This is a genomic window from Sphingomonas tagetis (genome assembly GCF_024211275.1).
Lineage (GTDB): Bacteria > Pseudomonadota > Alphaproteobacteria > Sphingomonadales > Sphingomonadaceae > Sphingomonas > Sphingomonas tagetis.
This window is the reverse complement of record NZ_JAMLDX010000009.1, coordinates 112,246-168,330: the sequence shown is the minus strand read 5'-3', so window position 1 is coordinate 168,330 and position 56,085 is coordinate 112,246. Positions and strand designations below refer to the sequence as shown.

Below are 56,085 nucleotides of genomic sequence, written 5' to 3'. Positions count from 1 at the left end.
GCATTGACGATTGCGCCGCCGCCGCTGTCCCGCAGCAAGGGGATGCCGTGCTTGATGCCGAGGAACACGCCGGTGACGTTCACCGACATGACGGCGGCGAACATCTCGACCGGATATTGATCGATCGGTCCGCGCCGTCCTTCGATGCCGGCAGCGTTGACGATGCCGTGGATGGCGCCAAGCGCGTGCCGCGCTTCGGCGAAATACCGGACGACATCGCGTTCGGCCGCGACGTCGCAAGCGGCAACGAACAGCCGGTCAGGCGTGGCCGCTTCGGCCTTGAGACGGGCGAGGGCATCGCCGGATCGGTCGAGCACGGCGACATTCGCGCCCGCGCCGAGCAGCAGGTGGACTGTCGCCGACCCGATATCGCCGCCGCCGCCGGTCAGGATGAAGCTCTTTCCGGCAAAGCTGTCGGAGCCGATCATCCCGTCCGCGCCTGTCCGACAGCGCGCAGGAACGTCTCGATCGCCGCTGTAGTCGCCTCGGGCGCGTCGACATTCACATGATGACCGGCATCCTGGATGATGACGAGCCGGGCCTCCGGGATTGCGGCGGCGAGTTCCGAGCCGAGCGTCAGCCGCGCTTCGTGCGATGCCCAGACGATCAGCGTCGGACAGGCGATCTCGCCGAGCCGCGGCGTGATGTCGACATAACTCGCAGGCACGCAGGGCAGAAGGCCGACGCTTTCGCGCGGATGCGACAGGATGACGTCGATCTCTTCCGCGAAACGCTGCTGCTGATGCGCGATGAAGTCGGGCGCATGAAAATAGCCGGTGGCGAATTCGATCGCCGCTGCGCGGCGCACGGCTTCGTCGCGTTCTTCGGCAAAGATCCTGGCGAAGCCGGATATCCGTTCGATCGCGGCTGGTGGCGGTGCGCCCGGCCCGCCGCACATGTTGATCAGCGCTTCGACCTTTTCGGGGTATCTGAGCGCGACGCGCATGCCTATCGCGCCGCCCTGCGACACACCGGCAATGATTGCGCTGCGCTCGCCCAGCGCGGCGATGATCGTGGCGACGTCCTCAACCAGATCGTCGGCGGTCCAGCCGGCCGGATCATAGCCCGATCCGCCATGCCCGCGCCAGTCGAACGCGACGCAACGAAACGACCGGCTGAGCCATTCGAGCTGTGGCAGCATCAACTGCCTGCCACCGAACGTGCCATGGCACAATAGCAGCAGTGGACCGCTGCCGGCCTCGACACAGCCATAGCCGATGCCGCCGATGTCGAGCGTATATTCCTTCATCTGCCGGGCCTGAGGTTCAACGATAACCCGCGGAACCGCGGACAATGTCGACCAACTGGTCGCAATCCTCCGGCACCGCATCGCCACGCCAGGCGACATGATGATCGGGTCGGATCAGCGTCAGCTTGCGGTCATAACGGGCGTTGACATCTTCATGGCTCGGCGAAATCACCGTGAGCGGCAGTCCGACTTGCGCGGCCGCCTGTTCGAGTGGCGCGGTGTCGATTCCGGCGTCGAGCTTGAGCAGGCAGAAGCCCGTGCCGAGATGGTCGTAAAGCGAGTCGCCGGGCGCGAGCCAGACATGCGGCGCGCGGCATCCTGGCACGGATGAGGGGACATAGTCGCCATAGGTCATCGGCGGCGGCTCGGTGCCGTCGCCCACGATGATCGGCGACCCCTTGTAGCGATAGCCGAGCTGTGCGCCCAAGCTTCGGAATTGCTGGGTCTTTTCCTCGATGATGAATTTGCGCAGGTCTGCGCGGACCTGTTCGCCGCGTTCGGATTCCTCCTCCATATGCGCACGGACCAGTGCCTTGCCCCACAGCTTGTTGTTGTGTGACGAGCCCTCGATGATGAACGCACACACGTCGCGGCGTTCCAGCGTATAGGTTTCGAGCAGCCGCGGGCCGCCCCATCCGTCGAGCACTGCCGCGATCTTCCAGCCGATGTCCGCGGCGTCGCCGATTCCCATGTTCATCCCGAACCCGCCAAAGGGCGGCGTCAGATGGGCGGCGTCGCCGATCAGGAAGGCCCGGCCGAAGTTGAACGACTTGGCGAGCCGTGCGTGGCTACCCCAGATCCAGCCGCGCGGCTCGCTCACTTCGAATTCCTGCCCAACGCTGCGGAACATCATCCGCTTGATCGTCTCCCAGTCATTCGCGTCTACGCCTTCCGGAATTGGCGACACGTAATAGCCCCAATGCTCGTCCTCGCTCTGCGGCACAAGAATGTCCCCATAGGCGTCCTCGTTGAGGAAGAAGGTCATCGACGAGAGCTGCGTGTTGTCGAACAGCTTGGCCAGCCCAGGCGCGCGGAAATACCAGGACGTGTTGTAAAACAAGGTCTCGCCCTCGAGGCGCAGGTTCAGTTTCCGCCGAAGCTCGGACTGCGGTCCGTTGGCGATGATGAAATAATCGGCCTTCACCTGTTTTGGGCCGCCGGATCCCTCATAGGTTACGGTGACGTCGTCTTCGCTCTGCACAAAGTCGGTCACCGCAGAGTGCGGAAGCAGCGTCACCTGATCGAGCTCGTTCAGCCGGTCGCGAAGCGTCTTCTCGATCGCCTGGAACGGCGCCCATTCGGGCACTTCCGACGCGATCGGCAGCGGCTCGCGCCATTCATAGGCGCCTTCGGCCTTCAGGATGATCTTGCCGTTCGCGCGCGTCGCGAAGATCAGGTCGCGCTTGACCTCGGCCGGAACCGGGTCGTTGGCGCGGTGCCGCTCGGCGATCCCCCAGCGGCGGAAATGCTCCATCGACCGCGCATTCACGAGATTCACTTTGGCGATGCCGTAATCGTCGGCGGCGCGTGGCTCGATCACCAGCGTGCGGATACCGCGCAACCCCAGCTCGATCGCGACCGCCATTCCGACGGGGCCGGCGCCGGCGACCACGACCTGAAACGTCTGCGTCTCGATGGATTCCACGAAATGATCCTCCCCGTCGCCGGCGGTCACCTCGTCACGGATGCGTTAGCACGCATGGGTGCCGATGCTGCTTGTGAACGGAGCCGCCGAGCCGCCTGCACACCGCAACCCGCTGCGGCATGATCCCGGCATCGCTAGTCCGACGGGCAGGCGGCGGTCAGATGACAAGACGGCGGGGGCGATACCCGCAACCGCAGCGCCGGCCACGTAAACTGGCCTTGGAAGCGCATTACCAGTATCGATACCTGAAACGATAAAGATCGGAGAGGTAATGAAACTCACCCATTTCCGCGATCTGCTCGCGGTCGTTCAGACCGGCAGCCTCCGCGCGGCCAGCCGCCAGCTCAACATCGCGCAGCCAGTCATCACGCGCAGCATTCGCGAGCTCGAGAACGAGCTCGGCCAGGCGTTGCTCGAGCGCCATTCGAAGGGCGTGTCGCTCACGCCCGTCGGCGAGCGCTTCGTGCGCCGGATCGAGGGGGTCCAGGCCGAGGTCCGGCGCGCCAAGGAGGAAGTGGTGCAATGGAGCGGCGAGCATGTCGGGGAGGTGTCGGTCGGATTGTCGCCGCTGACCGCCATGTCGCTGCTGCCATCGACGATCGCCACGTTCAGCAAGCGCTATCCCAAGGCGGTCACCAAGATCACGCAGACGCTGTTCAAGCCGGTCGAGCAGAAGCTGGCGGAGGGGCTGATGGATTTCTGGGTCGGCTCGATTCAGAAGGAGCATCTCTCACAACGTTTCGCGGTCGATATCCTGATGCCGCACAACCGGCGCGTCGCCGCCCGGCCGGGCCATCCGCTGGGGGGCGCGCGCAACCTCGAGGAGCTGGTCGGCGCGAAATGGGTGCGGCCGCCGCTCAACGACCGGATCGCGGAGAGCGACCTCGAGGCGATGTTCCGTCAGCGCGGGCTTCCGGTGCCGGAGGTGTCGGTAGAGTCGCCGTCGATGCTGATCATGATCATGACGGTCGCCAATACCGATCTGCTGACCTTCCTCCCCGAGCAGATGTTCGACCTGATGCCGATCGCCGGCTTTTGCCAGCCGCTTGAGGCTATGTCGCCATTTCCCTCTGACCCGATCTGTATCGTCCAGCGCAACGGCCTGCCGCTGACGCCGCTCGCCGAAAAACTTAGCGACCTCATCCGGAAGTCGGCGAACAACTATATGCTGGGACTTCAGGGCTCCTGACGTGGTCGCTGGCCGGTGCGACCGGGGCGGGACGAAGGACTTTTGTCACAGCCGCAGTCCGTTCAGTTCAGGTATCGCCATCCGGACTTTCTGATCGCCTCAGCATCGTCCGCTTGCTGATAAGACGCCGGGCGAAACAGGGATCTCTCGCCAGCCTGACTGGAGCGAGCGGTGCCGTTGACGCTCTGGGAGAGGATGGACATGAAGCTCGTGCGTTTTGAATCGGACGGCCAGCCGGTGATCGGCGTTCTTTCGGGCGACGGAATCGTCCGGATTCGCGATCTGCTTCCCGAATTTCAGGAAATGCGCCAGCTCGCGGCAGCGGGCCCCGAGGCGCTCGAGCGCCTCGCCGACAAACTCGCTTCTGCGCGGCCGACGGTCTCGCTCGAAAGCGCAAGGCTGCTAGCCCCGATGGAACGGCCGCGGAATTTCCTCGCGATCGGCATGAACTATCGCAAGCATGCCGAAGAAGGCGTCCGGCTCGGTGTGATTCCGCCAAAATTCCAGGTCTGGTTCAACAAGGCGACCAGCAGCATTTCGGGCCCGTTCGACGATATCGATCCTGGTGTGACTCGGCAGCTCGACTATGAAGTCGAGCTGGGTGTCGCGATCGGGCAAACCGCGCGCTATGTCTCGACGGAGGAGGCGCCGGCGCATGTGTTCGGCTATTTCGTAGGCAATGACGTGTCGGCGCGCGACTGGCAGTTGCACGCTTCGACTTGGACGGTGGGCAAGTCGTTCGAAACTCACGGCCCGATCGGCCCGTGGATCGTCACTCCGGACGAGATCGGTGATCCGCACAAGCTGGAGCTGCGCACCTACGTCAATGGCGAGCTGCGTCAGCGAGCCAACTCCGAGCAGCTGATCTACAGCATCTGGGAACAGATCGAATATGTCTCGACGGCGTTCGCACTGGAGCCGGGCGACTTGATCCTTACTGGGACGCCCGAGGGCGTAGGCCATGCAATGATCCCGCAGCAGCATCTCAAGGTCGGCGACGTCGTGCGCTGCGAGATTGAGAAGATCGGCGCGATCGAGAACAAGGTGGTGGCGAGCAAGGCACGGCGCTTTCCCGTGCTCGAAGAAGACCGGATCGCACGGACGCTGGCGGCTGCGGAGGCGTGATCGGTTAGGGGCGGACAAGCTGGTGAACAAGGCCAACATCGGGTTTTGAGCAACCATGGAGAGCTGACGATGCGGGCGTTGAAGAACATCTGGTATATGGCAGCCTGGGCTGAGGAGATTCAGCCTGGGGAGCTGTTTCACCGGACGTTGCTGGAGCAGCACATCCTGTTCTTCCGCGACGGGACGGGCGCGGTAAAGGCGATTGGCAACCGTTGCCCGCACCGCTTCGCGCCGCTGCATCTTGGCAAGCAGGTTGGCGATGCGGTGGAATGCAGATATCACGGGCTGCGCTTTGGCGCGGACGGGCAGTGCGTGTTCAACCCACAGGGCAATGGCGCTATTCCGCGCGCGGCGACGGTGCCGGCCTACGCAACGGTCGAGCGCTATGGCGTGGTGTGGATCTGGATGGGCGATCCCGATCGGGCGAACCGCGAAGTGCTTCCGCAATTCCCGATCCTTGAGCCCGCCGACTATGCGGTCGGACACGGCTACCTCAAGGCCAAGGCGCATTACGAGCTGGAATCCGACAATATCATGGACTTGAGCCATATCGAGTTCCTGCACCCGCTTTTCTCGACTGAGGCCGTGCGCCGCGGCAAGACCGAGTCGGCGCAGGAGGGCGACATCGTCTGGTCCAAGCGCTTCATCACTGACGACACGTTGCCGTCGTTCCTCGAGGAAATTTTCGGGCTCGAACCCGGCACGCCGGCCGACCGCTGGCTCGACTGCCGGTGGCAGGCGCCGGCGCTGATCGAGCTCTATAGCGGCGCGACCCCGACCGGGCGGCCGCGCGAGGAGGGGCGGGAGGCGCCCAGCGTGCATTTCTTCACGCCGGAGACCGAGCGGACGACGCATTATTTCTACGGCATGTGCTGTCCGCGAAGCTCGGGCGGCGCGATGGCCGACGAGATCGCGCGGATGCAGACTGAGGCGGTGCGCGAGCCGTTCATGACCGAGGATCTTCCGGTCGTCGAAGGTCAGCAGCAGATGATCGGCGACGTTGATTTCTGGTCGCTCAAGCCGGTGCTGCTGCCGGGCGACGCTGGTGCCGGGCGCGCGCGGCGCGTGCTCGAACGGCGCATCGCCGCTGAAGAAGCTGCAGGCTGAAGGAAGCGGGGGAATGCACTGGCTGACGAATTGCTGGTATGCGGCCGCCTGGGCAGACGAGATCAAGCCGCGCGAGCGGCTGGCGCGCAGGATCATCGACCAGCCGATCCTGTTCTGGCGCGACGACGCGGGACGGGTCCGTGCGCTTGCCAATCGTTGTCCGCATCGCCTCGCGCCACTCAGCCTGGGCCGGATCGAGGGCAATGTCGTCCAGTGCGGCTATCATGGACTGCGCTTCGACGGCGATACCGGCCGCTGCGTCCAAAACCCGCATGGGCCGTTGCTCGGCGCGCTCGCGGTCAGGCCCTATCCGCTGGTTGAGCGGCACAGGCTGTTGTGGATCTGGATGGGCGAGCCCGATCTTGCCGACGATCGCGAAATCCCCGACCTGTCCTTCGCCGACCGCGCACCTGAGCACGCCTTTAGCAAGGGCTATATGCACACCGTGGCGGATCATCGCCTGCTTGAGGACAATATCCTCGACCTCAGCCATGGCGACTATCTCCATGTCGCCACGCTCGGCGGCGGGTCGTTTACCCGCGCCACGGTCCAGGTCGAGGAGTGTGGCGACAAGCTCCATGTCCGCTGGGTTGCGCAGGGCGAGAAGGCGATCCCGATCTGGCAGCCCGAACTGCCCGATCCCGACGCGCTGACCGATATGACCACCGAGGTGCTGTGGTACCCCTCCGGCGTCATGTTCCTCGGAAGCGAGCTGGCTGTGAAGGACACGCCCGATGCGGGGCTCGCGACGTGGAACGCGCACATCATGACGCCCGAAACGGCGGTCTCTACCCATTATCTCTATTGCAACTCGCGCAATTACCGCGTCGACGACGCGGCCTACAACGCTGCGATCACCGCCGGCCTGGCGATCGCGTTCGGCGGTGAGGACAAGCCGATGATCGAGGCGCAGCAAGAGCAGATCGGCGAGGCCGATCTGCTCGATTGTGCGCCCACGCTGCTGTCGATCGACAATGCCTCGACGCGCGCGCGGCGCATCTATCGCCGGTTGGTCGAGGCGGAGCGGGCGGCGATCGAAAATCCAGTCGGAGCAACGGCATGACTGAGCAGGCACACATGATCGACATGCCGCACCGGGCGAACGCGCTTGGGGTGCATTCGTTGGACCATTATTCGCTGACCGTGCCTGATCTCGCCGAAGCCGCTGCATTTTACACCTGCTTCGGTCTCGAGGTGCGCGTGGAAGGCGACGATGCCGGGCTCTATGCGTTCGGCAATCCGCATCGCTGGGCTGCGTTGCGCGAGGGCAGGAGCAAGCAGTTCGGCTATCTCACCTTCGGGATCTACCAGGCCGACCTGCCGGCGTTCCGCTCGCACCTCGACCGGCTGAATATTCCCTGCGTGCCGCCGCCGTCGGGGAGCCAGAGCAACGGCATCTGGTTCCATGACGAGGAAGGCAATCTCATCGAGATGGCGGTCAGGCCGAAATCCTCGCCGCTGGCCAAGTCGGCGTTCGGCGACGTGTCGGCGGGCACCGGCGTTGCCGCAGCGCCACCGCGCAGCCGTGCCCCGGTGACGCGCCCGCGACGGCTGAGCCACATCGCGTTGTATACCGCTGATGTGCATCGTAAGGTCCGGTTCTACACCAAGGTGCTCGGCCTGCGGCTGTCGGATCATGTCGGCGATTTCGCCGCGTTCCTGCATGGCCCGCACGGCAGCGAGCATCACATGTTCGCGATGGTCAAGTCGGGCGGGCCCGGCTTCCACCACAGCAGCTGGGACGTCGGCTCGATCAACGAGATCGGCTTGGGCGCCGAGCAGATGCTGGCAAAGGGCTACGACAAGGGCTGGGGGCTCGGCAGACATGTGCTGGGTTCGAATTATTTCTATTACGCCACCGATCCGTGGGGCAGCCATGCCGAATATTCGGCCGACATGGATTATATTCCGGCCGATTGCGACTGGCAGGCAAGCGACCATCCGGCGGAGGATACCTACACGCTGTGGGGGACCGAGCCGCCGGCAGGTTTCATGCGCAATTTCGAACAGACATAACCGCCGCGGAAAACGCGGTGTTGCCATGAGGACAGCGATTCAATGATCACAGAAATCGTCGAATTCCGGATCAAGCCGGGCACCCAGGATCAGTTCGTCGCCGGCGTCGCCGCGTCACGCCCGATCTTCAAGCGCTCGCCCGGCTTCATCGGGCTAGAGTTGCACCACACCGTCGAGGACCCGGCGGTGTTCGTGCTGTTGATCGAATGGGAGTCGGTCGCGCACCACATGGAGATGTTCCAAAAGTCCCCGGAATATGTCGAATGGCGCGCCAATGTTGGCGAATTTTTCGCGGACAAACCCCGGCTCCAGCATACTGATACGAAGCTGTCCTATTGAAACTGCCGCAAGTGCTGACTTTTGTCCTGCCGCCGCCGGGCAGCGACGTGGATAGGGGCTTTTGAGTTGAACGCAGGGATTCCATGCAATGTCGCTCGTGATGCCAGAGCCCTATGCCGGCGTGCTCGCACGGCGGAGCGAGATCGTCCGCGCGCTGCGGGCGATCGTGCCCGGCGAAGGCGTGATCGACGATCCCGATGCGCTTCGGGCCTATGAGTCGGACGGACTGACCGCCTACCGCCAGCCGCCGATGGTCGCCGTGCTGCCCGAAACGACCGACCAGGTCGCGGCGATCCTGCGCTGGTGCCATGCTCAGGGCGTGCGCGTCGTGCCGCGCGGCGCGGGCACATCGCTGTCAGGTGGGGCGCTGCCGCTGGTGGACGCGGTGCTAGTGGGCATGGCCAGGTTCAATCGCATGCTAGATATCGACTACGCCGACCGGCTCGCGGTGGTGCAGCCCGGCGTCACCAACCTCGCCGTAACGCGCGCGGTCGAAGATCGCGGCTTCTACTACGCGCCCGACCCGTCGAGCCAGATCGCTTGCACTATCGGCGGCAATGTCGCGGAGAATTCTGGCGGGGTGCATTGCCTCAAATACGGGCTGACGACCAACAATGTGCTGGGCGTCGAGATCGTGCTGATGGACGGCGAGATCATTCGGCTGGGTGGCCGTCAGCTCGACTCCGCCGGGCTCGATCTGCTCGGCGTGGTGGTGGGATCGGAGGGACTGCTCGGCATCGTCACTGAAGTCACCGTCCGCATCCTGCCCAAGCCCGAAGGCGCACGCGCATTGCTGATCGGCTTCCCCAGCGTCGAAAGCGGCGGTCAGTGCGTTGCTGACGTGATCGCGGCCGGCATTATTCCAGCGGGCATGGAGATGATGGATAGGCTGGCGATCCATGCCGCGGAGGCGTTTGTCGAGGTCGGCTATCCGCTCGACGTCGAGGCGCTGCTGATCGTCGAGCTGGATGGCGTGACTGCCGAGTGCGACCATTTGACAGGGGAAGTCGCCGCCATCGCGCGTGCCAATGGCGCGACGACGCTCCGGCTGTCGGCCGACGAGGCCGAGCGGGTGGCTTTCTGGGCGGGACGTAAAGCGGCGTTTCCGGCAGTGGGCCGCGTCTCGCCTGATTACTATTGCATGGATGGGACGATTCCGCGGCGCCGTCTGCCCGAAGTGCTCGAACGAATGCGCGAGCTTTCAGAACAATATGGTCTGGGCCTCGCCAATGTGTTCCATGCGGGCGATGGCAATCTTCACCCGCTGATCCTGTACGATGCGAATGTGCCGGGGGAGCTCGATCGCGCCGAGGCGTTCGGAGCCGACATTCTACGCCTGTGCGTCGCGGTCGGCGGGGTACTGACCGGCGAACATGGCGTCGGCGTCGAAAAGCGCGACCTGATGCCCGAGATGTTCTCCGAAACCGATCTGCGCCAGCAGCAGGGGCTGAAATGCGCGTTCGACCCCAAGTCGCTGCTCAATCCAGGCAAGGTGTTCCCGATGCTGCACCGCTGCGCGGAGCTCGGGCGCATGCATGTTCACCGCGGCGCGACGCCGTTTCCTGACTTGCCGCGTTTTTGATGGCGCCCGCTACCGCTCTAAGTCCTGCGTCCGTGGCAGACCTGATCGACGCGATGGCTGCGGCACGACGAGGCGGTCATGCGCTCGCCATCAGCGGGGGCGGCAGCAAAGCCGGAATCGGGCGGCTGGCGCCGGGGGCCGTGCTGCTCGACATGTCAGCCTTCACCGGCATCATCGATTATGATCCGGTCGAGCTCGTGCTGACCGTCGGCGCCGGCACACAGCTCGCGGACGTCGAGGCGCTCGTCGCAGCGGAGGACCAGATGCTCGCATTCGATCCGTTCGACCACGGGCCGATTTTTGGGGAAGTGGGGGGGCGCGCGACGATCGGCGGGGTGGTGGCCGCCGGGGTGGCGGGATCGCGGCGCGTATCGGCGGGCTCGGCGCGCGACCATCTGCTTGGCTTTCGAGCCGTGTCCGGTGCCGGCGAAGCGCTGCTGGCGGGGGCGCGAGTGGTCAAGAATGTCACTGGCTATGATTTGCCCAAGCTCGGCGCGGGCAGCTGGGGCAGGCTGTTCGCGATGACCGAGCTGACGCTGAAGGTGCTGCCGCGGCCCCCGGTCCGGGCGACCCGGGCGATCGCCGGGCTGGATGCCCAACAGGCTATCAGGGCGATGGCGGCGGCCATGGGATCGCAAGCCGAAGTCGTCGCCGCGGCGCACATTTCGGCGCAGCTGCGCGGCGGCGCGGCGCTTACCGCCGTGCAGGTCTGCGGCTTCGGGCCCGCGGTCGAGGCCAAGGCCGCGATCCTCGATTGCGTGCTTGCGGCCCATGGCCGGGTCATGGCGTTGGAGGAGAGCGAGGCGATAGGCCTGTGGGACGATTTGCGGACGCTCGCCCCGCTCAATTCCGGGCAGCCATTATGGCGCGTCCACGTGCCGCCAAGCCGGGGTGCGGCTGTCGTGTCGAACCTGCATCCGCACGGTGCGCACTGGCTGTTCGACTGGGCCGGCGGGCTGGTCTGGCTCACCTTCGATGGAGATCCCGATCTGGTCCGTGCCGCGGCAGCGCGCGCCGGCGGACATGCCAGTCTGGTGCGTGGGCCCGCGGCACTGCGCGAGAAGGTGCCAGCGTTCGATCCGCCCTTGCCTGGCGTCGCCGCGCTTGAGGAGCGTGTGCGGCGGGCGTTCGACCCGTCAGGGGTATTCGAAACCGGGCGGTTCGGAGACAGGGCATGAAGACGGAGTTTACGGCCGAAGCGCTGGCCGATCCGGCGATGGCCTCGTCCGAAGGCGTGATCCGCAAATGCGTGCATTGCGGTTTCTGCACCGCGACTTGCCCGACCTATGTGCTGCTTGGTGACGAGCTCGATAGCCCGCGCGGCCGCATCTATCTGATCAAGGACATGCTGGAGAACCAGCGCGAGCCGGGGCCGGAGACGGTCAAGCATGTCGATCGCTGCCTCTCCTGCCTGTCGTGCATGACGACCTGCCCGTCGGGTGTGAACTACATGCATCTGGTCGATCACGCCCGTGCCTATATCAATGCCCGATACCGCCGTCCGCTTCTCGAACGGATGATCCGCACGCTGCTGGCATGGGTATTGCCCTATCCTGGGCGATTCCGCGCCGCGCTGTCGCTCGCGCGGCTGGCGCGTCCGGGCCAACCGCTGCTGCGCCGGATGAAGGCACTACGGCCGCTATGCGCCATGCTGGCGCTCGCGCCCGCGCGCGTGGCTCCCGTGGTGAAGGTGGGGAATGCGCTCGTCGCCGGATCGAAGGGGCGGGTGGCGCTGCTCCAGGGCTGCGCGGAACCGGTGCTGCGCCCCGAATATCGCTCCGCAGCGGTGCGCCTCCTTAATCGTGCCGGCTTCGACGTTGTGCCGGCGCGGGGCGAGACATGTTGCGGCGCGCTGGTGCATCATATGGGGCGCGAGCGGGACAGCCTGGGCTTTGCGCGGCGGAACGTCGATGCATGGCATGACCTGATTGACGATGGCGGCCTCGACGCGATCCTGGTGACTGCCTCGGGGTGCGGCACGACGATCAGGAACTACGGGTTCATGCTTCGCGGCGACCCTGCCTATGCTGGCCCAGCGGCGGCGGTTTCGGCGCTTGCCAAGGACATTACCGAATTCCTGCAGGATGCCGATCTGCCGCCGGGGGACGGCCGAGGGCTCACTGTGGCTTATCATGCAGCCTGTTCGCTTCAGCATGGCCAGAAGGTGACTGACGCGCCCCGGCGCCTGCTCGCCCATGCCGGCTATCAGGTCCGCACGCCGGTCGAAGCGCATCTGTGCTGCGGCTCGGCGGGAACCTACAATATCCTGCAGCCCGAAATCGCCGGGCAGCTGGGCGAGCGCAAGGCCGCCAATCTCGAGCGGCTCGACGCCGACGTCGTCGCCACGGGCAATATCGGTTGCGCTACCCAGATCGGCATGCACAGCGCGCTTCCCGTGGTCCATACAGTCGAACTACTGGACTGGGCAGCGGGCGGGCCAGCGCCGGCAGGGCTATCGGCCCGCGACACCAGCCGGAGACCGTCATGACCCCCATCACGCTTGCTCAGGCCAACACCTCGTCATCGCCGCGCTGGTGCAAGGGCGCGAGCTTGGACTGAAGCCGCTAAGCGTCGCGGTGCTCGACGCTGGCGGACATCTGCTCGCCTTCCAGCGTGAGGATGGCTCGTCGACATTGCAGCCGCCGATTGCCGTCGCCAAGGCCGCGGGCGCGCTGGCGCTGGGGGTGTCGAGCCGCAAGGTCGCCGAGAGATGGCGGCCGAACGCCCCAGCTTCGTTGCTTCGCTCGGCTCGATCTCGCCGAACGGCGTCGTGCCGGCGGCCGGCGGTGCGATCGTCCTTGACGAGGCCGGGACCCCGATCGACGCAGTCGGCGTCACCGGCCATACGTCCGACAATGACGAGAATTGCGCGCTGGGCGGGATCGCCGCAGCCGGGCTGGCCGCTCCGGGCTGACGGACGGCCCGTCCGCTTGTCGTTATTCAGGGCAGCGTGATGAAGATCGAGTGGCGCAATTTCTTCTCGATGTGCCGCGACATATGGCCCTTGCCGGTCACGTCCTCGAGCAGAAGGACTTCGCCGGCGCCGACATAGCGCGTCTCGCCGTCGCTGACCGTGACCTCCACGCCCGCATCGAGATTGACGCAGAACTGCCGCTGCGGGGCATTGTGGAAATCCAGATCCTGGTCGGCCGCAGTGGTCCGGAAAATCATGCTCGTGACCGGAATCGGCTTCGCACGACGGTCCGCCCCGTCGAAATGCGAGCTTTCATAGTCGATTTCCATGTCCCGGAAATGGGATTCACCGTGCTCGTCGGTGTAGACGTGATGGATACGCAAGCTTCTCTCCGATGATGATGCCGGGCTTCAGACGCCCGTGGAATGATAGACGTCCATCTGCCACGTCCCGCCGCTTTTCGCCCATACCTGCGTGGCGAAAACCGTGATCTCGCGGAATGCTTCTTGCCCGCGCGTGCGGACGAGGACGCGCTGGATGCCGGTCATGATCGCGACATCGCCGAAGACCCGGATCGCCAGCTCCTCCCGCTCGACGCTCTTGAACTCGCGCAGGTCGGTCAGGCCCTGACGATAAGTGACCTTGTTCTCGACGCTGCCGGACTTGTGCACATATGTCAGCGTATCCGACATCATCGCGTCGATCGTTTCGAGATCGTTCGCACAGATCGCGTCGCACCGGCGGCGCTCCAGATCGAGCAGTTCCTTTTCCAGCTCGCTGGGAGCCGGGGCGAATGCGCCCATTCCTCTTCCCCTAGTTGTTGGTAGATGATCCATAATATGGACCTAATATTTGCAGCTGACTGATTATTTCACAACTTGAACGCTGAAAGCAATAGCCATATGTACCTTATTGAAGTGAGGCAGTTCCGAGCTGTGTGATGAATTTATGGTCTATTATATAGACCTTATTGGGATGAGATGATGAATGAAGGTGGCGCCTGTATCGTCGGTTGGGCTCATACGCCGTTCGGCAGGCTCGAGGATGCCGATACTGAAAGCCTGATGGCGCGGGTGTCGCTCGCCGCGCTGGAGCATGCCGGGGTCGGCGCCGAGGCGGTCGATGGCATCTATGTCGGCGTCATGAACAACGGCTTCTCGAAGCAGGACTTCCAGGCGTCGCTCGTCGCGCTGGCCGATGACCGTCTGGCGAACACCCCGGCGACGCGCGTCGAGAATGCCTGCGCCACCGGATCTGCCGCGCTCTACGCGGCGCTCGATTTTGTCGAGGCGGGCAGGGGGCGCATCGCGCTGGTCGTCGGCGCGGAGAAGATGACCGGCGTGGCGACGTCGCAAGCCGGGGAAGTCCTGCTCGGCGCGAGCTATCATCGCGAGGAAGCGCAAGTGGATGGCGGGTTCGCAGGGATATTCGGGCGGATCGCCCAGGGGTATTTCCAGCGGTATGGGGATCGTTCGGAGGAATTGGCGCGCATTGCGGCCAAGAACCACCGCAACGGCGTCGCCAACCCCTGGGCACAGATGCGCAAGGACCTGGGTTTCGAATTCTGCAACACCGTGTCCGAACGCAATCCCTATGTCGCCGCGCCGCTGCGGCGGACCGACTGCTCGCTCATTTCGGACGGCGCGGCGGCGCTGGTCGTTGCCGACGCCGAGGTCGCGCAGACGCTCGAGCGGGCGATCGGCTTTCGCGCGCGCCGCCAGGTCAATGATTTCCTCCCGCTCAGCCGCCGCGATCCCACCGCCTTCGACGGCGCGCGCCAAGCCTGGTCCCGCGCGCTCGAGGACGGTGGCCTGACGCTGGCCGACCTGTCGCTGGTCGAGACGCATGACTGCTTCACCATTGCCGAGCTTATCGAATATGAGGCGATGGGGCTGGCCAAGCCCGGCGAGGGCTATCGCGTCGTTCGCGAGGGGCTGGCGGAGAAGGGCGGCCGCCTGCCGGTCAACCCCTCGGGCGGCCTGAAGAGCAAGGGGCATCCGATCGGCGCGACCGGCGTGTCGATGCATGTGATGGCGGCGCTCCAGCTGACGGGGGAGGCCGGCGAGATGCAGATACCGGACGCGACCGTCGCCGGTGTCTTCAACATGGGTGGCGCCGCGGTGGCGAACTACGTCTCGCTGCTGGAGCGGATCAAGTGAGCATGCCGGGGCGCGCGCCCGCGGGCGGGGTCGCGCCCTGCTCACGCCGGGTGATGAATCTCGCTTACCTGTTGCGCCAGGCGGCGATGCGCTTCCCGGACGAGACCGGGTTCGCCTGGGGGGATGCAAGCTGGAGCTGGGCCGAGCTCGACGCGCGGGTCGATGCGATGTGCGTCGTGCTGCGCGAGCGCGGGGTGGTGAAGGGGGATCGCGTGCTGGTGCAGTCAAAGAACTGCAATCAGATGTTCGAATCGATGTTCGCCTGCTTCCGCCTCGGCGCGGTCTGGGTGCCGACCAACTATCGCCAGACGCCGGAGGAGGTCGCCTATCTCGCGCAGGCGAGCGGCGCGTCAGTGATGCTGTGTCATGCCGATTTCTCCGGCCATGCCGAAACGGCGATGCGCGACACACCGACGCTGACCAGCCTCATCATGATCGGTTCGGATGACAGCCAGGCCGATTATGACGATCTCGTCGCCGCGCATCTGGGGCAGGCGAGACCCATGGCGGACGTCGAGCAGGACGACCCCTGCTGGTATTTCTTCACATCCGGCACGACCGGCCGGCCCAAGGCGGCCGTGCTGACTCATGGGCAGCTCGGCTTCGTCGTCACCAGTCATTTGTGCGACCTGATGCCGGCCACCACGCATCGCGACGCCGCCCTCGTCGTCGCGCCGCTCTCGCATGGCGCGGGAATTCACCAGCTGGTGCAGACGGCGCGGGCAGCCAAGACCGTGCTGATGACGAACGAACGGTTCGACGCGGAGGAGGCGTGGCGCCTGGTCGAGCGCTGGGGGATCACCAATTTGTTCACGGTGCCGACCATCCTCAAGCTGCTGGTTGAGCATCCGGCGGTCGACCGTTACGATCACGGCTCGCTCCGCTATGTCATCTATGCCGGGGCGCCGATGTACCGCGAGGACCAGAAGCGCGCGATCAAGGCGCTGGGACCGGTGCTGGTGCAATATTACGGGCTCGGCGAGGTAACCGGAAACATCACCGTGCTGCCACCGGAGCTGCACGACGAAACCGATGATGCCGACGCCCGGATCGGCACCTGCGGCCATGTGCGCACCGCGATGCAGCTCTCGATCCAGGATGCCGAGGGACGGGAGCTCGAGGTGAACGACATCGGCGAGATCTGCGTGTGCGGGCCGGCGGTGTTCGCGGGCTATTATGGCGATGACGCCGCGAATGCGAAGGCGTTCCGCAACGGCTGGTTCCGCACCGGCGACCTTGGCTATGTCGATGCCGAGGGGTTCGTCTACATTACGGGGCGCTCGTCGGACATGTTCATATCGGGCGGGTCCAACGTCTATCCGCGCGAGATCGAGGAGAAGATCCTGCAGCATCCCGACATCGCGGAAGTGGCGATCGTCGGCGTGCCGGATCGGGTGTGGGGCGAGGTCGGCGTCGCCGCCTGCGTGCCGCGCGACGGCCGGCGGCTGAGCGAAGGCGAACTGCTGGCCTGGATGGAAGGGCGGGTGGCGCGCTACAAGCTGCCCAAGCGCGTGGTGTTCTGGGACGCGCTGCCCAAGTCTGCCTATGGCAAGACCAGCAAGAAGCTGGTGTACGAGGCGCTGTGCGAACGGGGCGTGCTCCCATCCGGCGGCGAACAGGCGGCGCATCCCGAGCCGATCGGCGTGGCCAAGGCGCGTGACGGCGCGCGGGGCACGAGCGCCGTGGGAGCCGAATGATGCGGTTCGCCGCGAGACAGCCGAGCCGCGATCGCGTCGTTTTGGGTATCGGCCCTGCAACTCAAGGCACTGTTTCGATCGCGCCGGTGTGATAGAAAGGGAGCGGGACGGATTGAGGGCCGCGACACGGCGGCCCCGGCAAGTTTCCGCGGGAGAGGATCGTCATGCAAGCAATAGCCGCTGCCAACGATGAAATGCCGGCCCGGGCAATCAGGGGCCGATCGATCTCGCCGGCCGCGACGAGCGCATGGCAGGCATGCCGATTCCGCAAGCTGATGGGACAGCATGCCGACGAGATGCTCCTCGACATGGTCGAAAGCCGGACCGCGGCTGGGACGGACCTGCCATTGCTCGACAGTCCGTCGAACCGCCTGCTGGCGCTGATCGTCGAGGGATCGGCGCGCGTCTACACGACCTCGGCGCAGGGGCGTCAGGCGACGGTGCGTTATGTCGAGGCCGGCGACGTGATCGGCCTAGCCACGCTGCTTGCGCCCACTTCGATCGAGGATGGCGATGCGATCGGCGTTCAGGCGATGAACGCCTGCCATGTGCTGCGCCTGTCCACGCAACGCTTTCGTCAGATCGTAGCGCGCGATCCGGACATCATGTGGGGCCTGTGCACCGAACTCGCCTACACGCTGATGTCGAGCCACCATATGCTCGCCGACAATGTGTTCCAGCCGGTCCGCTCGCGAGTCGCGCGACACCTGCTGGACATGGCGAAGCGCCTCGACGGCAAGCTGGTCGTCCATGCCTCGCCGCAGGACATTGCCGATGCAATCGGATCGGTCCGCGAGGTGGTGTCGCGAGCGACCGTCCGGCTGCGGAGCGAAGGCGTGATCCAGCGCGAAGGGACGGCGCATGTCATCGCCGACCCGCGGATGCTGCACCGCATCGCCGAGGAGGCCTGAAGCATCCCGCGGTCCGGCGCGCGCGAGGCCGCGGCCATTTTGTAGCGTACAAAGACGGCTGTTTTCTTAGCCCTCCTCCGCCTTCGCGGGAGAGGGGTTCGTCCTCCCACCGACGCTTGCAATCGATACAGCTTGGCCGGATCGATGGCGCCACCCTGGAGGATTGCGCGCCAAGGCATCGCCACTACTGCGCGTCGCGACCGGCAAGCCATCCTCCGACCCGCGGACTAAAGTCATAGCGACGCTTCCCCGAGTGCTGCCAACCATCCCGCACGGGAACGCCGCCGTCGCGGATGGCGTCCGGGCGGTGATCTGCCGCATAAAAATAATATCGGGGGAGCGAAGGCATGAATGGATTCAGGCTATCGATGGTCCGCCACGGCACGGCGTTGATCGCGATCACCGCCAGCTGGGCTGCGCCCGCCTTTGCCGAGACGCCGGCAGCCCGCGAGCCGGCGGTTGCCGGTCCGCAGGTCGGCGCCGAGCAGGATGCGGGCGAAACGCAGGGCTATGGCGACATCATCGTCACCGCGCAGAAGCGCTCGGAGAGCCTGCGCGACGTGCCGATGACGATCACCGCGCTGTCTGGTGACCAGCTTCAGGCGCGCGGGATCAGCGACGCCGCCGACCTAGCCAAGGCGACGCCCGGCTTCAGCTATGTCGAAAGCGGCCAGTCGGTGCCGGTCTATTCGCTGCGCGGCGTCGGTTTCTTCGATACCTCGATCGGCGCGCGGCCCACGGTCAGCGTCTATCTCGACCAGATGCCGCTCACCTTCTCGATCATGACGGCGGGATCGGCATTCGATCTGGAGCGCGTCGAGATCCTCAAGGGACCGCAGGGCACGCTGTTCGGCTCGAACGCCACGGGCGGCGCGATCAATTATATCGCTGCCAAGCCGAAGCCGTCCTTCGAAGCCGGCATCGCGGGCAGCTATGGCCGCTTCAATACCGCCGAGCTGAGCGGTTATGTGACTGGCCCGCTGGCACCCAATCTCAACGCGCGGATCGCGGTGCGCGGGGTGCGCAGTGACGGTTGGCAGCGCAGCTATACGCGCGACGACAGCCTGGGCGAGCAGCGCTTCATCCAGGGCCGGCTGTTGCTCGACTGGTCGCCGAGCGACACGGTGCGGTTCAATTTCAACGCCAATGGCTTCATCGACAAGTCCGACACGCAGGCGGGCCAGCTGATCGCGGTCGCGGCGAACCGGCCGCAGAACCTGAACCTCTACCCGCTGCTCGGCAGCTATCCGCTTTCGCCGCGCGACAATCGCGCGGCCGATTGGGATCCGAACACCGATTTCTCGCGCGATAACCGCTTCTACCAGCTCTCGCTGCGCGGCGAGATCGACTTGTCGGATAGCGTGACGCTGACATCGCTGACCTCCTATGCCGACATGGCGGTGCGGCAGCTGGTCGACATCGACGGCATCTCGTTGAACAACGGCAAGATCCTCACCATCGGCGACGCTTCGTCCTTCACGCAGGAGCTTCGCCTGTCGGGAAGCCTGGGCGCGGCGCGCTGGATCGTCGGCGGCAATTATTCGAAGGACAAGAGCTTCGAGGACGGTCACAGCGATTTCCTCTATACGACCGCGGCCGCCGGATTCCTGCCGTTTCCGGGCCGGTTCCAAGCCAATAACGCGACCGGCAGCCAGGATTTCGACACCTATGCGGTGTTCGGCAATGTCGATTACGAGATTGGCGATTTCGTCCTGCACGGGGGCGCGCGCTATTCGAAGGCGGACCTGACCTATGCGACCTGCTCGCGCACCGGCGATGCGGCTTCGGCCGCGGCGCTCACCGGCTTCTTCAATCTGCTGCGCGGTCTTTCCGGCCGCCCGGCGATCGCGGCGCTGGGGGTGGGGCAGTGCCTGTCGCTCGACGGCAACCTCATGCCCGGCTTGCTCGCCGGCGAGCTGAGCGAGGACAATGTCTCGTGGCGCGCCGGGCTGGACTGGAAGCCGGCGCGCGACACCTTGCTCTATGTCAGCGTCAGCCAGGGCTATAAGAGCGGCAACTCGCCGGTGCTGAATGCCTTCGCCCAGGCGGCGCTGCGGCCGGTCACCCAGGAATCGGTACTGGCCTATGAGGCCGGGTTGAAGGTCGCGTTGGCGGACCGTAAGGTCGATCTGTCGGCGGCCGCTTTCTATTACGACTATCGCAACAAGCAGATGAAGGGGCGCAGCTTCCAGCCGCCGAGCGTGCTTGGGGCGATCGAATCGCTGGTAAACGTGCCCAAGTCGCGCATCTATGGGTTTGAGGGGCAGGCGAACCTGTACCCGGTCGAGGGGCTCACCGTTTCGGTGGGCGCGACCTATCTCGACAGCAAAGTGCTGGGGTCGTTCCCGAACTTCTCGCTGCTCGGCGCGGCGACCGATTTCGGCGGGGACGCGTTTCCCTATACGCCGCAATGGCAGGTTTCGAGCGACGTGGCCTACGAGCATCCGCTGGGTGAGGATATGAAGGGCTTTGTCGGTGGATCGCTGAGCTACCGCAGCGCCACCACCGCCGGTTTCGGTACCGAAGCGGTGCTGCGCATCGACGACTATGCGCTGCTCGACCTTCGCGCCGGTATCAAGTCGCAGGACGGCCGCTGGCGCGTCGAGCTGTTCGGCCGAAACGTGACCAACAGCTATTACTGGACCAACGTCGCGCGCGCGTTCGACGTGGTGCGGCGGCTGGCCGGGAAGCCGGCGACCTATGGCATCACCGTCGGATACAAGTTTCGCTGACCGGTCCGCCGGGCCGGCTTTCAGCGGACTAAAGTCATGGCAGCAAGTCTCGCGAGGCTGGCAAGTTATCGCGACGGCAGCCGGCGTGCGGAAATCACCGACGGCGCGCATTGAATTGTTTCAAGGGGTTCAGAATGATTGCTCCGGCTTCCGACATCGACATCTATAGCGAGGATGTCCGCGCCGATCCCTGGCCGCATTATAAGGCGCTGCGCGATGCCGGGCCCATCGTCCATCTGACCAACAACGATCTTTTCGCGATTTCTCGATTCAAGGACGTGAAAGCGGCGCTGGGCAATTGGAAAACCTTCTCCTCCGCCAAGGGCGTTTCGGCGAACGAGGAGCGCAATGCCAATGTTTCGGGCGGCGTTCTGGAGTCCGACGATCCGGTGCATGCGCAGTTGCGCTCGTTCCTTCAGGGGCCGTTGCTGCCGGGCAACCTCAAGAAACTGGAACTCCGCTTCCAGCAATCCGCCGACGAACTGGTCGACCGGTTGTTCGCGCAGCAGCGGTTCGACGCGGTGTCGGAGCTTGCCCACCACCTGCCGGTGAACATCGTCTCCGAACTGGTCGGCCTGCCCGAAGAGGGGCGGGCGAACATGCTGGACTGGGCGTCGGCGAGCTTCGACAGCATGGGCTCGTATAACGAGCGCGCGCGCCGGGCGGAGCCGAAGCGCGCCGAGGCGCTCAGCTATGTCCGCAACATTCCGCGCGACAAGCTGTTGCCGGGAAGCTGGGGCGACACGCTGCTGAGCAACCCGAAGAGCGAGACCTTCGACCCCAAGAACGCCAAGGACCTGCTGTTCAACTACGTCGGTCCCAGCCTCGACACGACGATCAGCGCGATCGGCAGCGCGATCTGGCTGTTCTACGCTCATCCCGAGCAGTGGGACATCGTGCGAGCCGATCCCGCGCTGATCCCGAAGGCGATCGAGGAGATTCTGCGGATCGAGGCGCCGGTGCAGCATTTCACGCGCCACGTCACGCATGACTATGCGATAGAGGACGTCACGCTGCCGGCGGGATCGCGCACGGTGATGATGTTCGCCTCGGCCAATCGCGACGAGCGCAAATGGGGCAATCCCGACGACTTCGACGTGCGGCGCGATTCGCGCGAGCACCTCGCCTTCGGGGCCGGGCCGCACATGTGCATGGGTATGCACCTCGCCAAGTTCGAGATGCGCTGCCTGCTCACCGCGCTCGCCGCGCGAGTGAAGCGCTTCCACTTGGCCGGCGAGCCGATGCGGCGCCCGAACAACACGCTGCGCGGGTTCGGCGTGCTTCCCGTCCGCGTCGAGTGACGCGCGCGTCGGGCAGTACAAGTGATTGAAGATAATAGAATCAACGCGATAAATGAGGGAGAGAGAATGATGACTGGTATCTTTGCTTGCAGGCGACGAGCCCATCTGGCTCTCGGTGCCAGCGTGTCGGCGCTGCTCTGCGTGATCGGTTCGGAGCCGGCCCGGGCCCAGGATGCGCCGGCAGCCGCCGCGGATGAGCCCGTGCAGGGCATCCAGGAGATCATCGTCACCGCCGAGCGGCGCGAGCAGAGCATTCAGCGTGCACCGATCACGATCGCGGTCGTCGGCGGTGAGGAAGGCGCGAAGGCTGGCCTCTCGAAGGTCGAGGATCTCACGCGGCTGGTGACGGGCATGCAGATCGGTGCGGGCGGCGGCAATGCGCAAATCTATGTCCGCGGCGTCGGCGACTTTTCGTACAGTTCGCTATCCAACCCCGGTGTAGCGTTCAACGTCGACGGGGTCTATGTCGGCCGCACCGACGGCATGAACGGCAATTTCTTCGATGTGGAGCGGGTCGAGGTGCTGAAAGGCCCGCAAGGCACGCTGTACGGCCGCAATTCGAACGGCGGCTCGATCAACCTCATCACCAAGGATCCGAGCTTCACCGGCATCAGCGGTTATGTCTCGGGCGAGCTCGGCAATTACGACCTCAAGAGCGTCGCCGGCGCGCTGAACCTGCCGTTGGGCGAGACGGTCGCCGCGCGCATCGCCTTCAAGCTGACCGACCGCGACGGCTATCTGTCCGACGGGTCGCTCGACGACGTCAAGCAATCGGTGCGCTTCAAGCTGCGGTTCCAGCCAAGCAGCGACGTTAGCCTGCGGCTCAGCGCGGATTACACGCATCTCGGCGGTGTCGGCGGCGGCTATGTGCTGCTTCCCAGCCGGCCCGGTTCGGATCCGTGGGAAGGCACGGCCGACCCAGCCGCCATTGCCTATCGCGATACGTTTCCCGGCACGTCGGGTCCGCTCGCGGCGTCGGATCTAACTCAGGATACGACGCTGTGGAATTTGAGCGCGCAGCTCGACTGGGATCTCGGCTTTGCCGATCTCACGATCCTGCCGGCATATCGCAACGTCGATACGTTCAGCGTCGGCGCGCCGGGCTTCTTTTATCAGAGCACCTTGCAGGCGGAGCAGGAATCGCTCGAGGTCCGGTTGGGCAATTCCTCGCCGGGCCTGACCTGGGTGATCGGCGCCTTTGCCTATCACGACAAGATCGACGGGCTGAACTTCATCAAGGCGAGCACGGTGCGCAGCATCCGGCGGAATTTTTATTTCCCGGAGACCAAGGCGGGCGCCGTGTTCGGCCAGGCGACGTTCGGCGTGACGGATGGACTGCGGCTGATCGCGGGCCTGCGCTACACCACGGAAAACCGCACGCTGACCGGCCGGATCGTGGACGCTCGCGCGACGCCTGAGGTGACATTGGTCAATTTCGGCGGTGAACGGGATTTCGACGGTTGGACCTACAAGGGCGGCTTCGAATATGATGTCGCCCCGCAGAGCATGCTGTATTTCACCGCCAGCAAGGGCTTCAAGGCGGGCGGCCTGAACCAGACCGGGGTCGCGAGCCGTTCGGTGTTCGAGCCGGAAATGCTCAATGCCTATGAGCTTGGCATGAAGAACCGGCTGTTCGACAACAGGCTGCAGCTGAACCTCTCGGCCTTCTACTGGAAATACAAGGACATCCAGAACCAGAATGTCGAGATCGTCCCGGTCGAGGGGCCGAACTTCCTGTTCTCGAACGTCGGCGACGCGACGCTGTTCGGCGGCACGATCGACGCGATCTTTAAGCCGACTTCGTTCGACACCTTCACCGCGTCGGTCGAATATACCAACTCGGAATATGACTCCTACGCCGTCACCGCGCCGACCATCGCCTACAACCCGGCGACCAATGGCTGTCCGGTGGTCGACACCAGCGGCGGCATCGTCACCAAGTCGTGCGCCGGATTCCAGGTCGCGCGCGCGCCCGAATGGTCCGGCTCGGCCAGCTACCAGCATGTCTTCGATTTCGGTTCCAGCGGGCAGCTCGCTTTCGTGGGCAGCATGCAATTCTCGTCGGCACGCTGGATCGGCGTGAACTTCCTGCCGGCGGAGCGAGATCCGGCCTATGCCATCTTCAATGCGAGCCTGGACTATACCAGCGACGACGGGCGCTTTTCGGTCGGCGCGTTCATCCGCAACATCGGCAAGACCGCCTATATCACCGGTGGCATTCAGCATCCGTTCCGGACCGGACTGATCGGCGCGAACATCAGCGAGCCGCGCGTGTTCGGGGTGCGCGCGAGCTTCAAATTCGGCGAAGAATGATCATGCGCCGGGAACCGGCGTAGCATAGATCGTAATCCAGTAGCTGCCGGTGGGGCTTCGCGCGAAGTCCCACCGGCAGGCGGCGTAACAGAAGCGGGAAGCCATGAGCAACGCGACCATCAATGTCACGGACCTGATCAACGACAGGCCCGTCTCCCGCTATCAGTTCGGCGTGTTCTTCCTGTGCGCGCTGGCGGCGCTGATGGACGGATTCGATTCGGTGATCATCGGCATCACCGCGCCCGGCATCGCCGCGTCGCTGGGGCTCGACGTCAAGGATTTCGGCCCGGTCTTCTCGGCGGCGCAGTTCGGCTTCATGATCGCCGCCTTCGTCGCCGGGCCGCTGGCCGACCGGTTCGGGCGAAAATCGATCCTGACCTTTTCGGTGGTGGTGTTCGGGCTGTTCGCGCTGCTCACGCCGCTGTCAGGCTCGTTCGAGCATCTCATCGCCTTTCGTTTCCTCACCGGGCTCGGGCTCGGCGGCGCATCGGTGACGTTCGTCAGCCTGTCCACCGAATATGCGCCGTTGCGCATTCGCGCCACGGTGGTGTCGATCATGTGGACGATGCTGCCGCTGGGCAGCGTGCTCGGCGGATTCGCCTCGTCGATCCTGTTGCCGTCGCACGGCTGGATGCCCGTCTATTATATCGGCGGTGCGGTGCCGATCGCGATCGCGCTGCTCATGCTGTTCCTCGTGCCGGAATCGATCAGCTTCCTCGCGGTCAGCGGCGCGCGCAAGGCCAGCCTCGCGCGGATCGTGCAGCGCATCGCGCCCGATCTGCATCCCGACGAGACGACGCGTTTCGTGGTCGCCGAGGAAAGGACCAGCGGGTCGAGCATCTCGAACCTGTTCACCGACGGCCGGGCGACCACGACGCTGTGCCTGTGGGGCGCGTTCTTCTGCTGCTGGCTGGTCGTGGTGACGCTGGTCGCCTGGGTCGTGCCGATCCTCAAGGAAGCAGGCATCCCGCTCTCGCAGGCACCGCTGATGGTGTCGGCCTATGCCGGCGGCACCGCGATCGGCGCACCCATCGTCGGCCGGATCATGGACAAATATGACCGCTACTATGTCCTCATCCTGTTCCTGCTGATCGCCGCGGTATCGGTCAGCGTGCTCGGTTTCGCGGTCACTTCGGTCGAGCTGTTCGCGATCGGCACGCTGATCTCGGGGATCGCGGTCGGAGGTGCGTCCAGCGGGCTGGTGGCGCTGGTCGCGGCTTCCTATCCCGTATCGATCCGTTCAACCGGCGTTGGCTGGGCGGTCGGGATGTCCCGCTTTGGCGGTACGGTGGGACCGGCGCTGGCCGGGCTCATCCTGGCCTCGGGCTGGTCGCTCCATGCCTTTTTCGGCTTGATGGGCGTTGCGCTGCTGGTCGGCACCGGCTTTCTGGTCGCACTGATGCTCCATGCCCGCGGCGATGCGGCGGCGGCGGGCGCCGAAGCGGCCTGACGCGCGAGCGTATCAGCTGCGGTAGGACGTGCCCCGCTCGGCTTCGAGCTTCCTGAGCAGCGAGGGCCATTCCAGGCTGCCGACTTCCGCTCCGCCGCCCGGACCGAAAAGCTTGCGGCCGGCCTGCTTGGTCCGCTCGATATCCGCTTCGGACACCGGGTTCAGCGGGCGGCCGCAGGACAGGCCCTGGACGAGGAAGCGGCAGGCGGATTCGAACCGGTACATCCATACGAACGCTTCTGCAATCGAGCGGCCGACAGTCAGCGCGCCGTGATTCCGCATGATGACGATCCGGTGATGGGAGCCGAGGCTTTCGACGATACGGGCGCATTCGTCGGACGCCCCGCTGCCGGCGACGCCCTCGTAATCATGATAGCCGATGAAGCTGAGCAGGACCATCGCGTTCTGATGCGCCGGGATCAGCCCTTCCTGGAGCATCGAGACGGCGTTGTTCGCGGCGGTGTGGGTGTGCAGCACGCAGTTCAGATCCGGGCGTAGCTGATGGATGCCGCCATGCAGGCCGACGCCGCCGCGATTGGGATAGCCGCTGCCGATGACGTTGCCGTCCCTGTCCATCTTGACCAGCGACGAGGCCGTCACCTGATCGTAGAGCATGCCGAACTGGTGCATCAAGAAGTGATGCTCCGGCCCGGGAATGACGGCGGAGACATGGTTGGCGATCAGGTCGCTCATGCCATAAAGGTCGAGCAGCTGGTAGCAGGCCGCGACGTCGCAGCGGACCTGCCATTCGGCCTCGGTCATGCCGTCGGGCGCCGCCGAAGGGCGCTGCATCGTCTCGATATTCGTCGCTGACATGATTCTCTCCCCGCGCGTCCGGTCAGCTCCGCTCTTTCACGACCGGATTGCGCAACGTGCCAATGCCGGTAATCTCGACTTCGACGGTGTCGCCATCGTGCATGTAGATCGGTGGTTTGCGGGCATTGCCGACGCCGCCCGGTGTCCCCGTGACGATCACGTCGCCGGGGAGCAGCTCGGTGAAGGTAGACGCATAGGCGATCACGGCCTGGATGTTGAAAACCATCAGGCCGATGCTCGAATCCTGCATCACCGCGCCGTTCAGCCGGGTCGTCAGGTTATGCGTATAGGGGTCGCCGAACGCGTCGGATGTGACCATCCACGGTCCGAAGGCGCCGGTCCCTTCGAAATTCTTGCCGGGCCCCCATTGGTGAGTGTGCAGCTGGAAATCGCGCACCGACCCGTCATTGTAGATCGAATAGCCTGCGACATGATCGAGCGCGTCGCTTTCCGCGATGCGGCGGCCGCGCTTGCCGATGACGGCGACCAGCTCGCCCTCATAGTCGAAGCGTTCGGATTCGACGGGGCAGATCATCGACTGCAGATGGCCGACCTGGCTCGCGGCGAAACGCGTGAAGATGACCGGGCGCTCCTCTGCACTGGTTCTGCCGGTTTCGCCGATATGCGACCTATAGTTCAGGCCGACGCAGATAATCTTGTCGGGATTGGGGATCACCGGCAGCCAGGTCACATCGTCGGCGCTCACGCCGGGCGTAGCGGTCGCGATCGTACGTTGCGCCTCGGCCAGTCCGTCACCATCCAGCAGGCTGCGCAAGTCGGGGTAACGGTCGCCAAACTTGGCGCCGAGATCGACGATGTCATTGCCGATCACGGCACCATAGCTGATTTTGCCACCATGGGCGAAAGTCGCGAGCTTCATCCACACTCCTGTTGGTCGGAACGGGACCGTGCAGGCGACCCCTTTATGATCCACTAAATGGACCTTTCTTTCAGTATCCACATTTCACGTCTCGAAGGCAAGGCCAAGTATGAAATGCTGCGTAATTTGATTGACGAACTCCAGACCTGTCCATTATATGAACCTATATTTGCAGTGGAGTGGCGAGTGGGAACAACGATTGCCGGTGTGGATGGAACCCAGAGCATCGAACGCGCCATCGCGCTGTTGCTCGCCGTAGGGCGCGCAGGCCCGGAAGGCGCACGGCCGACCGACCTCGTCACGGAATCGGGTTTGCCTAAGCCGACGGTCCGCCGCGTGCTCAAGGCGCTGGTGCGGTCTGGCCTGCTCGATCAGGATGATGGCAGCCGCCGATACCATATCGGGCCGGAGGCCTATGTTCTGGGCCTGCTGGCCGGCGCCCGGTTCGGCATTCACGCGATGTCGCTGGGCGGACTGGCGCGGCTCAGCCAGGCGACGGGCGACAGCGCGTTTCTCTCCGTGCCGCGGGATACGTATTCGGTCTGCCTGCATCGTGAGGAAGGCTCGTTTCCGCTTCGCACGCATGTGCTGCAGATGGGCGACCGGCATCCTCTGGGGGTCGGTGCGGGGAGCCTAGCGATCCTGTCGATGTTCCCCGACGACGAGGTCGAACGGATACTGGAAGCGAACACCGCGATCTTGTCGACCGAGCTGTACAAGTCATACTCGCCGAAGGTGATGCGCGAACTGGTGGCGCGCACGCGACGCGACGGATATGCGTTCAATCCGGGCATGCTGATGCCGGGTTCGTGGGGGCTCGGCGTAGGGGTGCGCGGCCCGGATGGCCGGCCGGCGGGCGCGCTGTCGATCGCGGCGATCGAGCGAAGGTTCGACGATGCGCGGGCCGAGACGATCCTGCCGTTCCTTCAGGAGGAGGCGGCGCGGCTCGAACAGCGCCTTCGTCAGCCCGATGCCGAGCCGCGGCCGCGGCAGGCCAAGCCATGACGGTTGCCGTGATCGGCGCCGGCGCGGTCGGCGGCGTAGCGGCAGCGGCGCTCGCGGGCTCCTCGGGCGAGGTAACACTGTGCGTGCGCCGGCCAATTCCGCACTTGATCGTCGAATTGCAGGGGGACGTCCGCGAGGTGCCGGCGCGGATCGTGGCAGACCCGGCGGCGGTGGCGGTGGTGGATTGGGTGTTGCTGGCGACCAAGGCGCAGGACACGGCGAGTGCAGCGCCTTGGCTCGATCGCCTGGTCGGGCCGAAGACGGTCGTGGTGGTGCTGCAGAACGGCATCGGCCATGCCGATCGCGTCGGCCCGCTGCTGCGGCAGGGACAGGTGCTGCCGGCGGTCGTCTATTCGCCGGGCGAAGTCGTCGCGCCGGGCCATGTCCGCAGCGGCGGCGCGCCGCGCTATATCGTCCCCGCGGGGCCAGCCGGCGCGGCGTTCGCGCGCCTGTTCGAAGGCAGCGTGCTCAAGGTTGAGCAGGCGGCGGATTTCGAGACATTGTCGTGGCGCAAGTTCCTCGGCAATCTGTGCGTCAATCCGATCACCGCGCTGACGATGCGCCGGTTCGGCATCATGCGCGATCCTGAAATCCGCAGCTTTGCGCGCGCCATTCTGACCGAGGCGGTGGCGGTCGGCCGGGCGGCTGGCGCGAAGCTGGAGGCGGCGGAGATCGGCCCGTTGCTCGACTCCTTTGCCGCCCAGGACTCCGAGACCGGCTCGTCGATGCTATTCGACCGGCTGGCGGGGCGATCGATGGAGCATGAGCAGCTGACCGGCGTGCTGGTCGGCCTGGCGTCGCGCTTCGGCATCGAGGTGCCATTCAACCGCGCGGTGCTCGCCCTGCTGCGCGGGTTGCAGGATTCGTTGGCGCGGGAAACGGGTTAGCCGGTCACGTGAACGAAATCGGGTGAGAGCATCGCGGGGCTGGTGCAGCCCAGTTGCGCCAGCGTCATATCCAGTTCCGCCTGGAGGATGCGGATGACGGCTTGCGGGCCGCGCGCCGGGCCGAGCGCCGCCGATCCGAACAGGAACGGCCGGCCCACCAGCACGAAATCGGCGCCATATGCCAGCGCCTTGGCGATATCCTCGCCGCTTCGTATCCCGCTGTCGAGGATCAGCGGGAATTCGCGGCCGATCGCGTGGCGAATGGCGGGCAGGGCCTCGATCGAGCTGATCGCCGAGCTGAGCTGGCGGCCGCCATGGTTCGATACGACGATCGCGTCCGCACCAAGGCCGGCGAGCCGCACCGCGTCGGCCGGGTGCAGTATGCCCTTGATGATCAGCTTTCCCTTCCAGCGGTCGCGCAGCCGCTCGATGACCTCCCACTCATGGACCGCCGAGGCGAAGATCGCGAGAATCGAGTCGAGCGAGCTCGCTCCGTGACGCTCTCCGGCGAAGCTCTCCATGTTGCGCATGCGCGGTGCGCCACGGGCGAGCGTGCGCAACGACCAGGCGGGATGCGTGGCGAAATCGAGCAGTAGCGATGGCGTCCAGCGTACCGGCACCGAAAACCCGTTGCGCAGATCGCGAAGCCGCCGGCCGGGCACCGGCACATCGACGGTGAGGATGAGGTTCTCGACACCCAGCGCTTCGGCACGGCTGAACTGGCGCTCCCACAGCGCGTCGCTGCCGCACAGATAGACTTGATACCAAAGATACTCGCCCGCGTGGCGGTGGACTTCGGCCAGCGCGGAGCTGCCGGCCATCGACAGGCAATAGGGGATCCCCGCCGTGCGCGCCGCGCGGGCCAGCCCCTCGTCGGTGCCGGGCCAGGCGATGTCGCACATCCCCATTGGCGCGATCCCGAACGGCGCGGCATAGTCGCGGCCGAGCAGGCGGGCTGCCATCGTGCGGCGCTGGATGTCGACCATCGTGCGCGGTACGAAGCGAATGCGCTGAAAGGCCTCGACATTGTTGCGGACGCTCGCTTCCGCGCCGGCGCCTCCTGCGATGAAGTCGTAGACGCGACGCGGCAACCGCCGCCGCGCCGCCGCCTCCAGATCAGTGATCGAATACATGACGACGCTTCCCGCGGGCGAACATATGACACGGATCCCAGCCTTACCCCGGCCATCGGCCCAGGCAGTGACTTTTGTCCTATCGGCAGGGAGGGTCTGCCCGATATGATCCGCCACAAGTGACCGGCGTAGCGCTTCGACGGGAAGTTCCCGCCAGTGGATGCGATGCGAGGCCGGAGGAGAGTGTGATGAACCAGGTTCGCAATATTCGCGATGCAGGCCCCGTCCCGGGCGGCATGAGCGAGGAGGAGTGGCAAGTCCGCTGCGATCTCGCTGCCTGCTACCAGCTCATCGACCTGTACGGCATGGCCGACCTGATGAGCACGCACATCTCGGCGCGCGTGCCCGGCGGCGAGGATCATTTTCTGCTCCATCGCTATGGCCTGTTCTTCGAGGAAGTGACCGCATCGTCGCTGATCAAGGTCGACGTCGATGGCAATATCGTCGCCGGTGAGGGCATCCCGAACAGCGGCGGTTTCGTCATTCACAGCGCGATCCACATGTATCGCCGCGACCTGCAATGCGTGCTGCACACCCACACCACCGCGAACAATGCCATCGCGATGCAGAAGGAAGGGCTGCTGCCGCTGTCGCAACAGGCGATGATGCTGCGGCCTTTCATCGGCTATCACGAATATGAGGGCGTCGCCGACGATCTCGACGAGCGCGCACGTATTGCCAATAATATCGGGCCGGACGGCCGGATCCTGGTGCTGCGCCACCATGGCGCGCTCGCCGTCGGGCAGACGGTCGGCGAGGCGTTCGTGTGGAACTATCGGTTCGAGACCGCCTGCCAATATCAGGTCGCCGGGCTTTCGGGCGGGCGCGAGCTGGGGGCGCTGAGCAACGAAGCGATCGCGCATGCCGGCGAACAGGGGCGGTGGCTGCTTGGCCCCGGCGGTCCCGGAGAATGCGGGCTGGAATGGCCCGCGTTGCTCCGCAAGCTCGAGCGCGAACGCGGCTCCTCCTACCGCACATGATCATGCAAGCTAGGTGGAGCATGCCGAAATGAGGCAGAAGGCCAGTCTTACCGCGGACGACGCCGACACGATGATGACCGCCGCGCGCGCCGAGGCAGTCCGCAACGGCTGGACGGTGACGATCGCGATCGTCGACGATGGCGGCTATCTACTGCGCCTCGACCGGATGGACGGCACCGGGCCGATGGCCCCCGATATCGCGCTCGGCAAGGCGCGAATGTCGGCCATGACCCGGCGCTCTTCCAAATTCTGGGAGGATCGCGTGGAAAGCCGCCCGGGCTTCCTCAACTTCCCGTTCGGACTGCCGATCCAGGGCGGAGTCCCGATTTTCCATGGCACGCAATGCGTCGGCGCCATCGGCGTTTCGGGGGTCGGCTCGGCTGAGGACGAGCAAGTTGCCGCCGCCGGCGTCGCGGCGATGGCGGATCAGCTTTCCACATCACCGGCAGGTGGCTGACCGTCGAAGCAAGAATAGGTTCAAGGAATGATTCATGGCTGAAGCAAGATTCGACGCCGGCAAGTTCACGATCAGTCACTTGGGCATGTACGTCCAGGATCTCGACATGATGGTGGAATTCTACACCAGGACGCTGGGGTTCGTGATCACCGACCGGGGCGAGGGGAAGGGCACGCAGATCGTGTTCCTCAGCCGCAATTCCAGCGACCATCACCAGCTCGTGCTTGTTGCCGGCCGCGAGACCAGCCTCGACGTGCGCATGATCCAGCAGATCTCGTTCCGGGTGGATTCGCTCGAAGCGCTCAAGTCGCTGTATCCGCTCGTCAAGGCGGCGCCTATTTCGGACATGCAGCCGGTGTTCCACGGCATCTCCTATTCGCTTTATTTCCGCGACCCCGAGGGCAATCGCCTGGAATTCTTCGCCGACACCGAATGGTATGTCACCCAGCCATGCCTCGAGCCGCTCGACCTTTCGCTCCCCGCCGAGCAGATCCGCGCAGAGAAGAAGGCGTTCAGCGAGAGCCAGCCTAGCTACCGCCCGCTCAAGGAATGGCAGGCGGAGTTCGAGCGCAAATTCTCCGCCGTCTGAAGGGCGTCGTCGTGCAGCACATTCAGATAGCCAGGAACATCAATGACCACTGACTTTGACGTCTGCATCGTGGGATGGGGACCGGTCGGCGCGACGCTCGGCATTCTGCTTGCCCAGCAAGGGCTGTCGGTCTGCATCTTCGAGCGCGAGAACGGCATTTATCCCTATCCCAGAGCGACACATTTCGACGGCGAGGCAATGCGGCTGTTCCAGACGCTGGGGCTGGCCGACGAGATCCTGGAGGATCTGCGCGTTCATGTCGGGATCCGCTTTCTCGACGCCGACCAGAATCTGCTGCTGCACTGGCCACGACCGCAGACAATGGGGTCGCAGGCCTGGTTCGACAGCTATCGCTTTCACCAGCCGACGCTGGAAGCTGTCCTGCGCCGGCATTTCGCCAGCTTCGCGAATTGCCGGGCGATGGAAGGCGTCAATGTCTTCGCGCTCGACGAGCAGGCGGACGGGGTTATCGTCCGGTATGAGGAGGCAGCCAGCTTCGCGCTGGCAGCGGTGCGGTGCAAATATGTCGTGGGATCAGATGGCGCACGATCCACCGTCCGGCGCCTGATGGGATCGCCGGTCGAGGAATTGCAACGGCGAGAGCAATGGCTGGTCGTCGACCTGGTCTGCAATGGGCCGGTGGACTTGCCTGACGGCACCGTCCAGCTGTGTGACCCGGCCCGCCCGACCACCTTCGCCAAATGCACGGGCGACCGACGGCGCTGGGAGTTCATGGTGATGCCGGGAGACGATCCCGCCACCATGGCTGGCCCGGAAACCGTATGGAAGCTGCTGGCGCCATGGCTCCGGCCCGATCAGGCCGAGATCGAGCGCTCGGTCGTCTATACTTTCTACGCCCTGCTCGCCGACGGCTGGCGGCGCGGGCGGATGCTGGTGGCGGGCGACGCCGCCCATCTCATGCCGCCTTTCCTGGGGCAGGGTCTATGTTCGGGCTTGCGTGACGCCGCGAATCTGGCGTGGAAGCTGGCGGCGGTGATCCGGGGCGAAGCTGCGCCTGAACTGTTGGACAGCTATGAGTCCGAACGGTCGCCGCATGTGAAGGAGTATATCGACCTGGCGGGCACCGTCGGGAGCATCATCCAGACCACGGATCCGGTTGCGGCGGCGGAACGCAATCGCGAAATGACCGCGTCGCCGCCGGTGATGAAGACGATTCAGCCGCCTTTGGGGCCGGGCCTGCATGGCAGCCGACCGGCGCCGGCCGGGATCCTGTCGGCGCAGGCGATGACGGCGGGCGGCGCGAGGCTGGACGACGCGGTCGGCTATGCGTTCGCGTTGGTTCTCGGCGCCAGACTGTCGGCGCAGCTCGGGGAGCGGCTGCACCAGCGGCTGCACGATCTCGGCATCGTCGTCGTGGTGCGTGATGACGATCCCGACTCAGCCATGCTGATCCGGCCTGACCGCTACATCCTCGGCATTGCTGGCGATGCGGCGGAGCTGGAGGTGTTGCTTTCGGAATTTTTGGTCCGCGCCCGTAGCGAAGGGCTGGTGGCGGTATCGTGAAGCGGGTGCCGCCGGCCGTCAGCCGGTCGACCGCGCATCCACCCCTTCGATGAACTCGCCGATCGCTGCCGCCAGCTCATCGGGCGCCTCCAGCGCGACATAGTGGCCGATGCCATCAAGCAGCACGGAGCGAACCTGTCCGGTGGCGACCTGTGTCATGGTGTCCGCCGTGAAACTACCGCCGCCACCGCCTATGGCGAGCACGGGCATCTGCAGCTTGTTGTGCTCGGCCAAGGTCCTAATCTCGCTCCCCTCCTGCAACATGGACTGATAGAGGCCGGCCGCGCCGCGCCAGCCATCGGAACGCGAATAGGTCCGTGCGAACTCATCAATATCGTTTTCGACGATCGCGTCCGAAACCGCGCACATCGATGGAAATGCATAGCGCCCGAGGAATTCGCGTTCACGCCCAGCGAGCAGCAGGTCCGGAATGCCAGGCGCGGCCATCACCCCGATATGCCATGCGCCGCCACGCGCCACGTCGGCGAGCGCCTCCAGCCCGAAGCCCGGCAGGCCCATTTCGATGGCGATGAAGCTGAGCACGTCCTGCGGATGCGAGGCCGCGAAGCGAAATACGCTCGACCCGCTGATGTCCTGGGCGGTGAGGTGAACGGGACCCACGCCGAGCTGCCGGACCAGCTCAAGCAGGTCGGTTGCCGAAGCCTTGCTGTCATAGCTGCGCGGCTGGTTATCGGAGTCGCCAAAGCCGCGCAGATCCACCGCAATGACCCGGTGCCGTGCCGCGAGCAGCGGGATGAGCTTGTGGAACGTCCACCAGCTTTCGGGAAAGCCGTGGACCAGCAGGATCGGCGATCCGGTGCTGCCAGCCGAGACATAGTGGAGGCGCGTTCCATTGACCATGGCCTGGTGATGCGTGAGCCCCGCAAGTGTAAGACCGGGATGTCGTGCTTTCATCATCTTCGCTCCAATGACAACTAGGTTGTCGATGTGGTTAGACAGCCTGGTTGTCTGTGTCCACGCATTTTCGGCAATGCGGTTGTCTTTGCTGCCCGCGCTTCGTATCGGTCGGCAATGTCCAGATCCGGCGCCGACCTCGCATTGCTGTTGCTGGGCGGCTTCCGCTCGCTGGCGGATGCCGCGACGCATGAGCTGGCGGCGCGGGGTTTCGAGGATTTCCGTCCTGCTCATGAGTTCGCCATGCGCGCGATCGCCGCGGGCGCCGGCAATGCGTCCGAGCTCGGACGCCGCCTCTCGGTCACCAAGCAGGCTGCGGCCAAGACGATCGCCTTGCTGGAACAACGCGGCTATATCGCGCGCGAAGCGCAACCCGGCGCCCTTCGCACGCGATTGCGGATCACGGCGCACGGCGTCGAGCTGCTGCGGCAGGGCGAAGCGATATTCGAGGATCTGCGCCAGCGGTGGGAGAAGCGGATCGGATCTGCCGACTTGGAGAAGCTCGAGGCGTTGCTGACCATATTGGTCGGGCCATCGCCGATCCAACTCGATGCGCCCGGCAGGTTTGCGACGGAGCCGGGCGAGCCGGGCTAGGGTAAGGTGCGATACCCTGCGGGATGACTGCGCGCTCGATCTGTCATCCCCTTTTCCCGTGTCTGTGACGGTACAACGGTACGCCAAAGTGGGAGAAGGCACGTGCAGGTTCGGACTCTATGAGCGATCCGCAGGTCATCATCGTCGGCGCGGGCCCGGCCGGTCTGGCGCTCGCGATCGAGCTGGGTATGCGTGCCGTGCCGTGCCTAGTGGTCGAGAAGAACGATCGCAGCGGAGTCGCCCCGCGCGCGAAGAACGCGAATATCAGGACGCGCGAGCATCTGCGGCGCTGGGGAATTGCCGAACGCCTGGCGGAAGCGGCGCCGTTCGGGATCGATCATCCCTCCAATATCCTGTTCGTGACGCGGCTGGGCGGACATTTGATCACGCGGTTCGAGCATGCTTTCGGGGGCAACCCGCAACGTGACCAGCGCTATTCCGAACACGCGCAGTGGATCCCCCAATATAAGCTTGAGGCGGTTCTGCTCGAACATGCGCGGAGCTTGCCGTCAGTGCGCGTCGAATTCGGCCAGGAGCTTGTCGGGCTCACGCAGGACGGGCAACAGGTCACCGCCCAAATCCGCGACGTGAAATCGGGCGAAGAACGCCCGGTCGTCGCGCTATATCTCGTCGGCGCGGATGGCGGCCGCAGCACCGTGCGCCAGCAGATCGGCATCAAGATGACTGGCGTGCACGGCCTGTCGCGCAACAACATGACGATCTTCGAAGCTCCCGGTCTTGCCGAGGCACAGCCGCACGGCCCGACCATTCAGGTGTGGCAGTGCAACCAGGAGATGCCGAGCTTCATTGGCCCGATGGACGTTGGCGACCGCTGGTTTTTCGTACCAACGGGAATCGCGTCGGAGACCGAGTACACGGAGGACGAGTTGGTCGAGATGATCCGCCGGTCGACCGGACTGGATTTGCCCTATCGGATCCTGAGCTCGGAAATCTGGATCGCCAGCCGCTTGCTGGCCGACCGCTATTCGAAAGGGCGCGTGTTTCTGACCGGCGACGCATGCCACCTCCATCCACCCTTCGGCGGCTTCGGTATGAATATGGGCATCGCCGACTCGGTCGACCTCGGATGGAAGCTTGCGGCCGTCCTGAAGGGATGGAGCCCGCCTACGCTTCTCGACACATATGAGATCGAGCGCCGACCGATTCACGACTATGTGATGGACGAGGCTGAATCCAATCACAGCCTGGCGCCCAATCAGCTCGCGCGCGACGGGATCGAGGAAAACACCCCACGAGGTGAAGAAATTCGCAGGCAGGTCGCCGAGTTGATCTGGCAGACCAAGCGGCCCGAATTCTTCAGCCTCGGTGTGGTGCTGGGGTATCGCTACATGAATTCGCCGATCATTCGAGATGAGGTGCCGGGTGTTCCCTGGGTGAAATCGATTGATTATTTACCGTCGGCTCTGCCCGGAAGCCTAGCACCGCATTACTGGTTGGATGACGGTAGCTCACTCTACGACCATTTCGGGTCGGGATTCACGATGCTGTTGTTTGAACCTAGCGCGAAGCCAGGCGCCGATGCAGCTCGGGCGCAGGCTAAGCGGCTAGGAGTTCCACTTGATGTTTTCCAAGTTTCGGAAAGTACCGTTGCATCGTTGTACGAGGCTCCATTGACGCTCATCCGTCCCGATCAGCATGTCGCATGGCGCGGAACAACCGTCCCCGACGATCTCATTGCCGTGGTCAGCGGGCATCGAATTTGAAATGGGAAGTTACCCCCCATCCCCCGGCGAGGGGTGAAGCCGGCTCATGAAGACTTTGTAATGGATGGTTCTCCACTCGACTGGACGATGCTGTTCAGGCCGGACCGGTTTTCGATGACACGGGGGGCGAGACCGAGGCGTCGCTGGACGGCGTAGTGCGCTGCATTTGGCGCGTCCCACTGATACGTCGCCCGCTCGCCTGCGGACGCTGATAACTTTGCTCATGACTCCGAAAGTGGGCTCCACGCTTTCCTGAACGATTAGGGTTGGATAGCCCTGATCGATCGACCCGACTGCTCTATGTATCGCACCGCGGTAGGTTCGCAGTCATTCTCGGCGATTATCACGCACTGGGGCAGGACCTGTTCCGCTTTGGCGTGCGGTCCAAACAACAGGTATGGAGAGTATGGTCAACCGCCGCCAGTCGATAAGCCAATCTTCCCGGTGAGACGATCCAGTATCTAATGGGGTCGCGCTACTGCCGATCAGACTCGTTCCAGACCTTTGTCGATAGCGAGTTCGCCGGCGTGGACGTTGGCCAGCGCGTGATCGCCATTCGCGGCTGGATCGAGTGCTATTTGAGCTACGTGCCGGGCATCAGCAATAGCGAGACGACGGCGCTTGAAACGTTCGTCAAGCGGCTGAGAATTTGCCGCGACTATGCCCATGTCCTCATCGCGCTCGCGCGCGCTTCTGCGATCACGGCGCGCATCGCGAGCGTCTATGCACTCGGCGTCGAACCGCAGGACTTGCACGCCGCGCCGAGGTGTTGCTCGGCGGCGAATGGCATCTGAACGATGCGATGGGGATGGCCGAGGAGGCGTCGATGGCGAAGATCGGCGTTGGCCGGGACGCGGCCGACAACGCCTTTCTCACCGCCTACGGCAATGCGCATCTCAACGCGCAAACTGTTAGCGTCGAGCGGGTCTGATCGGGGAAAGGGCTCCGCACCGCTAGAGCAGCTTCCGCATTCTGCGCATGTGATTAATTCGCACAAGACCGACATAGCGGCTGTCGAATCCGCGCGGGTGCGGTGAGCCTACAAAGGCCAGCCCTGTCGGGATTACCCCCTGCCAGCGAGAATGCTGGAGCGGGAGCCCCTTTGGGCCAAGAGGTAAGCTGACGCCGATTAGTTCCCCATTGCAGTAGAAGCGCCCCTCGCTTGGGAGCGCTGTTGACCGCGACGAGCGCTCGACGATCGAGAGCCGATCACCCGGCATGCACAGCGCATATTTGTAGCGCTCACCGGTTTTGCGCCGATAGCAGGATGGGAAAGCGTGAACTGGACGAGATCGCCCTTTCGGATCCGTCCGGCAGCCCGCCGCACTACCCAGGCGTCGATCGAGGGGCTCATCACCAAAGTGAGGTGCGGTAGGGTCACCGATGCAACTAGGCAGATCGGCAAGCTCACCGCGAACGCGATCACCATGCGCAGCGGCCGCGCGGGCCTGTCTCCGGTCGGTGCGCCCAGCGCGGTCGCGGCCTGTCGGAGCAAACTCTGCGAAATTGCGTAGCATCTGCCAGGAGAGATTAAGCGCCGCGCAGAAAAGCCTGAACATCACGAACCTCGGTTGCGCCCCCGATGCGGCGATATTCTTCGATAAGGCCCGATAGCGCGGCATCGCCATAGACGATGTGGTTCGCGCGCGGACTGTCTTCCTCGCGCTCGCAATAGGGCTGGGTGGGATCGCCGGGCACCATCGCGAGCGCCGGCACCCGCGCTACCCCATGCTGTCGGAAGATGCGGGGATCGACGATAAGCTGGACGTCCCGCATCGCACAGGCTGGACCCTCGCAACCGGGATCCAGGCGCAGGATCTGTGCACTGAGCTTGGCCATGGGACCAGCGAGCGCTTGCTCGATACGGTCCGGCTCGAACGGCCGATCGTATCGGCTGGCTGATTGTTCACGCCGCTGCGTTGGAACTGACCAGCTGCCGAGTTCCCATTTTGTTCGAGCTTTGATATCGCGGACGCGTGAGCGATACGCCCGTCCGGAAAATCATCCATATCGACATGGATGCGTTCTTCGCCTCCGTCGAGCAGCGCGATGATCCCGGGCTTCGCGGCAAGCCCGTCGCCGTGGGCTATGCCGGGCCGCGTGGCGTCGTCGCGGCGGCGAGCTACGAGGCGCGCGCCTTCGGGGTGCGCTCGGCGCTGCCCTCGGTTACGGCCATGCGGCGATGCGCGGAGCTCATCTTCGTCCCGCCCAGATTCGAGGTGTACCGGGCGGTTTCCGCGCAGATCCATGCAATCTTCGCCGACTATACCGAGCTCATTCAGCCGCTCTCCCTCGACGAAGCCTATCTCGATGTGACCGCAAATCGGCGCGGGATCGATACTGCCTGGGCGACGGCCAAGGAAATCAGGGCGCGAATATTCGAAGAGACAGGTCTCACGGCCTCGGCCGGCATCTCCTACAACAAGTTCCTCGCCAAGCTCGCTTCAGACCATCGCAAACCCAACGGCCAGTTCGCGGTGACGCCGGACATGGGCGAAGCCTGGGTGGAGGGCCTTCCCGTTGCGAAGTTCCATGGGGTGGGGCCGGTGACGGCGGACAAGATGAAACGCCTCGGGATCGAGACCGGCGCGGACCTGAAGGCGAAGCCGCGCCAGTTTCTGGCGGCCAATTTCGGGAGCTCGGCCGACTGGTATTACGGCATTGCGCGCGGGATCGACGAGCGGCCGGTCGATCCCAACAGGGAGCGCAAGTCCTCAGGCTCCGAGACCACGTTCGATCGCGATTTGACAGAGCCGGCCGAGATCGAAGCGGGCGTGCTGCGCATGGCCGATGATGTCGCCGCGTGGTGCGAAAGCCGTAGCATGTTCGGGCGAACCGTCACAGTCAAAGCCAAGTTCGCCGATTTTCGCCAGGTGACGAGAAGCCGGACCAGGACGCAGCCGTGGCGCGAGGCCGATCAGCTACGCCGGGCCAGCGTGGACCTCATCCGATCGCTCTATCCATTGACCAAGGGTATCCGCTTGGTGGGTGTCATCGTCTCGAACTTCGAGCGTGAGGTCGATATCTCTATGCCTCTGCTCGAACTGGAGAGGTGAAACGGCTGATTTGAATGAATTAGCTGAGCGGAAGACGCCGACGTGAATCAGATTATCCCACAATTCCAGGAATTGAAGGAATGTGGGATAATCGAGCGCGACAATCTTGGGATTAGACAGTCAGGACATTGTCGAGCACTTGGAGCATCGCTTGATGCCGATCCGGGCTGGTCTTGCGAAATTTCCGGATGTTGAACAGCTTGAACCGCGGGGCGGGAAGCTCTGAGAGGGCGGCAACCGGAAAGAGGCTCCAGTCCGGTTCTCCGGCTTCAAATGAATGTAGAAAGTTCCGATCTGCCGGCGTGAGCGCGGCGTGCAGCCAGGCAACGAGTCGCTCGAGCGTTTCCTTATGATCGCGGTAAGTGAAGGGTTCGAACGGCATACCCTCGAACTGTGATTTGAACGTGTCCGACTGGTCCTTGCGCGACGGTACCACCAGTTCGGCAATTGGTCGGCCATGGCTCACGAAAGCGGCGATGGCACCCATCCGCACCTCATCTGTCAGCCCCTCCTGATCGAGCAGACGCTTGACGTCGAACAGATCGCGTGGGTGCTGGCGGTCAAGCGCAGCGCAGATCTTGCCGCCGAACAGCTCACCATGCGACACACAACGCGCTTCGACGAATGCCTCGAACTGATCCTGGACGCGCTTTGAGCAGGCCAGCTCGCGCGTCGGAAACAGATGTCCGCGCAGGGACGGGTTGACCTCGATTTTCACATGCGTACGCGCTCGTTGACAGTTGAGCTTCACCTCCATGCCTTCGCGCCCTTGGCGAGTTTGGACGACGTGGGTTGGTGCAAGTCGCCGCTCGATTTCTGCCCCGATCCGCGCCAGCGCATCGCCGATTGCTTCGAGCGATTCCTGGCGATCATGGTTGGGTAGGTAGGTGAGATCGATATCCACCGAGAGGCGGGGCAGATCCCATTCGAACAGATTAATGGCGGTCCCGCCCTTTAGGGCAAATACAGGCTCGGCCATGACGAGTGGCAGGATGTCGAGGAGCAGACGAACCTGTTCGCGATACGGGTCAGCCATGGCCGACCAGTTCGCGTGGAAGCGTCAGCTGGTATTTTGCGACATAGCGCCCGTTGGGCACAAGGCTGCGGTCCCCTGCGCCGAGGTCGATCCGAGCCAGATCGAGATGCCGGACCACCGGCAAATTCGCTCGTTCAGCGAGGTAGAGAAACAGTCGGCGCACCTTTATCGAGGCGCACTGCTCCAACAGTTCCTGCATGAGTGCCGGACGTATCGACGTCATGCTCTCGATGAGCATGCTCGCCTCGACAAGATCGAACTCTTTGGGCGCGAGATGCAGAAGCTCCAGTGCTGACCGTTCGACCGAAGCGGCCTTGAGGGCGAAGCCTTGGGGCGTGTCCAGTTGGGTAACGCCCAGGTCGGGGGGAAGCAGTTTGGTTTGAACGTGCCTCACCTGGTCGGCCCAGTTATTCCTGAACCATAAAGGAAGGACAACATTGAGCGGGGAAAAGAGATAGGCTTTGCCTGGAGCGAAGCGGACATAGTGGCGGTTTCCAGTCATCTCGAGTGCGGTCAGGGCGCCGACATGGACTGGGAGATTCAGCTGCGTCTGGAGACTGTGCAAGGCGCCTTGCCATGTCACGGTCTCCATCGGTCGCTTGAAGGCACCCTTGCCGAGCGAGACGAGCCAGCGCGATGTGGTGTAGTTCTGCAGGTCTTGCGAACTTATGCCGAGCCGCTTGAGCCAGGGATTGGTCGCAACACTGTTCGGTTCCCAGGCGTCAAGGAGCGTCTTTAATTTATCTGCTCTAGCTGAACTCATGGTGTGCTTGTGACATATTTTTAGATGTCGCTCAAGTAAGAATCTTCAAAAAAAATCCATGAAACAAACTTTGAGTATATAATACGCATATAATTCGATGTCAAAAATGATCACGTCACCGCAAAGGCAGCGCTTCCCGAGGTGGAATTAGACAGAGGGAGATGCCGTAAACCGAGGACTGGTCCCTCAAATCACCCGCCGCATCCGGCGCAGTCCAGCGATCGGAACGAGGCCGATGTAGCGGCTGTCAAATCCACGCGCGTGCCGGGAGCCGACATAGACATGGCCAGCTGGAATGATGCCCTGCCAGCGAGAACGCTCGAGCGGGAGGCCCTTCGGACCGAGCCGCACGCTCACGCCGAGCAACATGCCATTGCAGTAAAAATGCCCCTCGCTTGGCAGCACTATCGAGTGTGGCGGTCCCTCGATGATCGAGAGACGGTCACCCGGCATGCACAGCGCATATTTCGTGGCGCTCACTGGTTTGGCGCCGATGGCGGGATGCGAAAGCGTAAATTGTACGAGATCGCCTTTGCGGATCGGTCCGGGAGCCGGGCGAACGATCCAGGCGTCGATCGAGGGGCTCATCACCAGGGTGAGGTGCGATAGGGTCAGCGATGCGGCGAAGCAGATCGGCAAGATTGCCAATAGCGCGATCAGCATTCGCTGCGGCCGCGCGGGCTGGTCTCCGGTGGCCGCCCCCAGCGCGGTCGCGGCCAATCGAGGCAGCTGCGCGATCTGCCGCAGCAGCTGCCAGACGAGATTAAGCGCCGCCCAGCAAAGCCTGAACATCGCGAACCTCGGCGCCGCCGCCTATGCGGCGATATTCTTCGGCCAGGCCCGACAGCGCGGCATCGCCATAGACGATGTGATTGGCGCGAGGGCTCTCGTCATCGCGTTCGCAATAGGGCTGGGTGGGGTCAACCGGTACCATGGCGAGCGCCGGCACGCGTGCCACGCCATGCTGCCGGAATATCAGGGGATCGACGATCAGCTGAACGTCGCGCATCGCGCATGAAGGGCCTTCGCAACCGGGATCGATGCGAAGGATCTGGGCGCTGAGCCTGGCCATCGGGCCGGCGCGCTTGAGACCACCCGGCATGCCGCGAAATGCCAGCACCCCGCGCACCCGTTCGAGTTGCGCGGCATAAGCGCGCAGGACGGGGAGCGGCATCGAGGATGAGACGAACAGGACCGGCACCCAGCTCGAGGGCGGCGGCGCGGCGGCTTTCGCAACCGCCTCGACTTCGCCCGGCTGGAGGCCAAGGGCCGCGCGCAGGCGCTTGGCCATCAACTCACGCTGCGCTGCCATCGCGGCTTCCCCAGCCGCTCGTGCCGCTTTGGCGCGCTGCTCGATCTCAGGTGAGCTCGGGTGTCTGCGCAGTCCCTCGAATGCGCGTTGGCGCGTCTTGGCGTCCGCGGGTGCCGGCAATTTAGGATCCCGCGTCTGCTGACGTTCCCGCGTCTTGCCGATCGCGTCCTGGACGCGCTTCATCGCCGGGGCGCCTTCGCGTTCGATCCGGCTTTTCGCGCTGTCCTGGGCAAGCGCGGCGGTTGCCGCGAGCGCCAGCGCGATGGCGAGCGCGCTACTCGCCGATGGCGTTGAGATAGGCATCGATCTTGTCCTTCATATCGACCTGGATTTGACCCTGCGCGCGCGCCTCGATGTCCGAATAATATTCCGACAGGTCCATCTTGCCGAAGTCGAGCGCCTGGAATTCCTCGGGCGTGAAGCCGCGGCAGATCGGCTGTTTGGGCGCGCCCCAGCCGACCCCGTTGAACGATTTGAGCTGCGGCCGGCCCTGTTCCTGGAGGATGCGGCCGAGCTTGGTGTTGAAGCAGCAATGGCCGCGCGCCTTCTGGAGGCAGATGCCGAGGAAGCTCGAGGTGCAGTAGCTGCCGACCTCGTGGCACATGCCCGAGCTGCGCAGCATCGCGGTTTCCATGTCCTGTTGGTCGCAACCGGTGAACAGGAATTCGACGATGAAGTTGATGGCGAGGCTGATCGCGATCGAGGTTGGATCGAACCCGATGATCAGTGCATTGGCTCCAGCGCTCGCCGCCTGACTTGCCGTGGCGCCGGCCTTGAACGCGGCGAACGCCGCGCTCATGCCGTTGAACACGCCCTTGGCGACCGCAATCTTGGTGCCGATCGAGCTCAGCTGCGAGCCCATGCCGTCCTTGATGATCTTGCCCTTGTCGCGGCAACAGCTCGCAAAGGTGGCGCGGAGGCCGGGCGGGCGGCAGCGCATCGCGCGTCCGCTGAAGATCTCGATGCGTCCCGGGCAATTGCCCTCGGCGTCCATGCCGCCATCGGGCGCCGTGCCGGGATCATCGATCGGCGGCACTTCCTCGATCGGCGTGACTGCGGGGTCGGCGCAGAGATTGGGCGAGCAGCTGGGGACGCTGCCGCCCGCCACCACTGCGCAGGCATGCTGCGGACCGAGCGGACAGCCATATTGCCCCTGCGCGTCGGCAACGCAGGCGACCTGCTGCAATGGGCACTGCCAGCCTGCGGCTGTCGTGCGCAGGCAAGCCGCGATCTCGCTGGCATCCGCCGCGTCGCCATTGCCGTTGAGATCGGCAGCACAAATCTGACTACCCGCGCCGGGGTCCGGCAACGGATCGGGATTTGGGTCGGGGCCGGGACTTGGATCGGGACCAGGGACTGTCGGAGGCTCTGGCTCGGGTTGAGGTGCCGGGTCAGGGTCCGGATCAGGCAATGTAGGCAGCACCGGCTCGCCGGGGCCGATCGGCTCAATCTCCTGGGGCAGGCGCGGATCGGCCTGGCCCGTGGTGGCCGCTGCTGCTGTTGCAGCGGTCGCGACCTGCGTCATTACCAGGAACGCCATCATCGCGAGCAGGATCAGCGCGACCCGAGCAGGGGTGAACCAATGCCGCGCGTTCATTGCGGGGCCGCCGTGCAAACGAGGTCGGCGCCGGCGAGGCGGACGGTCTGCATCATCACCACTGCCTCGGGAAAATCGTCGAGGCAGCCGCAGGCCGAGACCAGCTCTTCACCCGGCCCGATCGGACAGACAGTCTCGGCGCCGCAGCTATGGTAGAAGATGTCGAAAGAAGTAGGGTCGTTCTGCTGGCTGCCGGTCACGCCCTGCGGCGCTGCCGCAGCGTTGATCTTGGGCGCTCGGGTCTTGCAGATCGGCTCGCAGGCCGGGACGGGGCCTCGCTGCGGGAGCGCGAACGGTCGGGTGGTCTCCGCCGAGCCGCCATCGGCTGTGCGCACGCGATCGGCGAGCGACGTCTCGGTCGAGCGATCGAGGATATAGGCGCCGCGGCTCAAATCCGGCGCGGGGAGCGCCGTGCTGTCGATCTCGCAGCGATAGGTACGATCGCGCTGGAAGAAGTCGCGGCTGACCTCGACCGGGCAGGCCGAGGTGCCGAACTGGCGCGACTGCGGCAGCGGGACGAGCCCGGTCTTCACGCCGTTGCGGAAGGTCTGCACGCCATCGACCGACTCGCTATCGATCCGGCACTTGGCGTCGCCGGCGAGGCTCGCGCAGCGATCGACCAGCTGCTCGCTGACCTTGCAGCTGTCGTCCAGCTCAAGGCGCAACCGCGCCATTGCCTCACCGCCATCGGCGACCGCGACGCGCAGCCAGATCCCGTGATCGCCCCTGGTCAGCCAGGGTTTGAGGTCGAGGTTCGGCGCGGCGTGGAACGCGCCGCTGCGCTCGCACTTGCCGGGCGGCAGGCCTTCGGAGGACCAGGGCGCGGGGCCGGAAGTGACGAGCTGCCCGTCGATGCGGATTTGCGCCCAGTCATCGGCATAATAGTCAATCAGCTTTGCTGCGGTGATGCGCTCGGGCTGGTCGACGCGCAGCGTCATCCGGAAATCGAACAGACTGCAATTTCCGCCGCGCAGCGTGTTGTCGCCGGGCGAGCCCATCAGAAATTCGACCGCCTTGTCGAACCGGCTCGTGGCATAGCCGCCCGCGACGCGCTGGACGATCTCGTCGATCGAGGCGCCTTCGACCTCGATGCGTCGCTCGATCACGCAATGACGAAGCTGCTGCGCCTTTCCGAGCCCCGCCGGCGATCCCGCGAGCGACTGAAATACCGAGTTGGTGGCGGATGCGCTCTGCGCGTCGGCGGCAATCGCGGTCGGGTTGGCGCGGTAGCTGGCCTGCGGCAGCGAGGGACTGGAAGTGCAAGCGGTCGCCTGCGCGCCGACATAGCGGATCAGCGGCCCCTCGATCATCGCTTGCGCGACGCCGATGCGGGGGTCGGCGGTGGTAAGCGCGCCGATCATGCCGCCGCCAATATCGCGCAGCACGCCGGGGAGATTGCCCCAAGCGAGATTCGCGCCGCAGCTGTTGTTGAGGCAGTAGCAGCCGGCAAGCTCTGTCATGGCGACCTCGGCGAGCTTGAGATTGCGGGCGGGATCGACCTCCCAGCGATGATAGCGGCAGCCCGTCCAGGTGCCGGCTTGGCAGGAAATCACGCCGTTGGCGCATAGGCCCGAGACCGCCACCGGCAGGGTCGATCGATGGTCGATCGTGCCGTCGAGATCGGTGTCGCGCGCGATCTGGACCAGCCCGAGATCGCCGGTGCCAGAGGGCTGGACGAGGATTTCGAGCAGGCTCGCGGTCTTCTGGCACGCAAGACTCGGGCTGAAGCTGCGCTTGCTATCCACCGTCGTGATGGGCTGGCCGGCAAGCCCCGGCGTCACATAGTTGCGCTGCAGGGCTTCGCTGTCGCCGGACTTGGCTCGCGCCGCTGCCGCAGCCGCGCGGGCGCGTTCCTCGACACCCTGCGCGCTCGCGGTCGCGCTGCAGAAGAAGACCAGCGCGACCGCCACGGTACAGGCCTGGGAGAGGAATCTGTACCGCCGGAGGAGGGGTGCGGCCGCGCTGGCCAGGGGTGGAGCGGCGCCGTGGGGGCTGTACGGCGCCGCTCCCGCCTCGTGCGCGCGCCGGCGGCCGTCCAGGCCTTGGCGGGCAGACCGTACGATACCGGCCGCGCTCACGGGACGTTGGGGAAGCGATCCGCTCATGGCACCGGAAGTCCGGCGCAGCAGATCACCTTTTCGAAGAGCATGAACTGGGCGTTGTCCTCGCCCGGGGCGTGCTTGCCGCTGGTCCACAGCGCGCCCGGCCGCCCGATATTGACGCATTTGCCGGCTTGCACCGGTTCCATCAGCTGGACCTTGTAGCGCGACTTGGTCCAGATCGGGCTCGGCACGAACGAGCAGCCATCGGACGAACTGATCGTGAGCGCGCCCAGGCGTCCCATCATGAAGGTTCCCCGCGCGGCAAGTCCCGCCCAAGCCTCGACGCTGTCGCCGAAATGGATGTCGCCGGCGATCGGATAGGTCGCGCCCCAGCTCCCCATGCACCAGAAGAGCGGGTCGATGACCTTGCCCGCCGCCGCTGCCGCGCTGTCGGCCATGCAGGCAAGCCCGGCGGCCGGATTGCCGAACAGGATCGCCTCGGGCTGGATGATCGCGCCCAATGTCGCCGACTGCCAGGTCGGCAGCACCTCGGTGATCAATGCGACGTCGAACCCGTCATTTTGGAGGCAGGGCAGGTCGGTGAACATGTCGAGCATCGCCCAGACCGGTGAGATATAATAATGCAATTGTGCGAACATCTTGCGGGTGTTCGTTCCATCCGAGATTGAGGATTGGCTGCCCTGCAGCTTGCCGCCGGTCGCCATGAGATCGACGCCCAAAGCCATCATGCAGCCGGGTTCGGTCACCACGTCGATCATGCGGTTGGGCGACCAATAGGAGACCTTGACCCCGAACCAGACTTCGAGGCCCTTGCGGCAGGCGCAGAGCGGCTTGGACGCCGATTGCGCGTCGAGCGCCTTGTCGAGCTTGTCGTGCGTGCCGATCCGCACGCCGCCAATCGTGATCGGGAAGATGCAGTTCCAGCGAACCTTGGTGATCGGATTGAAGATCGTGCCCGCCTTGCATTTCGAGGCCTGCGCCTCGCCCGGGAACGCGAGCGGCGCGGCGATGCAGGCGGCGAGCGCTGCCAGAATGAAGCGGATGCGCCGGGTCATTTGAGCCCTTCCTGGCGTGCGAGGGGGACAGGGCGGACACCGCGCGTGCGCGGGCCGACCTCGGTCAGGACGAGCCGAGGTCCGGCCTGGGTGACGATGACCGGCGCGACGGTGAGGCCGAGCCGTTCCTTGACCCGCTCCTCGAGCAGATAGATGGCGCGGCCGGTGCGCTCGGTGAGTTCGATCGCGTCGCCTGCGGTGACGATCAGGAAGTCGGTAGGGCGGGCAGCTTTGAGCGCCCAGTTCAGGTCGCGCGGATGGACGATCACCAGCCGCTGGGGCAGCTTTAGATAGGTGAGCGGATTGAAGCTGTAGCCCTTGGGATAGAGCATCCGGCCGTCGGGCAGCTTGATGTCGAACTCGAGCGTGTGGAACGGGATGACCGTCCGGGTGCGGTCGGTTGGTGCGACGCCAAGCGATGCCGCGCGCAGCGCCGACCATTTCGAGCGCGGGCCAAACTGCTTCATCATGTCCCTGGGAAGCGTCGCCACCCTGGCCTCGATCTCGGCCATCGCGTCGGGCTCGGCGATCGGCCAGGTGCGTCCAATCGTCGACGACGCCGCGCGGCTCGTGGCGTTCGGTGACGCGGGCGTTTTCGCGTCAGCGCCGGTGAGCGCGATCAGCGCGGCTCCAGCGAGCATGACGGCGACGGTCACGCCCTGGCCGATCGCCACCCAGCGCGCCATGGGATCAGCGGTCATCGCGGCCTCCCTGATCCTGCGGTGAAGGAAGGCCGACCAGCGCGATCATGAAGCACGCGGCGGAGACGAAGGTCACCGGCCAGATCACCCAGCGCAGGTCGAGCGCACGATCGAGATGGAGCATGATCAGATAGAGCTCGAGGAAGAGCAGCACATAGCTGCCGATCACCAGCCGCAGCGCAGCCGGAGACGGCTCGGGCGAAGCCAGGCCGTTCATGGTCGTTTTCCTTTGCGAAGCCGCGCGAGCAATTGGGCGGCGGAGGCGGAGAGGCCGATGGTCAGGGTGCCCGCGGCGAAACAGGCGCCGCCGGCGAGGATCGATGCGCGCAGCGCAGTCGCACCCGACTGACCGGCCGCGAAGGCGAGGGCGGCGACGAGGCACGCGATGACCAGCGTCTCGATGGTCACGATCTGCAGCCGCCAGCGCAGCGCATCGGCCTCGCAGCGCTGGGCAACCCGCGTCTCGATCAGCGCCTCGAGATCGGCCTCGCGCTCTAAGCTGAGTGGGAGCTGGTCGGGATGGATGAGGGATTTCTGGCGCATGGCGGTCACCCTCCGATCGCGGGCAGGCGGGGTTGGGCCGCGCCGAACAGGGTGACGGGATCGACCCCGGCGAGGCGGCAGACTGCTTCGAGCGGTGACAGGCCCTGGCGGATCAGCGCGTCGAACGCGGCCACCTCCTCGGGCGCCGAGGTGTTGATCCAGTAGGAGAAGGGATCGACCACCAGCCGGGCGATGCCCAGGCCAAGCGGGGAGTCGATGAACACCTCGCTGTAATTGGGCTTTGAGTTTCGGACCGACTTCAGGAGGTCGAGGACGAACCCCGAATAGTCGAGGATCTTGTTTTCGACCGCCTTGTCATAGGTCGAGCCCTGCAGGAGAAAGCGCGTCGCCGCGTTCTCGAGGATCACTTGCCCCGTGCCGCCGAACAGCTGGAGATCGTTCATCGACTGGAGGACGATGCCGAAAGAGCCGCGATATTTGCGGGCGCGGCGATAGCCCTGGCCGAACGCCTCGGCCAGCCGCGAAAGATCCTGGCCCTCGGTTCGCGTCATGAACTGCGCGGCCTCGTCGCACAGCACGAAGCGCGGGCGGTCGCGGGCGGAGAGGTAGAGCTCCTGTGTGACCGCGTTGACCACGACCATCACGATCACGTTGAACAGGTCCGGCAGGGATTTGAGGCGTTCGAGCTCGAGCACGACGAACTCGTCGTTGCGGATGTCGAAGGTCGAAGGGCCGTTGAAATAATGGCCATAGGCGCCATCGGACCCGAAATCGCGCAGGTTGAAGGCGAGTTCGCGCGCCATCGGAATGAGATGATCGACCCGGTCGAGATCGCTGTGCGTCTGGGCGGGATAGGTGCCGAGCCATTCGCGCACCGCATCGACGCCGCGATCGGCGCGGCCGCTGTCGATCGCCCATTGCACCGCGGACTTGAGCAGGTTCCACTCCGAGGTGGTGACGCCTTTGCGGGTCGACGCGTTCGCCATCTCGGCGACGATCGCCACCGCCATGGTGATCGCCGATTGCTTGTCGTCACCGTCGAGCGCGAGCCCCATGTCGAAGGGGTTGAGGACCATTTGCTCGTCGCCGATGTCGATATAGCGGCCCGAGCAGAGCGTGCAGAGCTTGCGGTAGCTCCCGCCGATATCGATGATGCGGATGAGCGCCGAGCAGGCGTAATATTGCTGGCAGAGATTATTGAGCAGGAAGCTCTTGCCCGCGCCGCTCTCGGCCGAGACGATGAAGTTGTAATTGTTGATGCGCGGATCGAACAGGTCGAGCGTGACCAGCTGACCCTTGCGTCCGGTATAGAGCAGCGCCGGGCGGCCGCCGCCGCGAAAGTCGGTCTGGATCGGCGACATCAGCACCGCGGCTTTGACCGGCATGCGGAAGTCCCGCTCGAGCATGCGCAGTGTCGTGCGGTCGGGATAGAGGCCGAACGGCAGGCTCATCACCAGCAAGGTCGGGTTGAGATAGCTCTCCTCCTGCATCGAGAAGGGCAAAGGCTCGCTTTCCCACAGCCGCTTGGCGCGGGCGGCCAGCTCGCGGGCATGATGCCGGTCGCGGCCGAACACCCAGAGGCACGGGATCACGCGCACGAATTTGGAGTTGCCGGCCTCGTCGAGGATCCAGCCAATCTCCTCGATCTGCTTGCCGACCTCGACCGCGAATGATCCCGCCGCCTTTTGCGCCGAGAGGATCTGCGCGCGCTTGTGGATCTCGAACTGCGAGTGATCGAACAGGATGTTGAGCGTGTAGAGGAACGGGCCGCCGATCTGGTCGCTGTCCTCGGCGCTTCCGCGCATCCCGCCGAGCAGCCGGTTCGCGCGCTCGGCCGTGATCCGGCGCGCCGGGGCCTTGGGCGTCAGGCAGCGCGCGACCTGGTTGCCGAGGAACACCTCGGGCCCTTCGAAGGCGAGGTCGGGACCCGCATCGATGATCTGCTTGGCGATGGGCGGCGCGCCCATCGTCGCGCCATCGGCGAACACGCCGGGCGCGGCTTCGCTGATGCCGTTGAAGATGCGCCGGTAGAAGGCGATCATCTCCTCTGGGGCGAGGCGCCGGATGCCGAGCTTGGCGAGCTGCTCCTCGACCTGGCGGCGTAGATCCTCGTCGAGCCGGCGCCGCGTCTTGATCGAGAGGAAGGTACGGAAGTTTCGCACCGGGATGTCGTGCAGCGCTTTCAGGCCATGGCGCCCACCGCTCAGATACGCGCGCGTCTGCCTTGCTGAAGCCTGGATCAGCGGATCGTCGCGGGTTTTGAGGTCAAGGAACTGGTCGAGCGTCTCGTCGATCAGCGGATCGGCGAAAGTATGGAGCTGGAGCACCGTCCCGTCGGGGAAATGGATGTTGAGCAGGCCCTGGAGCGCGCCCTGGACGTGCGCGAACATATAGGCGGTGGGGATGATCTCCCAGCCATGACCCCAGCAATCGTCGACGCACAGAAAGGCCTCGGCTTCCTCGTCCCACGCGATCAGCGGCAGGAATTCCGAAAAGCTGTCGCGGCGCACATTGTTGCGCAGCTTCGAGTAGCTGAGCGAGGATGCGCGCGCGCTCATGGACGCGGCTCCTGCGCCGGCGCGGCCGGACGCTCGGCATCGTCGGCTGGCGATTCCTGCATCTGGCCGAGCATTGGCGTCTGCGCCGCGCGCGAGGGCGAGGATATGAGCGCGCCGCCGATCACCCAGGCGGGCTTGTCGAGGATCGAATAAATGTAGCGCGGCATGTAGAGCCGGTCAGGCCGCTGTCGGTCGGCATAAGGCAGGATCAGCGTGCGCACCGTCCGCGCGGGCTTGAGCATCGGGGTGACCGGTGCTTCCAGCAGGCCCTTCATCTCGGCATAGACGCTGTCGCGATAGCTGCCATAGGCCGATGGGACGGGCTTGCCACGCTGGGGCTTCAGCTCAGCAGCGCCCTGCGCCTTCAGAATCGAGCGGTCGTTGGTGACCTTTGGATCGGACTTTGAGGCGATCCTGGCGACCGCATCGGCATAGGCCTTCTCGGGATGGATGCACTGGCCGTGATCGTCATTCTTGCAGCTGAACTTCTCGGAATAGGGCGACATCACCGAGCCGAGCGTCGCGCAGCCGGACAGCAGCAGCGTGGTGACGGCGAGCAGCGCGGCGCGGGCGCAGGCCCGGGGACGAAAGTTGCGCAAGGCATAGCTTTCTGAACTGGAGGGGCGGGGGCGCATCAGAATTTGCTCCCGACGGTCGGCTTGATCTCGAGCGCGAGACCTTCCTGGATCACCACGACCACATCCTTGGCCGCGCCGACCTCGACCACGGGTCCGGCCTGTCGGGCGAGGTCGAGATAGAATTCGGTGAGCTTGTCCGACGAGCGGGCGAAGCCGCCCGCGACCCCGGCCTTGGCGGCGTCGGCGGGATCGAGCGTACGCACCGACCCCAGCGCCGAGGTCGAGACGTTACCGATACTGCCTTCGACCGTCTGGGCGATGCCGGCGATGGTGCCGGCGATGAAGGTGCGAGCAAGCGTGGCGCCGGCGCGGGTCACGACCTTGCCCGACAGGCCCTTCTTGCCATCGGCATCGACGAAGAAGCCCTTGATCGGCTGATCGACGACCGCGCGCTCGTCGAAGTCGATGCACGAGATCGAGACGAGCTGGACCTCAACCCGCTCCTTGGCGAGGCTGCCGGTGGCGTTGCCGACCACGAAGCAGCCGGCAAGATTCGCCTTCACGTCATTCGGGAGCACGGCGGGGGCCTGCACACGCGCGATGATCGGCTCGGGATTGCTGGTCGCATCCTTGCTCGCCAGCGCGTCGATCCCGGTCAGCAGCCGCGCCTTCATGAAACCAGGTGGCAAATAGATCGTGCGCAGCTTTTTTTTTGAGCCTTCGGCACCAGCCGCCGCAGCGGGAACCGCGCTCGTTGCCGCGCCGATCGCGCCAACCTGGCGCTCGACCGGGGGCGCCGGCGGCGCTTCGGGCACCAGTGGCGGCAAGGGCGACGGATTGTCGCCGGCCGACGCCTCGGACGGCGATGGCGGAAAGGCCGGCACGTCGCCGGGCAGGGCAGGGGGCAGCGGTTCGCCGGCGGCGCCGGGTTCGCGCGGGCCTGTCGCGGGGCCGACCTTCCCTTCCTCGATCGCGGTGACGCGATCGCCGAGCAGATTCTGCCCGTCGAGGATTTTCTGCAGGTCGCCGCGCAGCTTGACCTCGAGACTGTCGCCGCGAAGGCCTGCACCCATGTCGAGCTTGGTCCCTTCTGGCAGTGGAGCCGCATCCTCGCTGTCGCTCGAGCTCGCGGTGTAGAGGCCGATGCCGAGCAGGCCGATCGCTGCGGCGACGCCAAGCTGCTTGCCGCGCAGCCTCTGGTCCGAGGTCAGGCGCCGCCATTGCGAGCGGAAGTCGAGCAACGCCGGGCGCCGTGCGGCAATTTCCGCCGCAAGCTCCGGAGTAATCTCCGGCCGCGAAAGCGTCGGCATCGGATTGGCCGTACTTTTCGGCGGGGGTTTGGCGCCGGCGGTCACAGCGCGCTGCTCCGGCGGACCACCACCAGCCGCGCGCCGTCGCCGGCTGCAAGATTGTGGCGATCGAGCGTGACCGCGAAGATGTCGGCGCCGAGCGCGCTGTCGAGAAAGCTGCGCTCGTCGAGCGTGACCGCGACCGGACTGGTCACGAGATATTCGCTGGCCGAGAGTCCGGCGCCTTCGATCGCGAGTCGGCGGCGCTCGCGGATAACGAGACCGGGCAGGTCAGGCACCGCCAGCTGGCGCTGGTTGGGCGCGACCTCGGTGAACGAGCCGGGCACCCGGTCCTGCAGCAGCGAAAGCGCGATCGAGACGGCGCGCTCTTCCTCGACCAGCGGCCCGAGCAGCGCATCGTTCGACCGCGCGCGCTGGCTGGAACCTGGAACCAGCGTCACCGTCTGCGCCGGGATATCGGCGGGCTCGGCATAGAGCGGATAGATCGCGCCGTTGCAGGCAACATAGAATTCGGCCGGCACGGAGACGAAGCTGCGGGTCTTGATCCCGGCTTCATCGACCTCGCGCACCAGGAACTTGATCCACGCGTCCGAGCCGCCGCGTTCGACCGCGATGCCCTTTTCGGCCGAGAATTTGACGTCCTCGATCTCGCCGCCGACGCACACGACATGGTTGACGTCGCGGTTGGAGAGGCGGAGGCGGCTGGTCTGATCGGGCAGCGCCGCGATCGATTGGGCGAGGGCGGGACCGGCGGCGCACAGCGCGGCCAGGCGCAAGGCAAGCCTCGAGCGCTTACCGAGGATCGGCATTGAAATTCTCCTCTTGCAGGGCGGTCAGCCAGAAGCGGCCATTGTCGATGACGTATCGAATGCGCAGCGAGCCCTGGAACTTGCGGATCACGCCGCCGATGACGCGCACTTTCTCGACCGGCACGACGATCTCGGTGCGGGTGTAGGTGACCGGCTTGTCGGTGCGGACATAGCTCGCGATTGACAGGGTCGGATTGCGCGCCAGCTCGTCGAGCAGTCCATTCAGGCTGTCGCGCAGGTCATTAAAGGCGGAAGGGTGAACCAGGCTCAGCAGCTCCTGGAACTGCTGATTGGCCGAGTAGGACGAGTAGGTGCCCGACAGGCTCACGATATTGCGCGTGATCGTGCGAAGATAGGCTTCGGACGGCTTGTTGCCCGTCACATAGAGCTCACCGCCCGCGCCGAACGGAACGATCACGGTCCGCTGGTTGAGGTTCGAGGTGTAGAGCAGCGTGCCCAGCACCGCGGTGATGCCGAACATGCCGGCAATCGCGAATTTGAGCAGCCGGTTCTCCTCGAAGAGGTTGGCCGATCCCAGCAGATAGCGGTGCAAATGCCAGCTTGGCCTTGTGTCGCCGATCAGGTCGGCAGGGGCCTTGCGTTGGAAGGGGAGCATCGCGCGGACCTATTCGTAGAAGCGGGTCTGGGTCGGACCCGGATAGTGGCGGAAGCGGAGCAGGCCCCAGCGCCAGGCGGCGTGCGGGATGAAGCCGCGCGGCTTGGTGCGCTTCCAGGGGATGAAGAGGAGAAGCGCGCCGATGAGCGCCCACCCGACCAGCCCGCCGACGATCACGGCGACGAAGATGACCGACATCACGACGATGAATTCCTGGGCGTCGAACCAGAGGATCTGGACCGGGCGGTGCAGGAATTGTGGAAGACGTTCGTCCAACGTGCTTCTCCCTTGCTTCCGAGAGGCGACCACCGCCCCCCAGCTCTCGAGCGGCCGCGCGGACGCGGCCGTCTGCCCTTCAGATGACCATCCCGAAGGTCTGGAGGATCGAGTCCGCCTTGATCAGGCAGACCGCAGCGACGATGGTCGGGATGCCGATCATGATGTTCGAGAAGAGCCGCGATACGCCGAACAGGAAGGCGGCGACGCCGCCGACAAAGCCGAGCGGGCCCTTGACCCCCTGGTTCACGACGATGTTGTAGATGTCATAGCCAAGGTCACCGACCTGGGGCTGGGCAAAGGCGTGCGCCGCGCCCGCGCCGGCGACGAGCGCCAGCATGAGCAGCAGCATATTGTCGGCGGTCCGCAGGCCGCGCAGGTGGATCCGTTTTAGCATCGATGGTCTCCTGATGAGGGGAGCCGTCCGCACACATGCCTGCCGGTTCGACATGAAATCTCGGCCGGCCGGCGGCGGTGCTGGACGGCTCCCTGTGAGGAGCGTCGCCGCCGGCATCCCGATCCTCGTTCCGCCGCGGCGGCGTGGTGCCGCGCAGGCCGGGACGAGACCCGCCAGATTGAAGTGGAGGTTGTTTGCGGTGGGGTGTCTTAGCCGGGCGG

54 protein-coding genes and 2 pseudogenes (2 of these 56 cut by a window edge) are annotated in these 56,085 nt (G+C 64.9%); 28 read left to right on the top strand and 28 right to left on the bottom strand.

Translation table 11 applies throughout. The features are described 5' to 3' along the window. The 3 genes in view from M9978_RS13180 to M9978_RS13170 are tightly spaced (at most 16 nt apart) and all read right to left on the bottom strand, a layout consistent with a single transcriptional unit that may run on beyond the window. A protein-coding gene (locus M9978_RS13180) for an SDR family NAD(P)-dependent oxidoreductase (protein ID WP_254293929.1) crosses the window boundary here: on the bottom strand, positions 1-428 show its 5' portion. It extends 352 nt beyond the left edge of the window; only the first 428 of its 780 coding nucleotides appear in the window; its start codon is at positions 426-428; its stop codon lies beyond the left edge, outside the window. After that, positions 425-1,249 carry an alpha/beta fold hydrolase gene (locus M9978_RS13175; RefSeq protein WP_254293926.1) on the bottom strand — a complete coding sequence of 275 codons (825 nt, stop codon included), beginning with the start codon at positions 1,247-1,249 and terminating at the stop codon, positions 425-427. The genes M9978_RS13180 and M9978_RS13175 overlap by 4 nt, the downstream gene beginning before the upstream one ends. 16 nt (positions 1,250-1,265) lie before the next feature. Further along, on the bottom strand, positions 1,266-2,894 hold the full coding sequence (locus M9978_RS13170) for an FAD-dependent monooxygenase (RefSeq protein ID WP_254293924.1): 1,629 nt from the start codon (positions 2,892-2,894) through the stop codon (positions 1,266-1,268). Positions 2,895-3,165: 271 nt separating this feature from the next. Here M9978_RS13170 and M9978_RS13165 point away from each other — a divergent pair, with 271 nt between their 5' ends. The 11 genes and pseudogenes from M9978_RS13165 to M9978_RS23365 all read left to right on the top strand — a co-directional run bounded on the left by M9978_RS13165 (position 3,166) and on the right by M9978_RS23365 (position 13,166). Continuing rightward, positions 3,166-4,083, top strand: coding sequence for a LysR substrate-binding domain-containing protein (locus tag M9978_RS13165; RefSeq protein WP_254293922.1), 918 nt, complete (start codon positions 3,166-3,168; stop codon positions 4,081-4,083). 201 nt (positions 4,084-4,284) lie between these two features. Next, complete coding sequence (locus M9978_RS13160) at positions 4,285-5,208, top strand: fumarylacetoacetate hydrolase family protein (RefSeq protein WP_254293920.1); 924 nt, start codon at positions 4,285-4,287, stop codon at positions 5,206-5,208. Positions 5,209-5,277: 69 nt separating this feature from the next. Next, positions 5,278-6,315, top strand: coding sequence for a Rieske 2Fe-2S domain-containing protein (locus M9978_RS13155; RefSeq protein ID WP_254293918.1), 1,038 nt, complete (start codon positions 5,278-5,280; stop codon positions 6,313-6,315). Between the two features lie 13 nt (positions 6,316-6,328). After that, positions 6,329-7,378 carry a Rieske 2Fe-2S domain-containing protein gene (locus M9978_RS13150; protein WP_254293916.1) on the top strand — a complete coding sequence of 350 codons (1,050 nt, stop codon included), beginning with the start codon at positions 6,329-6,331 and terminating at the stop codon, positions 7,376-7,378. Further along, positions 7,375-8,331, top strand: coding sequence for a VOC family protein (locus M9978_RS13145; protein WP_254293914.1), 957 nt, complete (start codon positions 7,375-7,377; stop codon positions 8,329-8,331). The genes M9978_RS13150 and M9978_RS13145 overlap by 4 nt, the downstream gene beginning before the upstream one ends. A 42-nt stretch (positions 8,332-8,373) precedes the next feature. After that, the gene (locus M9978_RS13140; protein ID WP_254293912.1) at positions 8,374-8,670 is read left to right on the top strand and encodes an antibiotic biosynthesis monooxygenase family protein; all 297 of its coding nucleotides are present in this window, start codon (positions 8,374-8,376) and stop codon (positions 8,668-8,670) included. Positions 8,671-8,758: 88 nt separating this feature from the next. Beyond that, on the top strand, positions 8,759-10,252 hold the full coding sequence (locus tag M9978_RS13135) for an FAD-linked oxidase C-terminal domain-containing protein (protein ID WP_254293910.1): 1,494 nt from the start codon (positions 8,759-8,761) through the stop codon (positions 10,250-10,252). Then, positions 10,252-11,430, top strand: coding sequence for an FAD-binding protein (locus M9978_RS13130; RefSeq protein ID WP_302053986.1), 1,179 nt, complete (start codon positions 10,252-10,254; stop codon positions 11,428-11,430). Before M9978_RS13135 ends, M9978_RS13130 begins: the two co-directional genes overlap by 1 nt. After that, on the top strand, positions 11,427-12,740 hold the full coding sequence (glcF, locus tag M9978_RS13125) for a glycolate oxidase subunit GlcF (RefSeq protein ID WP_254293906.1): 1,314 nt from the start codon (positions 11,427-11,429) through the stop codon (positions 12,738-12,740). The genes M9978_RS13130 and glcF overlap by 4 nt, the downstream gene beginning before the upstream one ends. A gap of 46 nt (positions 12,741-12,786) precedes the next feature. Next, positions 12,787-12,924 (top strand): annotated as a pseudogene (locus tag M9978_RS23370) (heme-binding protein); the annotation flags it as partial. 38 nt (positions 12,925-12,962) lie between these two features. Further along, the gene (locus M9978_RS23365) at positions 12,963-13,166 is read left to right on the top strand and encodes a heme-binding protein (RefSeq protein WP_367305098.1); all 204 of its coding nucleotides are present in this window, start codon (positions 12,963-12,965) and stop codon (positions 13,164-13,166) included. Between the two features lie 26 nt (positions 13,167-13,192). Here M9978_RS23365 and M9978_RS13115 read toward each other — a convergent pair whose 3' ends face one another. Together M9978_RS13115 and M9978_RS13110 are read right to left on the bottom strand one after the other, a co-directional pair. Continuing rightward, on the bottom strand, positions 13,193-13,549 hold the full coding sequence (locus tag M9978_RS13115) for a cupin domain-containing protein (protein ID WP_254293904.1): 357 nt from the start codon (positions 13,547-13,549) through the stop codon (positions 13,193-13,195). 27 nt (positions 13,550-13,576) lie between these two features. Next, the gene (locus M9978_RS13110) at positions 13,577-13,969 is read right to left on the bottom strand and encodes a nuclear transport factor 2 family protein (RefSeq protein ID WP_254293902.1); all 393 of its coding nucleotides are present in this window, start codon (positions 13,967-13,969) and stop codon (positions 13,577-13,579) included. A 180-nt stretch (positions 13,970-14,149) separates the two neighbouring features. On the opposite strand from M9978_RS13110, the gene M9978_RS13105 reads away from it, so the two are divergent. From M9978_RS13105 to M9978_RS13075, 7 genes are all read left to right on the top strand, one after another. Beyond that, a complete protein-coding gene (locus tag M9978_RS13105) occupies positions 14,150-15,325 on the top strand; it encodes an acetyl-CoA acetyltransferase (RefSeq protein WP_254293900.1) in 1,176 nt (391 codons plus the stop codon). Between the two features lie 2 nt (positions 15,326-15,327). After that, a complete protein-coding gene (locus M9978_RS13100; RefSeq protein ID WP_254293985.1) occupies positions 15,328-17,022 on the top strand; it encodes an acyl-CoA synthetase in 1,695 nt (564 codons plus the stop codon). Positions 17,023-17,297: 275 nt separating this feature from the next. Then, positions 17,298-17,933 (top strand): Crp/Fnr family transcriptional regulator, encoded by a 636-nt coding sequence (locus M9978_RS13095; protein WP_254293898.1) that lies wholly within the window; start codon positions 17,298-17,300, stop codon positions 17,931-17,933. A gap of 347 nt (positions 17,934-18,280) precedes the next feature. Next, a complete protein-coding gene (locus M9978_RS13090) occupies positions 18,281-20,665 on the top strand; it encodes a TonB-dependent receptor (protein ID WP_254293896.1) in 2,385 nt (794 codons plus the stop codon). Between the two features lie 134 nt (positions 20,666-20,799). Continuing rightward, positions 20,800-21,966, top strand: a complete 1,167-nt coding sequence (locus M9978_RS13085) for a cytochrome P450 (RefSeq protein WP_254293893.1) — start codon at positions 20,800-20,802, stop codon at positions 21,964-21,966. Between the two features lie 123 nt (positions 21,967-22,089). Beyond that, complete coding sequence (locus M9978_RS13080; protein ID WP_254293891.1) at positions 22,090-24,279, top strand: TonB-dependent receptor; 2,190 nt, start codon at positions 22,090-22,092, stop codon at positions 24,277-24,279. Between the two features lie 103 nt (positions 24,280-24,382). Next, on the top strand, positions 24,383-25,729 hold the full coding sequence (locus M9978_RS13075) for an MFS transporter (RefSeq protein ID WP_254293889.1): 1,347 nt from the start codon (positions 24,383-24,385) through the stop codon (positions 25,727-25,729). Between the two features lie 12 nt (positions 25,730-25,741). On the opposite strand, the gene M9978_RS13070 is transcribed toward M9978_RS13075, so the two are convergent. Continuing rightward, positions 25,742-26,545 (bottom strand): class II aldolase/adducin family protein, encoded by an 804-nt coding sequence (locus tag M9978_RS13070; protein WP_254293886.1) that lies wholly within the window; start codon positions 26,543-26,545, stop codon positions 25,742-25,744. A gap of 22 nt (positions 26,546-26,567) precedes the next feature. Continuing rightward, a complete protein-coding gene (locus M9978_RS13065) occupies positions 26,568-27,425 on the bottom strand; it encodes a fumarylacetoacetate hydrolase family protein (RefSeq protein ID WP_254293884.1) in 858 nt (285 codons plus the stop codon). 57 nt (positions 27,426-27,482) lie between these two features. Between M9978_RS13065 and M9978_RS13060 the strand changes: the two genes are divergently transcribed. Further along, positions 27,483-28,430, top strand: coding sequence for an IclR family transcriptional regulator (locus M9978_RS13060; RefSeq protein ID WP_254293882.1), 948 nt, complete (start codon positions 27,483-27,485; stop codon positions 28,428-28,430). Beyond that, on the top strand, positions 28,427-29,317 hold the full coding sequence (locus M9978_RS13055) for a 2-dehydropantoate 2-reductase (RefSeq protein ID WP_254293880.1): 891 nt from the start codon (positions 28,427-28,429) through the stop codon (positions 29,315-29,317). Before M9978_RS13060 ends, M9978_RS13055 begins: the two co-directional genes overlap by 4 nt. Here the strand turns inward: M9978_RS13055 and M9978_RS13050 are convergent. Beyond that, entirely contained in the window at positions 29,314-30,450 is a 1,137-nt protein-coding gene (locus M9978_RS13050; RefSeq protein WP_254293878.1) for an alpha-hydroxy acid oxidase, read from the bottom strand. The genes M9978_RS13055 and M9978_RS13050 overlap by 4 nt on opposite strands. A 188-nt stretch (positions 30,451-30,638) precedes the next feature. On the opposite strand from M9978_RS13050, the gene M9978_RS13045 reads away from it, so the two are divergent. Genes M9978_RS13045 through mhpA form a run of 4 tightly spaced genes read left to right on the top strand, consistent with a single transcriptional unit; the run spans position 30,639 to position 34,000 of the window. Continuing rightward, complete coding sequence (locus M9978_RS13045; RefSeq protein ID WP_254293876.1) at positions 30,639-31,430, top strand: class II aldolase/adducin family protein; 792 nt, start codon at positions 30,639-30,641, stop codon at positions 31,428-31,430. Between the two features lie 28 nt (positions 31,431-31,458). Continuing rightward, on the top strand, positions 31,459-31,887 hold the full coding sequence (locus M9978_RS13040; protein ID WP_254293874.1) for a GlcG/HbpS family heme-binding protein: 429 nt from the start codon (positions 31,459-31,461) through the stop codon (positions 31,885-31,887). A 34-nt stretch (positions 31,888-31,921) separates the two neighbouring features. After that, complete coding sequence (locus M9978_RS13035; RefSeq protein WP_254293871.1) at positions 31,922-32,476, top strand: VOC family protein; 555 nt, start codon at positions 31,922-31,924, stop codon at positions 32,474-32,476. A 42-nt stretch (positions 32,477-32,518) separates the two neighbouring features. Continuing rightward, complete coding sequence (gene mhpA / locus M9978_RS13030; RefSeq protein ID WP_254293869.1) at positions 32,519-34,000, top strand: bifunctional 3-(3-hydroxy-phenyl)propionate/3-hydroxycinnamic acid hydroxylase MhpA; 1,482 nt, start codon at positions 32,519-32,521, stop codon at positions 33,998-34,000. Between the two features lie 18 nt (positions 34,001-34,018). Here the strand turns inward: mhpA and M9978_RS13025 are convergent, their stop codons facing one another. Then, complete coding sequence (locus M9978_RS13025) at positions 34,019-35,149, bottom strand: alpha/beta fold hydrolase (protein WP_254293867.1); 1,131 nt, start codon at positions 35,147-35,149, stop codon at positions 34,019-34,021. 9 nt (positions 35,150-35,158) lie between these two features. Here M9978_RS13025 and M9978_RS13020 point away from each other — a divergent pair, with 9 nt between their 5' ends. The 3 genes from M9978_RS13020 (at position 35,159) to M9978_RS13010 (ending at position 38,027) form a co-directional block, all read left to right on the top strand. Continuing rightward, positions 35,159-35,509, top strand: coding sequence for a MarR family winged helix-turn-helix transcriptional regulator (locus M9978_RS13020; protein WP_254293865.1), 351 nt, complete (start codon positions 35,159-35,161; stop codon positions 35,507-35,509). A gap of 119 nt (positions 35,510-35,628) precedes the next feature. Further along, the gene (locus M9978_RS13015; protein ID WP_254293864.1) at positions 35,629-37,233 is read left to right on the top strand and encodes an FAD-dependent monooxygenase; all 1,605 of its coding nucleotides are present in this window, start codon (positions 35,629-35,631) and stop codon (positions 37,231-37,233) included. 464 nt (positions 37,234-37,697) lie between these two features. Further along, complete coding sequence (locus tag M9978_RS13010) at positions 37,698-38,027, top strand: transglutaminase-like domain-containing protein (RefSeq protein WP_367305087.1); 330 nt, start codon at positions 37,698-37,700, stop codon at positions 38,025-38,027. 736 nt (positions 38,028-38,763) lie between these two features. Here the strand turns inward: M9978_RS13010 and M9978_RS13005 are convergent. Then, positions 38,764-39,075 (bottom strand): annotated as a pseudogene (locus M9978_RS13005) (TrbC family F-type conjugative pilus assembly protein); the annotation flags it as partial. A 134-nt stretch (positions 39,076-39,209) separates the two neighbouring features. Here M9978_RS13005 and dinB point away from each other — a divergent pair. Further along, the gene (gene dinB / locus M9978_RS13000) at positions 39,210-40,289 is read left to right on the top strand and encodes a DNA polymerase IV (protein ID WP_254293862.1); all 1,080 of its coding nucleotides are present in this window, start codon (positions 39,210-39,212) and stop codon (positions 40,287-40,289) included. Between the two features lie 112 nt (positions 40,290-40,401). Here the strand turns inward: dinB and M9978_RS12995 are convergent, their stop codons facing one another. The 18 genes from M9978_RS12995 to M9978_RS12910 form a co-directional block, all read right to left on the bottom strand. Beyond that, positions 40,402-41,325: a nucleotidyl transferase AbiEii/AbiGii toxin family protein gene (locus tag M9978_RS12995; RefSeq protein ID WP_254293860.1), complete on the bottom strand. Its 924-nt coding sequence runs from the start codon at positions 41,323-41,325 to the stop codon at positions 40,402-40,404. Continuing rightward, a complete protein-coding gene (locus tag M9978_RS12990) occupies positions 41,318-42,088 on the bottom strand; it encodes a type IV toxin-antitoxin system AbiEi family antitoxin (RefSeq protein ID WP_254293857.1) in 771 nt (256 codons plus the stop codon). The genes M9978_RS12995 and M9978_RS12990 overlap by 8 nt, the downstream gene beginning before the upstream one ends. A gap of 186 nt (positions 42,089-42,274) precedes the next feature. Beyond that, complete coding sequence (locus M9978_RS12985; protein ID WP_254293855.1) at positions 42,275-42,880, bottom strand: S26 family signal peptidase; 606 nt, start codon at positions 42,878-42,880, stop codon at positions 42,275-42,277. Continuing rightward, positions 42,852-43,703 (bottom strand): type-F conjugative transfer system pilin assembly protein TrbC, encoded by an 852-nt coding sequence (locus M9978_RS12980; RefSeq protein ID WP_254293854.1) that lies wholly within the window; start codon positions 43,701-43,703, stop codon positions 42,852-42,854. The genes M9978_RS12985 and M9978_RS12980 overlap by 29 nt, the downstream gene beginning before the upstream one ends. Further along, entirely contained in the window at positions 43,675-44,997 is a 1,323-nt protein-coding gene (gene traN, locus M9978_RS12975; protein WP_367305086.1) for a conjugal transfer protein TraN, read from the bottom strand. The genes M9978_RS12980 and traN overlap by 29 nt, the downstream gene beginning before the upstream one ends. Continuing rightward, positions 44,994-46,907 carry a hypothetical protein gene (locus tag M9978_RS12970; RefSeq protein ID WP_254293852.1) on the bottom strand — a complete coding sequence of 638 codons (1,914 nt, stop codon included), beginning with the start codon at positions 46,905-46,907 and terminating at the stop codon, positions 44,994-44,996. The genes traN and M9978_RS12970 overlap by 4 nt, the downstream gene beginning before the upstream one ends. 191 nt (positions 46,908-47,098) lie before the next feature. Next, positions 47,099-48,115, bottom strand: a complete 1,017-nt coding sequence (locus tag M9978_RS12965) for a TraU family protein (RefSeq protein WP_254293850.1) — start codon at positions 48,113-48,115, stop codon at positions 47,099-47,101. Further along, positions 48,112-48,816 carry a conjugal transfer protein TraW gene (locus tag M9978_RS12960; RefSeq protein WP_254293848.1) on the bottom strand — a complete coding sequence of 235 codons (705 nt, stop codon included), beginning with the start codon at positions 48,814-48,816 and terminating at the stop codon, positions 48,112-48,114. Before M9978_RS12960 ends, M9978_RS12965 begins: the two co-directional genes overlap by 4 nt. Next, positions 48,806-49,033 carry a hypothetical protein gene (locus tag M9978_RS12955; protein WP_254293845.1) on the bottom strand — a complete coding sequence of 76 codons (228 nt, stop codon included), beginning with the start codon at positions 49,031-49,033 and terminating at the stop codon, positions 48,806-48,808. Before M9978_RS12955 ends, M9978_RS12960 begins: the two co-directional genes overlap by 11 nt. Next, positions 49,030-49,368, bottom strand: coding sequence for a hypothetical protein (locus M9978_RS12950; protein WP_254293843.1), 339 nt, complete (start codon positions 49,366-49,368; stop codon positions 49,030-49,032). The genes M9978_RS12955 and M9978_RS12950 overlap by 4 nt, the downstream gene beginning before the upstream one ends. Continuing rightward, positions 49,365-51,878, bottom strand: coding sequence for a TraC family protein (locus M9978_RS12945; protein WP_254293841.1), 2,514 nt, complete (start codon positions 51,876-51,878; stop codon positions 49,365-49,367). Before M9978_RS12945 ends, M9978_RS12950 begins: the two co-directional genes overlap by 4 nt. Continuing rightward, a complete protein-coding gene (locus tag M9978_RS12940) occupies positions 51,875-52,513 on the bottom strand; it encodes a TraV family lipoprotein (protein WP_254293839.1) in 639 nt (212 codons plus the stop codon). Before M9978_RS12940 ends, M9978_RS12945 begins: the two co-directional genes overlap by 4 nt. After that, positions 52,513-53,766 (bottom strand): TraB/VirB10 family protein, encoded by a 1,254-nt coding sequence (locus M9978_RS12935; protein ID WP_254293837.1) that lies wholly within the window; start codon positions 53,764-53,766, stop codon positions 52,513-52,515. The genes M9978_RS12940 and M9978_RS12935 overlap by 1 nt, the downstream gene beginning before the upstream one ends. Before the next feature lie 41 nt (positions 53,767-53,807). After that, positions 53,808-54,575: a type-F conjugative transfer system secretin TraK gene (locus tag M9978_RS12930; RefSeq protein WP_254293835.1), complete on the bottom strand. Its 768-nt coding sequence runs from the start codon at positions 54,573-54,575 to the stop codon at positions 53,808-53,810. Next, complete coding sequence (locus tag M9978_RS12925; RefSeq protein ID WP_254293833.1) at positions 54,559-55,191, bottom strand: TraE/TraK family type IV conjugative transfer system protein; 633 nt, start codon at positions 55,189-55,191, stop codon at positions 54,559-54,561. The genes M9978_RS12930 and M9978_RS12925 overlap by 17 nt, the downstream gene beginning before the upstream one ends. Positions 55,192-55,200: 9 nt before the next feature. Further along, entirely contained in the window at positions 55,201-55,467 is a 267-nt protein-coding gene (locus M9978_RS12920) for a type IV conjugative transfer system protein TraL (RefSeq protein ID WP_254293831.1), read from the bottom strand. A gap of 79 nt (positions 55,468-55,546) precedes the next feature. Then, entirely contained in the window at positions 55,547-55,819 is a 273-nt protein-coding gene (locus M9978_RS12915; protein WP_436977192.1) for a hypothetical protein, read from the bottom strand. A 254-nt stretch (positions 55,820-56,073) separates the two neighbouring features. Continuing rightward, a protein-coding gene (locus M9978_RS12910; RefSeq protein WP_254293827.1) for a DsbC family protein crosses the window boundary here: on the bottom strand, positions 56,074-56,085 show its final stretch. It continues 762 nt past the right edge of the window; the window shows 12 of its 774 coding nt (coding positions 763-774); the start codon falls outside the window, past its right edge; it ends in the stop codon at positions 56,074-56,076.

Coding starts and splice junctions, on each gene's coding strand:
- M9978_RS13105 (WP_254293900.1), top strand. CDS start 14,150: ATGAATGAAGGTGGCGCCTGTATCGTCGGTTGGGCTCATACGCCGTTC.
- M9978_RS12995 (WP_254293860.1), bottom strand. CDS start 41,325: ATGGCTGACCCGTATCGCGAACAGGTTCGTCTGCTCCTCGACATCCTG.
- M9978_RS12925 (WP_254293833.1), bottom strand. CDS start 55,191: ATGCTCCCCTTCCAACGCAAGGCCCCTGCCGACCTGATCGGCGACACA.
- M9978_RS13010 (WP_367305087.1), top strand. CDS start 37,698: ATGGGGTCGCGCTACTGCCGATCAGACTCGTTCCAGACCTTTGTCGAT.
- M9978_RS13100 (WP_254293985.1), top strand. CDS start 15,328: ATGCCGGGGCGCGCGCCCGCGGGCGGGGTCGCGCCCTGCTCACGCCGG.
- M9978_RS13095 (WP_254293898.1), top strand. CDS start 17,298: ATGGGACAGCATGCCGACGAGATGCTCCTCGACATGGTCGAAAGCCGG.
- M9978_RS12955 (WP_254293845.1), bottom strand. CDS start 49,033: ATGAACGGCCTGGCTTCGCCCGAGCCGTCTCCGGCTGCGCTGCGGCTG.
- M9978_RS13045 (WP_254293876.1), top strand. CDS start 30,639: ATGAACCAGGTTCGCAATATTCGCGATGCAGGCCCCGTCCCGGGCGGC.
- M9978_RS13070 (WP_254293886.1), bottom strand. CDS start 26,545: ATGTCAGCGACGAATATCGAGACGATGCAGCGCCCTTCGGCGGCGCCC.
- M9978_RS13160 (WP_254293920.1), top strand. CDS start 4,285: ATGAAGCTCGTGCGTTTTGAATCGGACGGCCAGCCGGTGATCGGCGTT.
- M9978_RS13055 (WP_254293880.1), top strand. CDS start 28,427: ATGACGGTTGCCGTGATCGGCGCCGGCGCGGTCGGCGGCGTAGCGGCA.
- M9978_RS12985 (WP_254293855.1), bottom strand. CDS start 42,880: ATGTTCAGGCTTTGCTGGGCGGCGCTTAATCTCGTCTGGCAGCTGCTG.
- M9978_RS12935 (WP_254293837.1), bottom strand. CDS start 53,766: ATGCCGACGCTTTCGCGGCCGGAGATTACTCCGGAGCTTGCGGCGGAA.
- M9978_RS12965 (WP_254293850.1), bottom strand. CDS start 48,115: ATGACCCGGCGCATCCGCTTCATTCTGGCAGCGCTCGCCGCCTGCATC.
- M9978_RS12960 (WP_254293848.1), bottom strand. CDS start 48,816: ATGACCGCTGATCCCATGGCGCGCTGGGTGGCGATCGGCCAGGGCGTG.
- M9978_RS13020 (WP_254293865.1), top strand. CDS start 35,159: ATGCGCGCGATCGCCGCGGGCGCCGGCAATGCGTCCGAGCTCGGACGC.
- M9978_RS13175 (WP_254293926.1), bottom strand. CDS start 1,249: ATGAAGGAATATACGCTCGACATCGGCGGCATCGGCTATGGCTGTGTC.
- M9978_RS13110 (WP_254293902.1), bottom strand. CDS start 13,969: ATGGGCGCATTCGCCCCGGCTCCCAGCGAGCTGGAAAAGGAACTGCTC.
- M9978_RS13015 (WP_254293864.1), top strand. CDS start 35,629: ATGAGCGATCCGCAGGTCATCATCGTCGGCGCGGGCCCGGCCGGTCTG.
- M9978_RS13040 (WP_254293874.1), top strand. CDS start 31,459: ATGAGGCAGAAGGCCAGTCTTACCGCGGACGACGCCGACACGATGATG.
- M9978_RS12930 (WP_254293835.1), bottom strand. CDS start 54,575: ATGCCGATCCTCGGTAAGCGCTCGAGGCTTGCCTTGCGCCTGGCCGCG.
- M9978_RS12990 (WP_254293857.1), bottom strand. CDS start 42,088: ATGAGTTCAGCTAGAGCAGATAAATTAAAGACGCTCCTTGACGCCTGG.
- M9978_RS13075 (WP_254293889.1), top strand. CDS start 24,383: ATGAGCAACGCGACCATCAATGTCACGGACCTGATCAACGACAGGCCC.
- traN (WP_367305086.1), bottom strand. CDS start 44,997: ATGAACGCGCGGCATTGGTTCACCCCTGCTCGGGTCGCGCTGATCCTG.
- M9978_RS13130 (WP_302053986.1), top strand. CDS start 10,252: ATGGCGCCCGCTACCGCTCTAAGTCCTGCGTCCGTGGCAGACCTGATC.
- M9978_RS13155 (WP_254293918.1), top strand. CDS start 5,278: ATGCGGGCGTTGAAGAACATCTGGTATATGGCAGCCTGGGCTGAGGAG.
- M9978_RS12915 (WP_436977192.1), bottom strand. CDS start 55,819: ATGCTGCTGCTCATGCTGGCGCTCGTCGCCGGCGCGGGCGCGGCGCAC.
- M9978_RS13145 (WP_254293914.1), top strand. CDS start 7,375: ATGACTGAGCAGGCACACATGATCGACATGCCGCACCGGGCGAACGCG.
- M9978_RS12940 (WP_254293839.1), bottom strand. CDS start 52,513: ATGCGCCCCCGCCCCTCCAGTTCAGAAAGCTATGCCTTGCGCAACTTT.
- M9978_RS13035 (WP_254293871.1), top strand. CDS start 31,922: ATGGCTGAAGCAAGATTCGACGCCGGCAAGTTCACGATCAGTCACTTG.
- M9978_RS13085 (WP_254293893.1), top strand. CDS start 20,800: ATGATTGCTCCGGCTTCCGACATCGACATCTATAGCGAGGATGTCCGC.
- M9978_RS13135 (WP_254293910.1), top strand. CDS start 8,759: ATGTCGCTCGTGATGCCAGAGCCCTATGCCGGCGTGCTCGCACGGCGG.
- glcF (WP_254293906.1), top strand. CDS start 11,427: ATGAAGACGGAGTTTACGGCCGAAGCGCTGGCCGATCCGGCGATGGCC.
- M9978_RS13165 (WP_254293922.1), top strand. CDS start 3,166: ATGAAACTCACCCATTTCCGCGATCTGCTCGCGGTCGTTCAGACCGGC.
- M9978_RS13050 (WP_254293878.1), bottom strand. CDS start 30,450: ATGTATTCGATCACTGATCTGGAGGCGGCGGCGCGGCGGCGGTTGCCG.
- M9978_RS23365 (WP_367305098.1), top strand. CDS start 12,963: ATGGCGGCCGAACGCCCCAGCTTCGTTGCTTCGCTCGGCTCGATCTCG.
- M9978_RS12945 (WP_254293841.1), bottom strand. CDS start 51,878: ATGAGCGCGCGCGCATCCTCGCTCAGCTACTCGAAGCTGCGCAACAAT.
- M9978_RS13140 (WP_254293912.1), top strand. CDS start 8,374: ATGATCACAGAAATCGTCGAATTCCGGATCAAGCCGGGCACCCAGGAT.
- M9978_RS13090 (WP_254293896.1), top strand. CDS start 18,281: ATGAATGGATTCAGGCTATCGATGGTCCGCCACGGCACGGCGTTGATC.
- mhpA (WP_254293869.1), top strand. CDS start 32,519: ATGACCACTGACTTTGACGTCTGCATCGTGGGATGGGGACCGGTCGGC.
- M9978_RS13065 (WP_254293884.1), bottom strand. CDS start 27,425: ATGAAGCTCGCGACTTTCGCCCATGGTGGCAAAATCAGCTATGGTGCC.
- M9978_RS13025 (WP_254293867.1), bottom strand. CDS start 35,149: ATGAGCAGGACGGAAATCCTCGAAACCCCGCGCCGCCAGCTCATGCGT.
- M9978_RS13150 (WP_254293916.1), top strand. CDS start 6,329: ATGCACTGGCTGACGAATTGCTGGTATGCGGCCGCCTGGGCAGACGAG.
- M9978_RS13060 (WP_254293882.1), top strand. CDS start 27,483: ATGGACCTTTCTTTCAGTATCCACATTTCACGTCTCGAAGGCAAGGCC.
- M9978_RS12980 (WP_254293854.1), bottom strand. CDS start 43,703: ATGCCTATCTCAACGCCATCGGCGAGTAGCGCGCTCGCCATCGCGCTG.